The organism is Blautia stercoris (assembly GCF_054657695.1).
The window spans coordinates 519,043-576,713 of sequence record NZ_BAAHYF010000001.1 but is presented as its reverse complement, the minus strand read 5'-3'; the positions used below and the strand labels follow the sequence as shown (position 1 = coordinate 576,713).

General features: G+C 36.4%; 59 protein-coding genes and 1 CRISPR repeat array (2 of these 60 only partly in view). Of the genes, 54 read left to right on the top strand and 5 right to left on the bottom strand.

Annotated features, from left to right (window positions below):
• The 5 genes in view from ACYQ2D_RS02865 to rpsA are tightly spaced (at most 45 nt apart) and all read left to right on the top strand, a layout consistent with a single transcriptional unit that may run on beyond the window.
• A protein-coding gene (locus ACYQ2D_RS02865) for a MurR/RpiR family transcriptional regulator (RefSeq protein WP_187558008.1) crosses the window boundary here: on the top strand, positions 1 to 331 show its final stretch. 593 nt of this gene lie to the left of the window's left edge; the window shows 331 of its 924 coding nt (coding positions 594-924); its start codon lies beyond the left edge, outside the window; it ends in the stop codon at positions 329 to 331.
• A 12-nt stretch (positions 332 to 343) separates the two neighbouring features.
• Positions 344 to 1,582, top strand: a complete 1,239-nt coding sequence (locus ACYQ2D_RS02860) for a BaiN/RdsA family NAD(P)/FAD-dependent oxidoreductase (RefSeq protein WP_022303503.1) — start codon at positions 344 to 346, stop codon at positions 1,580 to 1,582.
• A gap of 45 nt (positions 1,583 to 1,627) precedes the next feature.
• Complete coding sequence (cmk, locus tag ACYQ2D_RS02855; protein ID WP_459784573.1) at positions 1,628 to 2,293, top strand: (d)CMP kinase; 666 nt, start codon at positions 1,628 to 1,630, stop codon at positions 2,291 to 2,293.
• A 16-nt stretch (positions 2,294 to 2,309) separates the two neighbouring features.
• Positions 2,310 to 3,161 (top strand): 4-hydroxy-3-methylbut-2-enyl diphosphate reductase, encoded by an 852-nt coding sequence (gene ispH, locus ACYQ2D_RS02850; RefSeq protein ID WP_117456377.1) that lies wholly within the window; start codon positions 2,310 to 2,312, stop codon positions 3,159 to 3,161.
• The gene (gene rpsA, locus ACYQ2D_RS02845) at positions 3,142 to 4,227 is read left to right on the top strand and encodes a 30S ribosomal protein S1 (RefSeq protein WP_022303506.1); all 1,086 of its coding nucleotides are present in this window, start codon (positions 3,142 to 3,144) and stop codon (positions 4,225 to 4,227) included. Before ispH ends, rpsA begins: the two co-directional genes overlap by 20 nt.
• Positions 4,228 to 4,292: 65 nt before the next feature.
• On the opposite strand, the gene ACYQ2D_RS02840 is transcribed toward rpsA, so the two are convergent.
• On the bottom strand, positions 4,293 to 5,411 hold the full coding sequence (locus tag ACYQ2D_RS02840) for a ribonuclease H-like domain-containing protein (RefSeq protein WP_459784571.1): 1,119 nt from the start codon (positions 5,409 to 5,411) through the stop codon (positions 4,293 to 4,295).
• 115 nt (positions 5,412 to 5,526) lie between these two features.
• On the opposite strand from ACYQ2D_RS02840, the gene ACYQ2D_RS02835 reads away from it, so the two are divergent.
• From ACYQ2D_RS02835 to ACYQ2D_RS02740, 20 genes are all read left to right on the top strand, one after another.
• Entirely contained in the window at positions 5,527 to 6,450 is a 924-nt protein-coding gene (locus ACYQ2D_RS02835; RefSeq protein WP_117456380.1) for a putative ABC transporter permease, read from the top strand.
• A 14-nt stretch (positions 6,451 to 6,464) separates the two neighbouring features.
• Entirely contained in the window at positions 6,465 to 7,787 is a 1,323-nt protein-coding gene (gene rsxC / locus ACYQ2D_RS02830; protein ID WP_459784570.1) for an electron transport complex subunit RsxC, read from the top strand.
• A 12-nt stretch (positions 7,788 to 7,799) separates the two neighbouring features.
• A complete protein-coding gene (locus ACYQ2D_RS02825) occupies positions 7,800 to 8,759 on the top strand; it encodes an RnfABCDGE type electron transport complex subunit D (protein ID WP_117456382.1) in 960 nt (319 codons plus the stop codon).
• Positions 8,756 to 9,364 carry an RnfABCDGE type electron transport complex subunit G gene (locus tag ACYQ2D_RS02820; RefSeq protein WP_022303511.1) on the top strand — a complete coding sequence of 203 codons (609 nt, stop codon included), beginning with the start codon at positions 8,756 to 8,758 and terminating at the stop codon, positions 9,362 to 9,364. Before ACYQ2D_RS02825 ends, ACYQ2D_RS02820 begins: the two co-directional genes overlap by 4 nt.
• Position 9,365: 1 nt before the next feature.
• Entirely contained in the window at positions 9,366 to 10,043 is a 678-nt protein-coding gene (gene rsxE / locus ACYQ2D_RS02815) for an electron transport complex subunit RsxE (RefSeq protein ID WP_117456383.1), read from the top strand.
• Between the two features lie 15 nt (positions 10,044 to 10,058).
• A complete protein-coding gene (locus ACYQ2D_RS02810) occupies positions 10,059 to 10,640 on the top strand; it encodes an electron transport complex protein RnfA (protein WP_117456384.1) in 582 nt (193 codons plus the stop codon).
• Positions 10,641 to 10,653: 13 nt separating this feature from the next.
• Positions 10,654 to 11,439 (top strand): RnfABCDGE type electron transport complex subunit B, encoded by a 786-nt coding sequence (locus ACYQ2D_RS02805; RefSeq protein ID WP_022302551.1) that lies wholly within the window; start codon positions 10,654 to 10,656, stop codon positions 11,437 to 11,439.
• A 69-nt stretch (positions 11,440 to 11,508) separates the two neighbouring features.
• Positions 11,509 to 11,886, top strand: coding sequence for a NusG domain II-containing protein (locus ACYQ2D_RS02800; RefSeq protein ID WP_459784567.1), 378 nt, complete (start codon positions 11,509 to 11,511; stop codon positions 11,884 to 11,886).
• Positions 11,887 to 11,915: 29 nt separating this feature from the next.
• Entirely contained in the window at positions 11,916 to 12,434 is a 519-nt protein-coding gene (locus tag ACYQ2D_RS02795) for a Gx transporter family protein (RefSeq protein ID WP_022302553.1), read from the top strand.
• Positions 12,431 to 13,051 (top strand): Holliday junction branch migration protein RuvA, encoded by a 621-nt coding sequence (gene ruvA / locus ACYQ2D_RS02790; protein ID WP_117456386.1) that lies wholly within the window; start codon positions 12,431 to 12,433, stop codon positions 13,049 to 13,051. The genes ACYQ2D_RS02795 and ruvA overlap by 4 nt, the downstream gene beginning before the upstream one ends.
• Positions 13,052 to 13,063: 12 nt before the next feature.
• Positions 13,064 to 14,062, top strand: coding sequence for a Holliday junction branch migration DNA helicase RuvB (gene ruvB, locus ACYQ2D_RS02785; protein ID WP_022302555.1), 999 nt, complete (start codon positions 13,064 to 13,066; stop codon positions 14,060 to 14,062).
• 92 nt (positions 14,063 to 14,154) lie between these two features.
• Complete coding sequence (locus ACYQ2D_RS02780; protein WP_117456387.1) at positions 14,155 to 14,565, top strand: cell division protein ZapA; 411 nt, start codon at positions 14,155 to 14,157, stop codon at positions 14,563 to 14,565.
• A gap of 208 nt (positions 14,566 to 14,773) precedes the next feature.
• Positions 14,774 to 16,990, top strand: a complete 2,217-nt coding sequence (locus tag ACYQ2D_RS02775; RefSeq protein ID WP_459784565.1) for a peptidase U32 family protein — start codon at positions 14,774 to 14,776, stop codon at positions 16,988 to 16,990.
• 8 nt (positions 16,991 to 16,998) lie between these two features.
• Positions 16,999 to 18,405, top strand: a complete 1,407-nt coding sequence (locus ACYQ2D_RS02770) for an FtsW/RodA/SpoVE family cell cycle protein (protein WP_117456389.1) — start codon at positions 16,999 to 17,001, stop codon at positions 18,403 to 18,405.
• On the top strand, positions 18,302 to 19,816 hold the full coding sequence (locus tag ACYQ2D_RS02765) for a peptidoglycan D,D-transpeptidase FtsI family protein (RefSeq protein ID WP_459784564.1): 1,515 nt from the start codon (positions 18,302 to 18,304) through the stop codon (positions 19,814 to 19,816). Before ACYQ2D_RS02770 ends, ACYQ2D_RS02765 begins: the two co-directional genes overlap by 104 nt.
• 103 nt (positions 19,817 to 19,919) lie before the next feature.
• A complete protein-coding gene (locus ACYQ2D_RS02760; RefSeq protein ID WP_022304350.1) occupies positions 19,920 to 20,372 on the top strand; it encodes an NUDIX hydrolase in 453 nt (150 codons plus the stop codon).
• A 94-nt stretch (positions 20,373 to 20,466) separates the two neighbouring features.
• On the top strand, positions 20,467 to 21,960 hold the full coding sequence (gene pap, locus ACYQ2D_RS02755; RefSeq protein ID WP_459784562.1) for a polyphosphate:AMP phosphotransferase: 1,494 nt from the start codon (positions 20,467 to 20,469) through the stop codon (positions 21,958 to 21,960).
• Positions 21,961 to 21,969: 9 nt separating this feature from the next.
• Positions 21,970 to 22,323, top strand: a complete 354-nt coding sequence (locus tag ACYQ2D_RS02750) for a hypothetical protein (protein WP_459784561.1) — start codon at positions 21,970 to 21,972, stop codon at positions 22,321 to 22,323.
• Positions 22,320 to 23,309 carry a DUF2953 domain-containing protein gene (locus ACYQ2D_RS02745; protein ID WP_459784560.1) on the top strand — a complete coding sequence of 330 codons (990 nt, stop codon included), beginning with the start codon at positions 22,320 to 22,322 and terminating at the stop codon, positions 23,307 to 23,309. Before ACYQ2D_RS02750 ends, ACYQ2D_RS02745 begins: the two co-directional genes overlap by 4 nt.
• A 22-nt stretch (positions 23,310 to 23,331) precedes the next feature.
• Positions 23,332 to 23,775, top strand: a complete 444-nt coding sequence (locus ACYQ2D_RS02740; protein ID WP_022304346.1) for a GerW family sporulation protein — start codon at positions 23,332 to 23,334, stop codon at positions 23,773 to 23,775.
• 331 nt (positions 23,776 to 24,106) lie between these two features.
• On the opposite strand, the gene rpmB is transcribed toward ACYQ2D_RS02740, so the two are convergent.
• The gene (rpmB, locus tag ACYQ2D_RS02735; RefSeq protein WP_117456394.1) at positions 24,107 to 24,295 is read right to left on the bottom strand and encodes a 50S ribosomal protein L28; all 189 of its coding nucleotides are present in this window, start codon (positions 24,293 to 24,295) and stop codon (positions 24,107 to 24,109) included.
• A 175-nt stretch (positions 24,296 to 24,470) separates the two neighbouring features.
• On the opposite strand from rpmB, the gene ACYQ2D_RS02730 reads away from it, so the two are divergent.
• From ACYQ2D_RS02730 to ACYQ2D_RS02715, 4 genes are all read left to right on the top strand, one after another.
• Complete coding sequence (locus ACYQ2D_RS02730; protein WP_022304345.1) at positions 24,471 to 24,827, top strand: Asp23/Gls24 family envelope stress response protein; 357 nt, start codon at positions 24,471 to 24,473, stop codon at positions 24,825 to 24,827.
• 45 nt (positions 24,828 to 24,872) lie between these two features.
• Positions 24,873 to 26,498 (top strand): DAK2 domain-containing protein, encoded by a 1,626-nt coding sequence (locus ACYQ2D_RS02725; protein WP_459785298.1) that lies wholly within the window; start codon positions 24,873 to 24,875, stop codon positions 26,496 to 26,498.
• Between the two features lie 76 nt (positions 26,499 to 26,574).
• Positions 26,575 to 28,632, top strand: coding sequence for an ATP-dependent DNA helicase RecG (gene recG / locus ACYQ2D_RS02720; RefSeq protein WP_459784558.1), 2,058 nt, complete (start codon positions 26,575 to 26,577; stop codon positions 28,630 to 28,632).
• An 88-nt stretch (positions 28,633 to 28,720) separates the two neighbouring features.
• A complete protein-coding gene (locus ACYQ2D_RS02715; protein ID WP_459784557.1) occupies positions 28,721 to 29,173 on the top strand; it encodes a DUF6465 family protein in 453 nt (150 codons plus the stop codon).
• Between the two features lie 72 nt (positions 29,174 to 29,245).
• Here ACYQ2D_RS02715 and ACYQ2D_RS02710 read toward each other — a convergent pair whose 3' ends face one another.
• On the bottom strand, positions 29,246 to 29,467 hold the full coding sequence (locus ACYQ2D_RS02710; protein WP_022304341.1) for an alpha/beta-type small acid-soluble spore protein: 222 nt from the start codon (positions 29,465 to 29,467) through the stop codon (positions 29,246 to 29,248).
• A gap of 265 nt (positions 29,468 to 29,732) precedes the next feature.
• Here ACYQ2D_RS02710 and ACYQ2D_RS02705 point away from each other — a divergent pair, with 265 nt between their 5' ends.
• From ACYQ2D_RS02705 to ACYQ2D_RS02690, 4 genes are read left to right on the top strand one after another with little or no spacing between them, the layout of a single operon-like run.
• The gene (locus ACYQ2D_RS02705) at positions 29,733 to 30,125 is read left to right on the top strand and encodes a methylglyoxal synthase (protein WP_022304340.1); all 393 of its coding nucleotides are present in this window, start codon (positions 29,733 to 29,735) and stop codon (positions 30,123 to 30,125) included.
• A gap of 21 nt (positions 30,126 to 30,146) precedes the next feature.
• Positions 30,147 to 30,698, top strand: a complete 552-nt coding sequence (gene rsmD, locus ACYQ2D_RS02700; protein WP_117456398.1) for a 16S rRNA (guanine(966)-N(2))-methyltransferase RsmD — start codon at positions 30,147 to 30,149, stop codon at positions 30,696 to 30,698.
• Positions 30,699 to 30,707: 9 nt separating this feature from the next.
• A complete protein-coding gene (gene coaD / locus ACYQ2D_RS02695) occupies positions 30,708 to 31,205 on the top strand; it encodes a pantetheine-phosphate adenylyltransferase (protein WP_022304338.1) in 498 nt (165 codons plus the stop codon).
• Positions 31,206 to 31,216: 11 nt separating this feature from the next.
• Entirely contained in the window at positions 31,217 to 31,870 is a 654-nt protein-coding gene (locus ACYQ2D_RS02690) for an ATP synthase subunit B family protein (protein WP_022304337.1), read from the top strand.
• Here the strand turns inward: ACYQ2D_RS02690 and ACYQ2D_RS02685 are convergent.
• A complete protein-coding gene (locus tag ACYQ2D_RS02685; protein ID WP_117456399.1) occupies positions 31,850 to 32,431 on the bottom strand; it encodes a hypothetical protein in 582 nt (193 codons plus the stop codon). The genes ACYQ2D_RS02690 and ACYQ2D_RS02685 overlap by 21 nt on opposite strands.
• A 19-nt stretch (positions 32,432 to 32,450) precedes the next feature.
• Between ACYQ2D_RS02685 and ACYQ2D_RS02680 the strand changes: the two genes are divergently transcribed.
• The 12 genes from ACYQ2D_RS02680 to ACYQ2D_RS02625 all read left to right on the top strand — a co-directional run bounded on the left by ACYQ2D_RS02680 (position 32,451) and on the right by ACYQ2D_RS02625 (position 43,647).
• Positions 32,451 to 32,801 (top strand): hypothetical protein, encoded by a 351-nt coding sequence (locus tag ACYQ2D_RS02680; RefSeq protein ID WP_187557996.1) that lies wholly within the window; start codon positions 32,451 to 32,453, stop codon positions 32,799 to 32,801.
• Between the two features lie 133 nt (positions 32,802 to 32,934).
• Complete coding sequence (locus ACYQ2D_RS02675; RefSeq protein WP_459784555.1) at positions 32,935 to 34,386, top strand: aminoacyl-histidine dipeptidase; 1,452 nt, start codon at positions 32,935 to 32,937, stop codon at positions 34,384 to 34,386.
• 210 nt (positions 34,387 to 34,596) lie between these two features.
• Positions 34,597 to 35,415: a GTP pyrophosphokinase gene (locus ACYQ2D_RS02670; protein ID WP_022304334.1), complete on the top strand. Its 819-nt coding sequence runs from the start codon at positions 34,597 to 34,599 to the stop codon at positions 35,413 to 35,415.
• Between the two features lie 16 nt (positions 35,416 to 35,431).
• Complete coding sequence (locus ACYQ2D_RS02665) at positions 35,432 to 36,784, top strand: RsmF rRNA methyltransferase first C-terminal domain-containing protein (RefSeq protein ID WP_459784554.1); 1,353 nt, start codon at positions 35,432 to 35,434, stop codon at positions 36,782 to 36,784.
• The gene (locus ACYQ2D_RS02660) at positions 36,785 to 37,501 is read left to right on the top strand and encodes a pseudouridine synthase (RefSeq protein ID WP_117456404.1); all 717 of its coding nucleotides are present in this window, start codon (positions 36,785 to 36,787) and stop codon (positions 37,499 to 37,501) included.
• The gene (locus ACYQ2D_RS02655; RefSeq protein WP_117456405.1) at positions 37,494 to 38,174 is read left to right on the top strand and encodes an HAD family hydrolase; all 681 of its coding nucleotides are present in this window, start codon (positions 37,494 to 37,496) and stop codon (positions 38,172 to 38,174) included. Before ACYQ2D_RS02660 ends, ACYQ2D_RS02655 begins: the two co-directional genes overlap by 8 nt.
• The gene (locus ACYQ2D_RS02650) at positions 38,171 to 40,051 is read left to right on the top strand and encodes a YgiQ family radical SAM protein (RefSeq protein WP_459784553.1); all 1,881 of its coding nucleotides are present in this window, start codon (positions 38,171 to 38,173) and stop codon (positions 40,049 to 40,051) included. The genes ACYQ2D_RS02655 and ACYQ2D_RS02650 overlap by 4 nt, the downstream gene beginning before the upstream one ends.
• 1 nt (position 40,052) lies before the next feature.
• A complete protein-coding gene (locus tag ACYQ2D_RS02645; protein ID WP_459784552.1) occupies positions 40,053 to 40,802 on the top strand; it encodes an SDR family NAD(P)-dependent oxidoreductase in 750 nt (249 codons plus the stop codon).
• 39 nt (positions 40,803 to 40,841) lie between these two features.
• Positions 40,842 to 41,456: a hypothetical protein gene (locus ACYQ2D_RS02640; RefSeq protein WP_022302832.1), complete on the top strand. Its 615-nt coding sequence runs from the start codon at positions 40,842 to 40,844 to the stop codon at positions 41,454 to 41,456.
• 9 nt (positions 41,457 to 41,465) lie between these two features.
• Positions 41,466 to 42,455 carry an RluA family pseudouridine synthase gene (locus ACYQ2D_RS02635; protein ID WP_459784550.1) on the top strand — a complete coding sequence of 330 codons (990 nt, stop codon included), beginning with the start codon at positions 41,466 to 41,468 and terminating at the stop codon, positions 42,453 to 42,455.
• Complete coding sequence (gene lepB, locus ACYQ2D_RS02630; RefSeq protein WP_022302830.1) at positions 42,452 to 42,991, top strand: signal peptidase I; 540 nt, start codon at positions 42,452 to 42,454, stop codon at positions 42,989 to 42,991. The genes ACYQ2D_RS02635 and lepB overlap by 4 nt, the downstream gene beginning before the upstream one ends.
• A 116-nt stretch (positions 42,992 to 43,107) precedes the next feature.
• The gene (locus ACYQ2D_RS02625) at positions 43,108 to 43,647 is read left to right on the top strand and encodes a Holliday junction resolvase RecU (RefSeq protein WP_117456408.1); all 540 of its coding nucleotides are present in this window, start codon (positions 43,108 to 43,110) and stop codon (positions 43,645 to 43,647) included.
• Here the strand turns inward: ACYQ2D_RS02625 and ACYQ2D_RS02620 are convergent.
• Positions 43,644 to 44,675: a LacI family DNA-binding transcriptional regulator gene (locus tag ACYQ2D_RS02620; RefSeq protein WP_117456409.1), complete on the bottom strand. Its 1,032-nt coding sequence runs from the start codon at positions 44,673 to 44,675 to the stop codon at positions 43,644 to 43,646. The genes ACYQ2D_RS02625 and ACYQ2D_RS02620 overlap by 4 nt on opposite strands.
• A 233-nt stretch (positions 44,676 to 44,908) precedes the next feature.
• Between ACYQ2D_RS02620 and ACYQ2D_RS02615 the strand changes: the two genes are divergently transcribed.
• The 9 genes from ACYQ2D_RS02615 to cas2 all read left to right on the top strand — a co-directional run bounded on the left by ACYQ2D_RS02615 (position 44,909) and on the right by cas2 (position 55,320).
• A complete protein-coding gene (locus ACYQ2D_RS02615; protein ID WP_187557994.1) occupies positions 44,909 to 46,747 on the top strand; it encodes an amylosucrase in 1,839 nt (612 codons plus the stop codon).
• A 312-nt stretch (positions 46,748 to 47,059) separates the two neighbouring features.
• A complete protein-coding gene (locus ACYQ2D_RS02610; RefSeq protein WP_459784548.1) occupies positions 47,060 to 47,794 on the top strand; it encodes a CRISPR-associated endoribonuclease Cas6 in 735 nt (244 codons plus the stop codon).
• Positions 47,795 to 47,814: 20 nt separating this feature from the next.
• Positions 47,815 to 49,188, top strand: a complete 1,374-nt coding sequence (cas8a1, locus tag ACYQ2D_RS02605) for a type I CRISPR-associated protein Cas8a1/Csx8 (protein WP_459784547.1) — start codon at positions 47,815 to 47,817, stop codon at positions 49,186 to 49,188.
• On the top strand, positions 49,185 to 50,069 hold the full coding sequence (gene cas7i / locus ACYQ2D_RS02600; protein ID WP_117456413.1) for a type I-B CRISPR-associated protein Cas7/Cst2/DevR: 885 nt from the start codon (positions 49,185 to 49,187) through the stop codon (positions 50,067 to 50,069). The genes cas8a1 and cas7i overlap by 4 nt, the downstream gene beginning before the upstream one ends.
• Before the next feature lie 18 nt (positions 50,070 to 50,087).
• Positions 50,088 to 51,179 (top strand): CRISPR-associated protein Cas5, encoded by a 1,092-nt coding sequence (gene cas5 / locus ACYQ2D_RS02595; RefSeq protein ID WP_459784545.1) that lies wholly within the window; start codon positions 50,088 to 50,090, stop codon positions 51,177 to 51,179.
• 82 nt (positions 51,180 to 51,261) lie between these two features.
• Positions 51,262 to 53,514, top strand: coding sequence for a CRISPR-associated helicase Cas3' (cas3, locus tag ACYQ2D_RS02590; protein ID WP_459784544.1), 2,253 nt, complete (start codon positions 51,262 to 51,264; stop codon positions 53,512 to 53,514).
• Positions 53,515 to 53,524: 10 nt separating this feature from the next.
• Positions 53,525 to 54,019, top strand: a complete 495-nt coding sequence (cas4, locus tag ACYQ2D_RS02585) for a CRISPR-associated protein Cas4 (RefSeq protein WP_022304357.1) — start codon at positions 53,525 to 53,527, stop codon at positions 54,017 to 54,019.
• Positions 54,020 to 54,041: 22 nt separating this feature from the next.
• A complete protein-coding gene (gene cas1b / locus ACYQ2D_RS02580; protein ID WP_459784543.1) occupies positions 54,042 to 55,034 on the top strand; it encodes a type I-B CRISPR-associated endonuclease Cas1b in 993 nt (330 codons plus the stop codon).
• A 7-nt stretch (positions 55,035 to 55,041) separates the two neighbouring features.
• The gene (gene cas2 / locus ACYQ2D_RS02575; RefSeq protein ID WP_459784541.1) at positions 55,042 to 55,320 is read left to right on the top strand and encodes a CRISPR-associated endonuclease Cas2; all 279 of its coding nucleotides are present in this window, start codon (positions 55,042 to 55,044) and stop codon (positions 55,318 to 55,320) included.
• Between the two features lie 180 nt (positions 55,321 to 55,500).
• Positions 55,501 to 57,671: direct repeats of the CRISPR family, unit length 30 nt; unit sequence ATATTAATAGAATCACAGTGGAATTTAAAT (it continues 499 nt past the right edge of the window).

Below are 57,671 nucleotides of genomic sequence, written 5' to 3'. Positions count from 1 at the left end.
TACATTAAAAGCGCTTGAGTTTGCAAATAATAGAAATGCAAAAGTAATTACATTGACAGACAGCATTCATTCACCAATGAACTTATATTCTTCTTGTAACTTGATTGCGAGAAGTGATATGGCGTCAATTGTAGATTCACTTGTTGCACCTTTGAGTGTGATTAATGCGTTAGTAGTCGCACTTTGTATGCGCAAACAAAAAGAGGTGACTGCTACGTTAGAAGATTTGGAAAAAATTTGGGATGAATATCAGGTGTATAATAATGATGAAATTAATCTTGCGGATGGGAAAGAAATTGAAATTCGTAATCCGGATGAGTTAGAAGATTAAAAGGAGTGTTTCATGACAAAAATAGCAATCATCGGTGGCGGTGCTGCCGGAATGTATGCTTCTGTTTTTCTTGCCGAAAAGGGACACGAAGTACATGTATTTGAAAAGAATGAAAAACTTGGAAAAAAATTATTTATTACGGGAAAGGGTCGGTGCAATGTAACCAATGACTGTGATGAAGAAACATTTTTTTCCAGTGTGATTACCAATTCAAAATTTTTGTATAGTTCTTATTATGGATGTACAAGTCAAAATGTAATGGATTTCTTTACCTCAATTGGGGTAAAACTAAAGACAGAACGTGGAAACCGGGTATTTCCGGCTTCAGACCATTCTTCAGATATTATTCGGGCATTAGAACATAAAATGAGAGAGACAAAGGTTCAGGTTCATCTAAGAACAGAGGTAACCGATATTTTATCTGAAGAGAACTGTATCAAATATGTGGTGACTGCAAAGGGAAAAGAAGCCTTTGATAAAGTAATCGTTGCAACGGGCGGATATTCTTATCAGGCGACTGGCTCGACAGGAGATGGATATCGCTTTGCAGAAAATACCGGACATAGTGTGACAAAAATCCGACCGGCATTAGTTCCACTAGAGGTAAAGGAAGATTATATCACAAAACTTCAGGGACTGGCTTTAAAAAATGTACAGCTGACCATCAAAGACCAGAAAAAGAAATTGTATGAAGAGTTTGGAGAGTTGTTGTTTACTCATTTTGGAGTGTCGGGTCCGCTTGTTTTGACAGCAAGTTCAAAGATTGGAAAACAGCTTGAAAAAAAAGGCAGTCTTTTAGCTGAAATTGATTTAAAGCCGGCAGTTTCAAAAGAACAGCTCGATGCAAGAATTTTAAGAGAGTTTGAAACAGTTAAGAATAAGCAGTTTAAAAACGCAATTGGAGGTCTGTTTCCGGCAAAATTAGAACCGGTTATGATAGAAATTTCTAAGATTTCGCCGGAAAAAAAGGTCAATGAAATTACAAAAGAAGAAAGAAGAAGATTTATTGATCTAATCAAAGCATTTCCATTTACGATTACAGGAATGCGGGACTTTAATGAGGCAATTATCACACAGGGCGGAGTAAAGACAAAAGAAATAAATCCGTCTACAATGGAGTCAAAAAAAGTAAAAAATTTATATTTTATTGGAGAAGTGCTTGATTTGGATGCAGTAACAGGTGGATTTAATCTTCAGATTGCCTGGTCAACCGCTTATGCAGCAGTAAGCGCAATCTGTATGGAAGAATGAAAACAAGATTTGGTTAAGATGAAGTTAAGCTAAAGGAGAGAGAAAATGGCATTTAGTATTGCAATAGATGGACCGGCAGGGGCTGGAAAAAGTACAATCGCAAAGGAACTGGCAAAACGCCTTTCATTTGTTTATGTAGATACTGGTGCAATGTACCGTGCAATCGGATTGTATCTGCTTAGAAATCAGATTTCACCAAAAGATGAGAACTCTGTGGAAAAAGCATGTAAAGAAATTCAGATATCCATTTCTTATGAAGATGGGGTTCAGCAGGTCTTTTTAAACGGAGAAAATGTAAGCGAAGAAATTCGAAAAGAAGAAGTAGGAAATATGGCTTCGGCAGGTGCAAAGAACCGGAAAGTCCGCGAAAAACTGGTAGAGCTTCAAAGAGAACTGGCTGCTAAGGCTGATGTTGTAATGGACGGAAGAGATATTGGAACATGCGTTTTGCCAAATGCGAATGTAAAGATTTATCTGACTGCCAGTGTGCATACAAGAGCAGTGCGTCGTTATCAGGAATATCTTGCAAAAGGTGAGAAGATAACATTAGAAGAAGTGGAAAAGGACATTGAAAACAGAGATTATCAGGATATGAATCGTGCTATTTCTCCGCTTAGACAGGCAGAGGACGCAGTATTATTAGATTCTTCCGATATGGGAATTGAGGAAGTATTAGAGACAATGATTTCCGTTTATGAAAAAAGTAAATAAAAAAGAGGTTTAAAAAGTGGAAGTAAAAGTAGCAAAGACGGCGGGGTTTTGTTTTGGTGTCAAGCGGGCAGTAGAAAAAGCTTATGAGGTCGCTGAGAAAGAACAAAAAGATGTTTATACTTACGGACCGATTATTCATAATGAAGAGGTAGTAAATGATTTAGCCCAAAAAGGAGTCCATGTCATTGAAACAGAAGAGGATTTAAAAAAACTGCAAAATGGTATTGTAATTATCCGTTCCCATGGAGTTCCAAAAAGAATATATTCCCTGCTTGAAGAAAAAGAGATCGAGTATGTGGATGTTACCTGCCCGTTTGTCTTAAAAATACATCGAATTGTGGAAAGAGAAAGTAAAGCCGGACGGCATATTGTAATTATTGGAAATGAGGCACATCCTGAAGTAGAGGGAATTCGTGGTTGGTGTGAAGGAGAATCTACTGTGATAAAAACAAAAGAGCAGGCAGAAAAATTTCTGGAATCACCACCCGAAAAGGTGTGTATCGTCTCTCAGACGACATTTAATTACAAGAATTTTCAAGAATTAGTTGAAATTTTAGCCAAAAAGAGGTATGATAAACTTGTTTTAAATACAATTTGCAATGCAACTAGTGAGCGACAGGCCGAAGCTGCAGAAATTGCAAAGACAGTAGACGCCATGGTTGTCATTGGAGGCAGGCATAGCTCAAACACACAAAAGCTGTATGAGATATGCAGTGGCGAATGTAAAAACACCTACTATATACAGACACTTGCTGACTTGGATTCTGATAGTTTTCAATCCATTCAATGTGTTGGTATTACAGCCGGGGCGTCAACCCCAAATAAAATAATTGAGGAGGTTTCAAAACATGTCAGAATTAAGTTTTGAACAGATGTTAGACGAATCATTTAAAACAATCAGAAACGGAGAGGTAGTGGAAGGTACTGTCATCGGCGTAAAAGAAGATGAAATCATCTTAAATATCGGATACAAAGCAGATGGTATTATTTCAAGAAATGAATATTCAAACGATTCCAATCTTGACCTTACTACAGTTGTATCTGTAGGTGACACAATGGAAGCAAAAGTCCTCAAAGTAAATGATGGAGAAGGTCAGGTTCTTCTTACTTACAAGAGACTGGCTGCTGAAAAAGGAAATAAGAGACTGGAAGAAGCTTTTGAAAATAAAGAAGTATTAACAGCAAAAGTAACTCAGGTATTAGATGGCGGTTTAAGCGTACTGGTAGAAGATACAAGAGTATTTATTCCGGCAAGCCTCGTATCTGATTCTTATGAAAAAGATTTAACAAAATATCAGGACCAGGAAATTGAATTTGTAATCACAGAATTTAATCCAAGACGTCGTCGTATTATTGGTGACCGTAAACAGCTTTTAGTTGCTAAAAAAGCAGAAATGCAGAAAGAACTGTTTGCAAGAATCAAACCGGGCGATGTTGTAGAAGGAACAATCAAAAATGTAACAGACTTTGGTGCATTCATCGATTTAGGTGGAGCAGATGGTCTTCTTCATATTTCTGAAATGTCCTGGGGCAGAGTAGAAAATCCGAAGAAAGTATTCAAAGCCGGAGATCCAATCAAAGTATTAATCAAAGATATCAACGGAGATAAAATTGCTCTCAGCCTTAAATTTGAAGACCAGAATCCTTGGTTACATGCAGCTGAAAAATATGCAGCTGGTAATGTAGTAGAAGGAAAAATTGCACGTATGACAGATTTTGGTGCATTTATCGAGTTAGAACCGGGTGTAGATGCATTGCTTCATGTATCTCAGATTTCCAGAGCACATGTTGAAAAACCATCTGATGTACTTTCTGTAGGACAGGTTGTAACTGCAAAAGTTGTAGACTTCAACGGAGAAGAAAAGAAAATCAGCCTGAGCATGAAAGTATTAGAACCGGCAGTAGAAGAGACAGCAGAAACAACAGAAGAATAATAAAATAATAAAAATGTAACAACGAGAAAAAAACGGCTGCTTAGAGGCAGTCGTTTTTTATTTTTCTATTTCTTTGGAAGATTTTTTAAAAATTCTCTTAAAAATTCCTGCTGCATTTCGGGTGAAGCAGAAAATTCTGAAGTCCACTGAATATAAATTTCTTTACTCTCATAATCGGTCTTAAATTGAGAAAGATTTGGATTACCATAAGCACGCAGAAAAAATCCGGAAATCTTTTTATAGCAGTTGGAAGCTTTTGCCTTTTGACGGCAGGACGAATCGACATAAGAAGCAATGGATTTATGAACCGCTTCATCCTCAAGAGGAAGATAATAATAATTTTTATAATTTTTGTAGAAGTATCTTAATGTTCCAGATAAAAGAGGCAGTTTTAATTTTCCCGTATGCCCGGAGAAAGTGAGAGAGAACATTTCTAAGTGATAAGAAAAATCAGTCGGAAGAACAGATGGCAGTGAAAATTGAAATAAAATATCTGTGCGGATATCGCCATTTAAAGTTGTGCTTTTTAAAATATGACTTTGAATGAATTCAAATTTACCATTTAGGACAGCTTTTAAAATATCAAGAGAGAGCAGATGGAACATTCCTTCTATATCATCATGGTTATGAAGGAGAAGCAGGTTTTGATCCTCTTTTTTATGCAGAGAAGCAAAGGAATGAAAGACCTGAATTAATTGTTTTCCGTCCATGGTATCAAGTCTTTGATAATGGCAGAGAGGTTCCAGTGTTCTCTGTTTAAAATCAGAAACCGGAAGTAAAAATGAAATTGGACGCAGAGTCCGATATAAATCGATAGATTTCATTGAAAGAAGAGGGGATGAAACCTGATATTGTGTGGACTTATGAAGTAAATATGGGATATCAAAAGTAGTTCCATTAAAATGAATCAGACAGTCACGGTCTGAGCAAAGCTTATAAAAGGACTGTAAAAGTGCTGTCTCTTCTTCGGAAGTTTCATGTTCAGCCAGAAATTGATAAAGTTTGAACGAAGTTTTTTCAAAGACTGCAGCTCCAATTAGGTAAAGATGACTGGTTTTATGGCTTAATCCAGTCGTTTCAATATCGAAAAATAGAGTTCGTTCTTTTGAAATGGAATTTTTTTGGAAAAAATGATCTATGCAATTATAATAAAAATTTGAATAAAAACTAGCTATTGTTAACATATTAACAAACATCCTTTCGATATGTACTAAAAATAATACGAAAAATTTACTAAATTTTATAGAGAAATTACAAAAAAAATGTTATATTATTATAAGAGAGCAAAAAGGAGGTAATATGGAAGTTAAAATTGCGGGAGTCTCTTTGTATTATATCATAAACTGGTTTTTTATCTACAGCTTTCTGGGATGGGTGTGGGAATCCTGTTACGTGTCCGCAAAAGCAAAAAAGATAATAAACAGAGGTTTTATAAATGGTCCATTGTGTACCATTTATGGGTTCGGAGCAATCAGTGTATATTTAATCTTGAAAGATTTTGACGAAAATATACTGATTTTGTATTTCGGTGGAGTGATTGTTGCAACGGTGTTAGAGTACATAACAGGCTGGCTGATGGAAGCGATTTTTCATACCCGATGGTGGGATTACAGTAAAAAGCCATTTAATCTTCAGGGATATATCTGTCTGGGGTCATCCATTGCCTGGGGTGCATTTACGGTGTTACTGTTTTATGTATTTCAGCCGTTTGTGGAATGGATTACAGGACTTTATCCTGTGTCTGTGGGAAAAGTTGGAATTTCCATTGTAAGTGTGTTATATGCAGTTGACTTTGGAAGTTCTGCAGTAACAGCGTTCAATTTAAGCAAAGCCTTTGGAAAAGTGGAAGATATGCTGGAGGATTTAAGTGGTTATCTTCATACAACCAAATTATATGAGACAAAAGAGGAAGTTCGTGAGAAACTGGATGAATTACGTGTGATAAATGCATCAGAACTGGCAGAGCGCATTGCAGAGAAGAAAGCAGAATTTTCATCACAGCTTGAGAAAAAACAGCTGCAATTGCCGGAAACTTATGAAGGAATGCGTGCAGAACTGGAAAAACGCATGGATGAATTTAAAGAAAAATATATCACGATTCGTAAAGAGACCAATCCTGTTAGAAAACGTATGATACAGGCGTATCCCGGATTGAAGACTGAATTCAGACATCATTTAGAAAGAAAGTCTGGAAAAAGACATGAAAAACGAATTTCAAAGTAAAGGAGGAACTATATATGGCGTTTTTAACCTTTAGGGGTGGAGTACATCCTTATGACGGAAAAGAACTGTCAAAAGAAAAACCCATAACGGACTATGCTCCGGGAAAAGAGCTGGTTTATCCATTATCCCAGCACATTGGTGCTCCGGCAAAACCGGTCGTTAAGAAAGGAGACCATGTTTTGGCGGGACAGATGATTGCGGAGGCGGGCGGATTTGTATCTGCACCGATTCATGCATCTGTTTCAGGAACAGTGACTGGAATTAAAAAAATTCTCAATAATATGGGAAGCAAAGTAGATGCGATTATTATTGAAAATGATGAGCAATATGAAAGTGTACCGGATCAGGTGACGGAGTCTCTTGATTCACTTTCAAAAGAAGAAGTTTTAAATAAAATCCGCGAGGGCGGAGTAGTTGGTATGGGTGGAGCAGGTTTTCCGACTCATGTAAAGCTTTCTCCAAAAGAGCCGGATAAAATTGAATATGTACTGGTAAATGGAGCCGAATGTGAACCATATCTGACTTCTGATTACCGCCGTATGATGGATTATCCAGATGAAGTAATCGGTGGCTTGAAATGCATGTTGAAATTATTTGATAATGCAAAAGGCTGTATCTGTATCGAGGATAATAAGCCGGATTGTATTGCAAAGATGACAGAGTTAGTAAAAGATGAACCGAGAATTGAAGTAAAAACATTAAAAACAAAATACCCGCAGGGTGCAGAGCGTTGTCTGATTTATGCAGTGACAGACAGAGAGATTAACTCTTCTATGCTTCCGGCAGACGCAGGATGTGTGGTAGATAATGTCGATACGGTATGTGCTGTTTATCGTGCAGTTATGTTTGGACGTCCGGTTACTGAAAAAATCGTAACAGTAACCGGTGATGGAATCGCAAATCCGCAGAATTTCCGTGTAAAAATCGGAACCAGTTTTGCGGATCTGATTGAAGCGGCAGGCGGATTAAACGAGCCGGTAGAAAAGGTTATCTCTGGTGGTCCGATGATGGGATTTGCCATGTATGACTACCATGTTCCGATTGTAAAAACTTCTTCTGCTATTTTATGTTTAAAGAAAGATGAAGTAACAGCAGTAGAAGCAACAGCGTGCATTAACTGTGGTCGTTGTGTCAGTGCGTGTCCGGCAAGACTGGTACCGTCAAGACTGGCGACTTATTCAGAACATGGACAGGAAGAACAGTTTGTAAAACATAATGGACTGGAATGTGTAGAATGTGGATGTTGTAGTTTTGTCTGTCCGGCAAAACGTCATCTGACTCAGTCTGTACGTTCTATGAGAAAGATGGTTCTTGCAAACCGTAAAAAGGCAAAATAGGAGGAGAAAAAGATGAGTGATTTTCTGCATGTATCATCTTCGCCTCATGTAAGGTCGAAGGTGAGCACGGACGGCATAATGAAAACAGTATTACTTGCATTGCTGCCTACCACATTATTTGGAATTTATAATTTTGGTTTGCATGCACTGCTTTTAATTCTGGTTTGTATGGCGACCTGCGTGGCAACAGAAGCCGTTTATGAAAAAATTGTAAATAAAAAAAGTACAATAAAGGATTGCAGTGCACTGGTAACCGGTTTGTTGCTGGCTCTGAATCTTCCACCAAAAGCTCCGTGGTGGATTGCCGTTGTAGGTGGTATTTTTGCTATCTTAATTGTAAAACAGCTCTTTGGAGGTCTGGGACAGAACTTTATGAACCCGGCGCTTGCAGCAAGATGTTTTCTGTTAATTTCCTTTACCGGAAGAATGACAGATTTTACGGTACCGGATGGCGCATTTGGAAAAGTGGTAGATACGGTATCTGGTGCAACTCCACTGGCAGCGGTAAAAGCCGGTGAAAGTGTAAATCTGATGAGCCTGTTTATCGGTAATACAAAAGGTACAATCGGTGAGACATCCGCACTCGCAATTTTAATTGGTGCAGCAATCCTGCTTGCAACAAAAGTAATTGATTTGCGTGTTCCGCTTACTTACATTGGAACATTTGCAGTTTTTGCACTGTTATTTGGCGGACATGGATTTAGCATCAGCTATCTTGCAGCAGAGCTGTTTGGTGGTGGCTTGATGTTAGGTGCATGGTTTATGGCAACAGATTATGTTACCACCCCAATTACGAAAAACGGACAGCTGGTTTATGGTGTGTGTCTGGGTATCTTTACCGGAATTTTCCGTATTTTTGGCGGTTCAGCAGAAGGAGTTTCTTATGCGATTATCTTCTGTAACCTGTTAGTACCGTTGATTGAAAGAGTAACTATGCCGGTTGCTTTTGGAAAAGGAGGTAAGAAATCATGAAAAAAGATTCGATTGTAAGAGATACGTTGATTCTTACCGTAATCACATTGATTGCAGGTCTGCTTCTTGGACTGGTTTACCAGATTACAAAAGAGCCGATTGCACAGCAGGAAGAAAGTGCAAAAACAGAAGCATATAAAGCCGTTTTTGCAGAAGCAGATTCCTTTGAGCCAATTGTGGAAGCAGAAGATGCTGACCTTTCCGCTTATCTGGAACAGAATGGTTTTTCCCAGAGTATTAATGAGATCATGGAAGCAAAAGATGCGAGTGGAGAAGTGTTAGGTTATGCAATTAATATTACGACTCCGGAAGGATATGGCGGAGATATCACTTTTTCACTGGGTGTTAAAAATGATGGAACGTTAAATGGAATTGAAATTTTAAGCATCAGTGAAACTGCCGGTCTTGGTATGAATGCAACAAAAGATGACTTTAAAAACCAGTTTAAAGACAAAAAAGCGGAAGAATTTAAAGTGACAAAGACCGGTGCACAGTCCGAAGATGAAATTGATGCATTAAGTGGTGCGACCATTACTTCAAGAGCAATGGTTGGAGGCGTAAACGCAGGTCTTTGCGCATTTCGATATGTAGAGGAGGGAGAATAGGATGAAACAGAATACACCTGTTGAGCGTTTGTATAACGGTATCATAAAGGAAAATCCTACCTTTGTCCTGGTACTTGGTATGTGTCCGACACTTGCGGTTACAACAGCAGCTATCAATGGTATCGGCATGGGACTTACAACTACGGTAGTACTTATGATGTCGAACTTATTTATATCACTTCTTAGAAATGTAATTCCGGATAAGGTACGTATGCCGGCTTATATTGTTATTGTTGCATCTTTTGTTACAATGGTTCAGCTTTTACTTCAGGGTTTTATTCCATCTTTGTATGATGCACTTGGAATTTACATTCCTCTGATTGTAGTAAACTGTATTATCTTAGGAAGGGCAGAAGCTTATGCTTCTAAAAATCCTCCGATTCCATCTTTATTTGATGGTATGGGAATGGGACTTGGATTTACCTTATCCATTACAATTCTTGCAGCGTTCCGTGAATTAATCGGAGCTGGAACCGTATTTGGAGTTCAGGTAATGCCGAAGGCTTACGAACCGGCAACCATTTTTATTTTAGCACCGGGAGCATTCTTTGTGCTTGCATTTTTGGCAGCGATTCGTGCAAAATTACAGGATAAGAAACCCGAAGGAGAAAGACACGAAATCCATTGCATGGAAGGTGCTTGTGCTTCCTGTGGTAATAAATCCTGTCATAAACAGTAAAGGAGGAAAGGCGCAATGAAAGAATTACTTATTATCGGAATCAGCGCAGCGATTGTAAATAATGTCGTGCTGAGCCAGTTCCTTGGACTGTGCCCTTTCTTCGGCGTATCCAAGAAAATAGAAACAGCAGCAGGTATGGGCGGAGCAGTTATCTTCGTTATTACCTTATCATCTTTTGTGACAAGTTTGATTTATAAATACATACTGGCAAATCCGCATGTTAATATGCAGTTTTTACAGACTATCGTATTTATTCTTGTAATTGCAGCTTTAGTACAGTTTGTAGAAATGTTTCTTAAGAAATCTATGCCGGCACTCTATCAGAGTCTGGGTGTATATCTTCCATTAATTACAACAAACTGTGCGGTACTTGGTGTTGCAGTTATCAACGTACAGAAAGAGTATAATGTACTTCAGGGAACGGTAAATGGTTTTGCAACTGCTCTTGGTTTTACAATTTCAATTGTACTGATGGCAGGACTTCGAGAAAAAATGGAATACAACGATGTACCAAAATATTTCCAGGGATTCCCGATTGTATTATTGACAGCCGGTTTAATGGCCATTGCATTCTTTGGCTTTTCTGGCGTAATCTAAGGAGGCACGGAGTATGATTACAGGTATTGTAATTGCAGCAGTTTTAGTAGGTGGCGTGGGCCTCTTTATCGGAGTGTTCCTTGGACTGGCCGGAAAGAAATTTGCTGTAGAAGTAGATGAAAAAGAAGTTGCGGTAAGAGAACAGCTTCCTGGAAATAACTGTGGCGGATGTGGTTACCCAGGATGTGATGGTCTTGCAGCGGCAATTGCAAAAGGAGAAGCTCCGGTCAATGCATGTCCGGTCGGCGGAGCACCGGTTGCAGCGAAAATAGCGGCTGTAATGGGAGAAGAAGTAGGAGAAACCGTTCGTACAAGTGCGTTTGTAAAATGTCTTGGAGATTGTGAAAAAACGACTTCTCTTTATGAATATGCAGGTGAAGAAGATTGTAAAATGGCAGCTTTGATGCAGAGCGGTGGTAAAAAATCCTGTGGATTTGGCTGTCTTGGTTATGGAAACTGTGTGAAAGTGTGTCCGTTTGATGCAATTCATATCATAAATGGGATTGCAAAAGTGGATCAGGAAAAATGTAAATCCTGCGGAAAATGTGTTGCAGAGTGTCCGAAACATCTGATTGAAATCATCCCTTATGGACAGCATCAGGTTGGATGCAGTTCCAAGGAAAAAGGAAAAGAGGTCATGGGAGCATGTAAAGTGGGCTGTATCGGATGTAAGAAATGTGAAAAAGAATGTCCGGCAGGAGCAATCACAGTTACAGATAATGTAGCTCATATTGATAAAGAAAAATGTACGAATTGCGGTAAATGCAAAGAAGTATGTCCTAGAAAAGTAATTGCATAAAATGAGTCCAAAGAGCCAAAATGCGAACATATATTTGCATTTTGGCTCTCTTTATGTTAGAATGGAAAAATGAAAATAAATAAAAAAGATATGATATTAATTGGAGGAGTATTACTGCTCGCTTTGATTTTCTGGTTGATTCCTTTTATAAATCAGAAGAAAGATTCTCTTCAAAAAGAAGAACAGCAGGGGATGCTCAAAATTACGGTGGATGGAAAACAGTATGGTACATATTCACTTTCAAAAAACCGGACAATAGAAATCAATGATACAAATATCTGCGAAATAAAGGATGGAAAGGTGACAATGACAGAAGCAGACTGTCCGGACAAGTTATGTATTCATCAAAAAGCGATTTCTACAAAGGGAGGAACAATAGTGTGTCTGCCAAACAAAGTGGTATTGGAAATCGAGAGCAGTGAAAAACCAGATAGTATTACTTATTAAGAAAAATAAGATATTGGAATTTAGAGAGAATGAATGAGATAATAATAAAAAAGACAGCATATTTAGGCATATTTTCTGCAATTGCAATTATATTTGGCTATGTAGAATCTTTATTTCCTCTTGGAATCCCTGGAGTGAAACTGGGGCTTGCAAATCTTGTAATTGTTTTTTTGCTTTATTTATATGGGGTAAAAGAAGCTGTTGCGGTTTCCTTTGTGCGTATTCTGGTCATTGGTTTTTTGTTTGGAAATCTGTTTTCTATATTATTTAGCCTTGCAGGCGCAGTGGTGAGTCTTGGACTTATGGTGATTTTAAAAAAGACAAAATGGTTCTCTGTAGTTGGAGTCAGTGTTGCCGGAGGTGTCTCACATAATATTGCTCAGATTATTGTAGCGTCTTTTGTTGTAGGAAATTTAAATCTGTTTTGGTATCTTCCGGTACTATTGGTATCTGGTGTTATAGCAGGATTTTTGATGGGAACGTTAGCAACGGAAGTATTAAATAGAATACAGCTTAAAAAGGACAGAACGGGAAAGGACAGAATATGATTGCTTATATAAAAGGTGAAGTTGCCTGGATAGAAGAAGAACGAATCGTTTTAGAGTCTGGGAATATTGGATATAATATTATGATGCCGGCATCTTCTTTTGATACACAAGATTTAGTGGGAAAAGAAGTTAAGATTTATACGCATTTGAATGTAAGGGAAGATGCAATGCAGTTGTATGGATTTTTGAATTTAGATGAATTAAAAACTTTTCGTCTGCTGTTAGGAGTCAATGGAATCGGTCCGAAAGCAGCACTTGGGATTTTATCGGGCCTTACGACAGATGAACTTCGTTTTGCTGTGCTTTCAGATGATGTAAAAACAATTTCAAAAGCACCTGGAATTGGAAAGAAGACGGCACAGAAATTAATTTTAGAATTAAAAGATAAAATTGATTTGGAAGAGGTATTTGAGACAAAACAGGAGCATGCCAGAGAAACAGAAGGAAAGATGGAAAGTAAAGAAGAGAATGCTGCAAAAAAAGATGCAGTCGATGCATTGACAGCGCTTGGATATTCGAGTACAGAAGCACTGCGTGCAGTCCGTCAGACCGGGGTGACACCGGATATGGATGTGGAAACAATTTTGAAATTAGCGTTAAAAAATATGAATTTGTAGTGGGAAAAGAAGATGGAAAGAAGAATCATAACAACAGATGTGATAGAAGAGGACTTAAAGACAGAGGGAAATCTTCGACCACAGCTCTTAGTCGATTATATTGGTCAGGAAAAAGCAAAAGAAAATCTGAAAGTTTATATCGAGGCTGCAAAACAGAGAAATGATGCATTGGACCATGTTCTTTTTTATGGTCCTCCAGGACTTGGAAAGACAACGCTTGCCGGGATTATTGCAAATGAAATGGGAGTTCATTTAAAAGTAACAAGTGGTCCGGCGATTGAAAAACCAGGAGAAATGGCAGCAATTTTGAATAATCTTCAGGAACATGATGTATTGTTTGTCGATGAAATTCACCGGTTAAACCGGCAGGTAGAAGAAGTCTTATATCCTGCTATGGAAGATTATGCCATTGATATTATGATTGGAAAGGGAACTTCTGCAAGGTCGATTCGTCTGGAACTTCCAAAATTTACGCTGGTGGGAGCAACAACCCGTGCCGGAATGTTGACTGCACCGCTTCGTGACCGTTTTGGAGTGGTACATCATCTTGAATACTATACAGAAAATGAATTAAAAACAATTATTATCCGTTCTGCAAAAGTGCTTGGAGTAGAGATTGATGAAGAAGGTGCTATGGAGATGGCAAGACGATCAAGAGGAACTCCACGTTTGGCAAATCGGCTGCTAAAGAGAGTGAGAGATTTTGCACAGGTGCGTTATGATGGAAAAATCACAAAAGAAGTTGCGGATTTTGCATTGAATTTATTAGAAGTAGACCGATATGGATTAGACCAGATTGACCGTAGAATTTTAAGTACGATTATGGTACAGTTTTCAGGAGGACCGGTCGGACTTGATACACTTGCAGCGGCAATCGGAGAAGATTCCGGAACAATTGAGGATGTATATGAACCATATCTGATTAAAAATGGTTTTCTTGTGCGAACACCGAGAGGTCGTGTAGCAGGCGATTTTGCTTATGAACATTTGGGGATTGACAGAAAATCTTAAATAAGAGCCAAAAGAAAAGGTTGTTTTTCTCTGTATTTCGATTATAATAGACAGTGAAAGAATAAGCAAAAGAAAAATCGGGAGGACCCTATATGGCAGTGAAAAATACAACGCAGGTTTTGATCGGAGGTAAGATAATGACCTTAAGTGGTTATGAAAGCGAAGAATACCTGCAGAAGGTTGCATATTACATAAATAATAAAATGACCGAGCTGGGTCAGCTTCCAGGTTACAGCCGTCAGTCTCTTGAAACCAAACATACGCTGTTGGATTTAAATGTTGCAGATGATTATTTTAAGGCAAAACGTCAGGCAGAATTGTTTGAAGAAGAACTGGAAACAAAAGACAGAGAAAGCTATGAATTAAAACATGATTTGATTACGTCTCAGGTTCGGCTGGAAAATGCAGAAAAAGAAATTGCATTAAAAATGGAACAAATGGAAAAATTACAAAAGAAGATAGAAGAGTTGGAAAAGGAACTTGGCGGGCGTCTTAAAAAATAAGCAGCTGCAAAAGATTCCGAAATTGAGAGGGCGCGCTTCGAAAGAGGGACACGCCCTTTTTCTGTCATAAAATCTATAGTGGAAAGTTGATTTGAGTCAGTTAAGCGGATGTTTGGCTTGTAATTCATTTTTGGGCTTGATTTGGTTAAATGATTAAAAGTTGAATGACAGGAAAGAATCGGAAAATAAGAAAGGAATGAAAATTTTTATGAAATCAGAGTTACTGGCACCTGCCGGTTCGATAGAAGGAATGAGAGCTGCAATAGCAGCCGGAGCGGATGCCGTTTATATGGGAGGAGAGTTATTTGGGGCAAGAGCTTACGCAAATAATCCCGAGGAGGAAGGATTAAAAGAAGCCATTGATTATGTGCATCTCCACAAAAAGAAACTGTATCTGACCGTAAATACGTTGTTAAAAAATAAAGAATTAAAAACACAGCTTTATGATTATATTGCACCTTTTTATGAACAGGGATTGGATGCAGTGATTGTTCAGGATTTTGGGGTACTTACTTTTTTAAAAAAAGAATTTCCCAAACTGCCTTTACATGCAAGTACACAGATGGCAGTTACCGGAGCAGAAGGAGCAAGACTGTTAAAAGAATTTGGAGTTTCAAGAGTCGTAACAGCAAGGGAACTTTCACTTTCGGAGATAAAAGAAATCTATGAGCAGACAGGAGTAGAAATTGAAAGTTTTATTCATGGAGCTTTGTGTTACAGCTATTCAGGAATGTGTCTGTTTTCAAGTATGTTAGGGGGAAGAAGCGGAAATCGTGGGCGCTGTGCCCAGCCCTGCCGACTGCCTTATAAGGTGGAATGTTATGGAAAAAAAACAGGCAGCCAAAAAGAGGAATATCCGTTAAGCCTGAAAGATATGTGTACGATCGAACTGCTTCCTGAAATTTTAAATGCGGGAGTGTACTCTCTTAAGATAGAGGGGCGTATGAAAAAACCGGAGTATGCAGCAGGAGTGACCCGAATTTATCGAAAATATCTGGATTTATATGAGAGAAATCCGGCATCCTATCATGTAGAAAAAAGTGATTTTGAAGAATTACTGGAACTGTATCAAAGAGATGGATTTAGTCAGGGATATTATAGACAGCACAATGGAAGAAATATGGTGGCACTTGAAAATTTAAAACAGCAGAAGAAGGAAAAAGGAATATGTCAAAGAGATGAAGCACTTTTTCATATATTAAAGAAAGAATACACAGAAAAAAAACTTCAGGAAAGAATAAATGGAACCTTAATGCTGTATACGGGAGCACCGGCAATTTTAGATTTGGAATATGATAAGATTCGGGTGTCGGTCGAGGGTGATAGACTCGAGATAGCGCAAAATCAGGCACTGACACAAGAACGCATCAGAAAACAAATGATGAAAACCGGAAATACACCGTTTTATTTTGAAAATCTGGAAATTCAGACAGATGAACAGGGATTTCTTCCGATGCAAAGTTTGAATGAGCTGAGAAGAAAAGGGCTTTCTTTGCTAGAAGAGCAATATCTTAACAGCTTTAGACGTACGCTTCCTGAAAAAACAGGAGAGCAGAACAACAATTATGCAGAATCAAAATTATCAGAGTTAGAAACTTCAGAAGAAATTTATTATTATGCATCAGTTGAAACCAGGGAACAGTTGTCTGCGGTACTCGAGCGTCCAGAAATAGCGGGAGTTTATTTTGACAGTACATTGGTATGGGAAAACTCAGCAGAGCAGAAATTAGACCAGATAGTCGAATGGATTCATAAAAAGAAAAAAGAAGCCTATCTGATGCTTCCTTATATCTTAAGAAAAGAGAAAACAGCCCAGATAAGAAAATTAATTGAGTATAGTGCAAAACAGCTGGAAGGATTTTTGATTCGTAATGTAGAAGAACTGGGGCTGCTTGAAGAACTGGGACTTTTAAATCAGGCAGTCTGTGATTTTAGTCTTTATACGATGAATGATGAGTCGAAATGCTTTTTTGACAAAAAGGGAGTCAAAAGAACCACGATTCCTCTTGAATTAAATGAGAGCGAAATCAAAAAGCGAGAGAACAGTGACAGCGAAATGATTATTTATGGATATTATCCGATGATGATTTCGGCACAGTGTTTAAAAAAGACCTGTGAACGTTGTGAAAAGAAGACAGATATTGTAACGTTGACAGACCGATACAAGAGCAGATTCCGGACAAAAACCGTCTGTGATTTTTGTTATAATGTGATTTATAACAGTATTCCTACCGGTTTTCTTCAGGAAGAAGAAAAGATAAAAAAACTTGGAATAAAAAATCTGAGAATCAGTCTGACAACAGAGAGAAAACAGGAGTCAAAAGAACTGCTTGAGTTGTTTCTTGGAGTTTACAAAAATAAAAAAAACGTGCCGAAAAATGTTTTAGAATTTACAAAGGGACATTTTAAGCGTGGAGTAGAGTAGGTGAAAATTTGATTAATTTGATTGTTACACTTTCTAAATATTTACTTTTGATTTTAATTGCACTTTATACTTTAGAGAGTTTTATTGTTTTTGGATATCGTTATGAGGAAGATAAGAGATATATCTTGAAGAAACAGCTGATGCTTATCTTTTTCATGGATTTTATGGCATTTCTTGTAATTTTTTTGAAAAAGCAGGAATTGGAAATTATTTATTTTTTTATAGTACAGTTATTGTATTTTATTGCGGTTCAGATTTTATATCGGATTTTTTATAAAAATTCATCTCTGCTTTTACTGAATCATACCTGTATGTTACTGTCAATTGGTTTTATTATGTTGGCGAGACTGGATATGGAATCAGCAGTGCGTCAGTTTGAGATTGTAGTTATTGCCACAATCATTGCGATGGTGATACCGGTTATGATTCATAAATTCCGGTTCTTAAATAAATGGACCTGGTTTTATGCGGTGGTAGGACTTTTGCTCTTGCTTACTGTGCTGGTGCTTGGAAAAAATGTAAATGGAGCAAAAATCAATATTTCCTTTGGGGGATTTGCGTTTCAGCCATCTGAATTTGTGAAGATTATCTTTGTGTTTTTTGTAGCATGCAGATTGTATAAGAAAAATATGGAGTTTCGGGATCATGTGATTACAACAGCAATCGCAGCGGTTTATGTGTTGATTTTAGTGTTATCAAGAGACTTGGGAAGTGCGGTTGTATTTTTTATTACTTATGTGGTAATGCTTTATGTAGCGACAAAAAAACCGCTTTATCTGTTTGCGGGACTGGGATCTGGTTCTCTTGCAGCAGTAGTAGCATACTTTTTATTCAGCCATGTAAGGCAAAGGGTGATTGCCTGGAAAGACCCGTTTTCTGTTTATCAAAGTTCCGGTTATCAGATTGTTCAGGGGTTATTTGCAATCGGAACAGGAGGATGGTTTGGAATGGGGCTTTGCCAGGGCTCACCGAATATGATTCCGTTTGTAAAACAGGACTATATGTTTGCGGCAATTTGTGAAGAATTGGGTGGATTGTTTGCAATGTGTCTGATTTTAATCTGTATGAGCCTGTTTGTTTTAGTAGTGAATATCTCACTACAGATTAAACGACCGTTTTATAAATTGATTGCCCTTGGACTTGGAACAGAATATGCATTTCAGGTGTTTTTGACAATTGGAGGTGTAACAAAGTTTATTCCAATGACAGGAATTACACTTCCGTTAGTCAGCTATGGTGGAAGCTCTGTTCTTAGTACGATTATTATGTTGGCAATTATTCAGGGATTGTATATTTTAAGAGAAGATGAGGATGATGAACTTGAGAGACAGAAGAGACGAGCAGCGCAGATGGCAAGACGAGAAGCGCAGAGAACAGCAGGCGAAGCTCACAGAAAGAAGAGCACGAGAGGCTAAGAAAATACGAAATCGAGAATATACGATAGTAAGTTACTTTTTTGTTTGTATTTTTATTTCATTGGTTGTCTATATGGTATATTTTGAATTGGAAAAAAAAGACAGTATTATCAACAGTCCGTATAATACAAGACAGGATCAGTTTGAAGACCGTGTTGTGCGGGGAAGTATTTTATCGGCAGATGGACAGACGCTTGCGTATACACAGGTCAATGAAGATGAGACAGAGACAAGAATTTATCCGTTTAATAATCTGTTTGCACACATTGTCGGATATGATTCAAATGGAAAAAACGGACTGGAATCTCTGGCAAACTTTGAGCTGATGACATCTCATGACGGCTATGTCAAGCAGGTCAAAAATGAAATGCAGGAGACAAAGAATCAGGGAGATAATGTGGTAACAACCTTAAACACTTCTCTTCAGCAGACAGCTTATGATGCGCTGGGAGACAATCAGGGAGCAGTTGTTGTGATGGATCCGAAAAGTGGAGCAGTGCTGGCTATGGTAAGTAAGCCGGATTTCAATCCGAACACCGTTTCACAGGATTGGGATTATCTGACCAGTGATTCTTCAAACAGCAGTTTGTTAAATCGTGCAACACAGGGAGCTTATCCGCCAGGGTCAGTTTTTAAAATTGTGACAACACTTGCTTATCTTAGAAGTGAAAATGGAAATCTGGATAATTTTACTTATACCTGTGATGGAAGTATTACTGTAGATGATCATACTATCAGTTGCTATGATGGAGAAGAACACGGAACGGAAGACTTTGAAACAGCGTTTGCAGAGTCCTGTAACAGTGCATTTGCAAATCTTGGTATGGAGCTTGGTGCTAAAAAACTAACGAGTGCGGCAGAAAGTCTGCTGTTTAATAAAAAGCTTCCGATTTCTATCAGTTATAACAGCAGTAAATTTGATTTAGGAGATCACCCGGGAAATCCGCTTTTAATGCAGACCTCAATCGGTCAGGGAAATACTCTGGTTTCTCCGATGCATATGGCATTAATTGTAAGTGCAATTGCAAATGATGGTGTGCTGATGAAACCATATTATATTCAGCAGGTACAAAATGTAAATGGAGATGTTGTAAGCAAGACAAAGACGTCGGAGTATAAAACACTTATGACAAAAGAGGAAGCTTCTAGATTAAAACAGTTGATGCAGGAAGTTGTAAATCGCGGAACAGCTTCGGCTTTAAGCGGAGAAAGTTATTCTGCAGCCGGAAAAACGGGCTCTGCGGAATATTATGGAAGCGATGGAAGTATTCATACACATTCCTGGTTTGTGGGAATGGCAGAAAATGACGAATCACAGCTTGTCGTTGCAGTAATTGCAGAAGGAGCAGGAACAGGAAGTTCTGTAGCAGTGCCGATTGCCCATCAGATTTTTAATCAATATTATTATTAATTCTTAATCGTAAATCCTTGCACAGGTTCTCAAAAAGAGGTATACTAAACACAATGAAACACAACGCTGACCGGGAAACGGTTTTTACAGGAGGACTTGCAAAATGGTTGAAGCAACGAGCTGTGGCGGGGTGGTAATATATCGCGGAAAGATACTGACCTTATACAAATCCTACAAACATAAATATGAAGGATGGGTATTGCCAAAAGGGACTGTAGAAGAAGGCGAAGACTATAAGGATACGGCGCTTAGAGAGGTAAAAGAAGAGTCGGGAGTGACAGCAAATATTATTAAATATGTGGGAAAAAGTCAGTATAGTTTTTGTATACCGGAGGATACGGTAGAGAAAGAGGTACATTGGTATCTGATGTCTGCGGGAAGTTATTACAGTAAACCTCAGAGAGAAGAATACTTTGTGGATTCCGGATTTTATAAATTCCATGAAGCATACCATCTGTTGCGGTTTTCAAATGAAAGACAGATTTTGGAAAAGGCTTATAATGAATACTTGGATTTAAAAAAAGCAAATCTTTGGGGAAACAGAAAGTATTTTTAGGGGAGAAGGGACTGGATTATCAGTCCCTTCTATGCTATCAGGAATATACTTTGGGAATCCGAGAGTACATAGGAATAGTAAGGAGGCAAAGACTATGTTAGAACAGATTGACTTGACAAAAACTATGGAAAAAGAGGCTTATCGTGAAGAAATAGCACAGATGGAACTGACTCTTGCAAGAATGCAAAGAGCATGTAAAGAACAGAAAATACCTGTTATTATCATATTTGAGGGGTTTGATGCAGCAGGAAAGGGACTCCAGATTAACAAATTGATTCATCCGTTAGACCCAAGAGGATTCCACGTATATGCAATGAAAAAAGAGACAAAGACGGAGCAGATGTACCCGTTTTTGTGGCGCTTTTGGACGAAAACCCCAGAAAAAGGAAGAATTGCAATTTTTGATACAAGCTGGTATCGTCATGTATCCGTTGATTTTTTTGAAAAGAAACTGTCAAAAGAAGAACAAAATCTGGCATATCAGGAAATCAATACATTTGAGCGGACTTTAACAGATGATGGTGCGGTTTTGATAAAATTATTTCTTCATATCAGCAAAAAAGAGCAGAAAAAACGTTTTGAAAAACTGCTTGAGTCGAAAGAGACTGCGTGGCGTGTCAGCAGGGATGATTTAGAACGAAATAAAAATTATGATGGATATAAATCAATTTTAGAAAATATGCTGGAACAGACAGAGACGGAATATGCACCATGGACGATTGTGGAAGCAACGGATAAAAAATATGCAACTGCTAAAATTTATGCAACTGTAATTCACCAGTTAGAAGAAGCACTGAAGAAGAGAACAGTGCAAAAAGAGGAAAAACAGACAGAAAAGCAGGAGAAGAAGCAAAAGCTGTTTGAGGCTTCTGTTTTAAGCAATGCAGATTTAAGTTGTTCTTACACAAAAGAAGAATATAAAGAAAGACTACAAAAACTACAGAAGAAAATTGCGGTTTTGCACAGTGAACTGTACAGAAGGAGAATTCCCGTGGTCTTAGGATTTGAAGGCTGGGATGCTGGTGGAAAAGGAGGAGTAATCAAACGTCTGACCGAGTTTATGGATCCAAGAGGCTATGTCGTAAATCCAACAGCTGCACCAACTGAAGTTGAAAAAAACCATCATTATTTATGGAGATTCTGGCAGAACATGCCAAAAGCAGGACATATTGCGATTTTTGACCGTACCTGGTATGGCAGAGTAATGGTAGAACGGATTGAAGGCTTCTGTACAAAAGAAGAATGGCAGAGAGCTTATCGGGAAATCAATGATATGGAAGCACATCTTGCGAATTCCGGAGCAATTGTAATGAAGTTCTGGATGCAGATTGATAAAGATGAGCAGGAAAGACGTTTTAAAGAGCGTATGGAAAATCCGGAAAAACAGTGGAAGATAACAGACGAAGACTGGAGAAACCGAGAAAAATGGGAACAGTATGAAGAAGCGGTTAATGAAATGATTATTAAAACATCGACCTCTTATGCTCCGTGGACAATTGTAGAGGGAAACTGCAAGTATTATGCAAGAATTAAAGTATTGGAGACTGTAGTAAATGAAATTGAAAAGAGATTAAAAAAGACAGATTAGGAAAAGTATATGTTAAACTGGTATAAAAATCTGTATATTGGCGATAATGCAAAAAAGAAATCAAAGAAACTAATACACAAAATTAATCAGGGAGCAGGTGTAATTGACGTGTATGTCATTACACTTGCGGTTAATCCTGAAAATTCATTGGAAATCTTTTCAGCAAATTTATTGATGCAGAGTGCGCTTAGACGAAATTGCCCGACGATTATCGGGCTTGCAAAAGGGTATGAAGAGGCACTTGAGATTATAGAGCAGATTGTAAATGAAGTTTATCAGGAGACTGGGACAGCGGAAATTCGGACATGGCTTGAGGCACGAATAGAAAAAAATGGAAGGAAGAAGAAAAGGAGTAGGACATGATGTGGATACATATTATTTTGGTACTTCTTAAGATAATCGGAATCTTGCTTCTGGTTGTTGTATCTTTACTTCTTTTAGCAATTTTTTCAATTTTGTTTGTGCCGGTTCGGTATCAGGCTTATGGGTATCGTGATAATCAAATTAGTAAAGGAATAATAAGAGTCTTCTGGCTGGCGCGTTTGATTTCTTGTAAAGTCAGTTATGACAGTTGTGGAAAGAAAATAAAGTGGTCTGTAAGAATTTTTGGGATTTCCATACAGAAAGTAACGGCTTGGAAAAAGAAGAGAAAAAGCAGAAGACAAAATACGAAGAGAAAGAAAACGCAGACAAAAAAGACGGAAAGAAAAGAAACAGAAACCGTATTAAAAGCAAAAAAACTACAAGAGAACATAGAGCAGGAACAGAATCAGAATGCAACAGAGGCAGAACAAAAAAGAAAAAAAGTTAAAGATATTGAACAGAAACCAGAGAAAGTGGAGAGAATAGAATCAGAGGAAAATCAGAAAAGAAAAGAGGGCAAACACTCGCCGATATCAATATTTTTCAAAAAATTAAAAAAAATATTAGAAATTCCCCGAATAACTCTTCGAAAAGTTAAAAAAACTTGGTTAACAGTTCATGGGATTTGTGATAAAATAAGCGAAATCCGAACATTTTTAGAGTCCGAGGTATTTTTAAATGCAAAAACATTATTACTTGGAGAGTTAAAAAAACTTGGGCTTCATATTCTTCCAAGAAAAGTACAAGGAGAGATTGAGTTTGGATTTGATGACCCTTCTTTAACGGGGCGTGTACTGGCAGTTGCTGGTATCTGTTATCCGCTTTATGGAAATAATATTAAAGTCACCCCTTATTTTGACAGGAAAATTTTGGAGGGTGAACTCAAAGTGAAAGGAAGAATCCGTGGAATTGTACTTTTAAAGAGTGCGTTAAAAGTTGGCTTTAATCAAGAAGTACGAGAAATCTGGAAAAATTTTAAAGGATAAAAACAGTGAAGGAGGAAGCAGGATGGCTTCAGAAAATAACTTTAAGGCAACCGTAGATTCTTTGTTTAAAGGAATGGATAGCTTTATTACAGCTAAAACAGTGGTAGGAGAGGCAATCACGGTGGGCGATACCATTATTCTGCCACTGATTGATGTTACTTTTGGAGTGGGAGCAGGAGCGTTTTCACAGGATAAAAAAAATAATGGCGGTGGCGGAATGGGAGGAAAAATTTCTCCAAGTGCAGTGTTGGTTATCTCAAATGGAACAACGAAATTAGTGAATATTAAAAATCAGGATACCGTTACGAAACTGCTTGATATGGTTCCGGATTTAATTGAACGTTTTACAGGAGAGAAAAAAGAATCAAAGGAAAATGAAAAAGAAGATTCCGTAGAAAGTTTGGTAAAAGATATTGTTTCTTCAGCAGATAAAAAAGAAGAAAACGAGAGTACAAAGGAAGAGTAGAATAGATAAAAAACTGTTGTGAAGTACATTCATGACGGTTTTTTGCATATAGTAAAGTAAACCATAAAGGAGCGGAGAGTTGTGTGCTGCTTACTTGGATTTTTGCTATTTTGGCTGGGAGCGGGGATGTTTCTGGCTCTGGTTTTTCCGAAATGTTTTTTTATGGTGCTGGCAGCAGGGCTGTGTATGCTGATAGGATATAATCTTTTTTGTGGAAAAAAATAGAGAAGATTTAATGAGAGAAAGAGTAATAATAGATATAAAATGGAACATGAAAAATGTCGGAAAGAAAAAGAGTCCGGAAATCAATTCCGGACTCGATGATGCGAAATTACGCTCTTTCTACTTTGTTGCTTCTTAAGCAAGAAGTACAAACGTACATCTTCTTAGCAGCTCCGTTTTCTGTTTTAACTTTAACGGATTTAATGTTGGATTTCCACATTTTGTTTGATCTTCTATGAGAATGGCTCACATTATTTCCAAAATGAGCAGCTTTTTCACAAATTGCACACTTAGCCATGATAGCACCTCCTTAAACTAAAATAAGTCCGTGTATACAAACTCACAACACTAGTTATTTTAACAGATGATTTGGTTTTTTGCAAGTAAAAATATAAATTTTTTAAATTATTATTTCGTTTTTGGGAAAGATATGTTAGAATAGTTCTATCAAAAAGGTATGGAGGTGTCCGTGCATGGAAGGACTTGTAGATACAGGATTAGGAAAAATAGCAATTGATACAGATGTAATTGCCACTTATGCAGGAAGCGTAGCAGTGGAATGTTTTGGAATTGTAGGCATGGCAGCGGTAAGTATGAAGGACGGGCTTGTAAAGCTTCTTAAAAGAGACAGCCTGAAACATGGAATTAATGTTGGAATTACCGATAATAAAATCACCCTTGAATTTCACGTGATTGTGGCATATGGTGTAAGTATCTCCGCTGTATCAGACAATCTGATTAGCAATGTGAAATACAAGGTAGAGGAATTTACCGGTCTGACAATAGAAAAAATTAATATCCTTGTAGAGGGTGTTAGAGTAATTGATTAATTAAGGAGGAAACTTGTTTTGAATACCAATACCGTTGATGCAAAGATGCTTGGCAGAATGTTTTTAGCCGGCGCTAAGAATCTGGAGGCCAAAAAAGAATGGATTAATGAACTGAATGTATTTCCAGTACCGGATGGAGATACCGGAACGAACATGACACTTACAATTTTGTCAGCTGCTTCAGAGGTCAATGCACTTTCTGAACCATCTATGAAAACACTGGCAAAAGCGATTGCGTCAGGGTCTCTTCGTGGGGCAAGAGGAAATTCAGGTGTTATTCTTTCTCAGCTTCTTAGAGGATTTGCGAAGGTAATTGAGCAGTATGAAGAGGTGGATGCACCAATTTTTGCAAAAGCGTTTGAAAAAGGTGTCGAAACTGCATATAAAGCAGTTATGAAACCAAAGGAAGGTACAATTCTTACCGTGGCAAAAGGAGCAGCAGCAAAGGCAGATGAACTTGCAGAAGAAGCAGAAGATTTGAACACGTTCTTTGAAGGAGTAATTGCTTATGCACAGGAAGTGCTTTCTCAGACTCCGGAGATGCTTCCTGTTTTAAAAGAAGCTGGTGTAGTAGACTCTGGCGGACAGGGTCTGCTTGAAGTATTAAAGGGTGCTTATGATGGATATCTTGGAAAAGAAATCAATATGGATTTTGAGGCACCAAAAGGAGCGGTAACTGTTTCTAAACCGGCTCCGGCAGAAGAAAGTAATATTAAATTTGGTTATTGTACAGAATTTATTATTATGCTGGAAAAACCGTTCCCGATTGAAGAGGAGCATGCATTTAAAGAATATTTGATGTCAATTGGAGATTCACTGGTAGTTGTAGCAGATGACGAGATTGTCAAGGTACATGTACATACCAATGAACCTGGAAATGCCATTCAGAAAGCGCTGACTTATGGACAACTCTCCAATATGAAAATTGATAACATGCGCCTGGAACATCATGAAAAAGTAATAAAAGAAGCAGAAAAAATGGCTGCAATGCAAAAAGAACAAATGCCGGAAAAAGAAGTTGGATTTATTTCTGTATCTGTAGGAGATGGAATGAGCGCCATCTTTAAAGATTTAGGAGCAGATTATCTGATTGAAGGTGGACAGACAATGAATCCGAGTACAGAAGATGTACTGGAAGCGATTGCAAAAGTCAATGCGAAAAATATTTTTGTATTTCCAAATAATAAAAATATTATTCTGGCCGCAAATCAGGCAAGAGATTTGACAGAAGATAAAAATATTATTGTCATTCCGACTAAGACAATTCCTCAGGGAATTACCGCATTAATTAATTATGTGCCGGAAAAAACAATTGAAGAGAATACAGAAGAAATGCTGGAAAGCATCACAACTGTTAAAACAGGACAGATTACCTATGCAGTGCGTAATACAAAGATTGATGAAAAAGAAATCCATGAGGGAGATATCATGGGAATCGGAGACCATGGGATTTTGGCAGTGGGACAGGACGTAGAAAAAACAACCCTGGAAACAGTAGAAGCAATGGTGGACGAAGACTCAGAAATCATCAGTATTTATTTTGGTGCAGAAGTAAGTGAAGAAGAAGCTGAAGTACTCAAAGAAGCATTGGAAGAAAAATATCCGGACTTTGATATTGATGTAAATCAGGGTGGACAGCCGATTTATTATTATGTAATCTCTGTTGAATAAAGAATGATTAAGAAAGAAAAGGAAAAAAGATGTTTGTACAAAAATTGTGCGGACATCTTTTTTGTACGGGTGAAAGATGGAAAAACAGGAATCCATTCGTAATTTAAAAGGAATTGGCGAGAAAACAGAAAAGCTGTTTCATATACTTGGAATTGATACAATACAGGATTTATTGGATTATTATCCGAGGGAATATGAACAATACCGGATTCCGGTATCTGTTTCTATGGTGCGGGCAGGAGAAAAGATTGCAGTTTTGGGAAAAATCACGCAAAGTATCAGCTTAAGAAATACCGGAAGGCTGACACTTGTGACGGCAACGTTAAAAGAAGCAGGACGGGAATTACAGCTTACATGGTATAATATGGCATTTTTAAAAAAGACGTTAGTTTTTGGTGGTACTTATATTTTTCGAGGTGTGGTATCTGAAAAGAAAAACAGACTGGTAATGGAACAGCCCGAGATTTTCACCAAAGAGCAATATCAGACAATGCAGAACCGTTTACTGCCAATTTATAGCCTGACAAAAGGAATGACGAACAAAATGATAGCAAAAATGGTACGTCAGGTTTTAGAAGAAAAAGAAATCGAACAGGAGTATTTGTCAGAGAAGATAAGAACTTCCTGTCAGTTAGCAGAGTATAATTACGCAGTGCAAGAGATTCATTTTCCAAAAAACAGGGAAAATATGATTCTGGCAAGAAAACGACTGGTATTCGATGAGTTTTTGATTTTTCTCTTATCAGTCCGGCAAATGAAAGAAACGGTTAAAAACGAGAAAAATTTATTTGGGATAAAACCGGTGTCAGAAACGGAGGCTTTGATTCAGAGCCTTCCGTATTCGCTTACGAATGCGCAGAAGAAAGTATGGCAGGAAATTCAGAAAGATATGACAGGAGAAAAACTGATGGCAAGGCTGGTGCAGGGAGATGTGGGAAGTGGAAAGACAATTCTTGCGTTTCTGGCAATGCTATTGTCCGCACAAAATGGATATCAGGCAGCACTTATGGTTCCAACGGAAGTATTGGCAGTTCAGCATTTTGAAAGTTTAAAACAGCTTTTAGAGGAACATCAGCTTGATTTTGAAGCGGTATTGCTTACCGGTTCAATAAAGGCAAAAGAACGGCGGGAAATTTATCAGAAAATTGAAAATGGGAAAGCAAAGCTGATTATCGGAACACATGCACTGATTCAGGAGAATGTAAATTATAAGAATCTGGCACTTGTCATTACAGATGAACAGCATCGGTTTGGGGTGCATCAAAGAGAGGATTTATCGAAAAAAGGCAAACGTCCACATGTTTTAGTCATGAGTGCAACACCGATTCCGAGAACGCTTGCTATTATGCTGTATGGAGATTTAGACTTATCTGTTATTGATGAACTGCCTGCAAATCGTCTCCCAATCAAAAACTGTGTGGTGGATACCAGCTATCGAAAAAGTGCGTATCGTTTTATGCAAAAAGAAATTGCAGAGGGACGTCAGGTTTATGTGATTTGTCCGATGGTAGAAGAAAGCGAAGGGCTAGAAGCAGAAAACGTACTGGATTACACAAAAAAGTTAAGACAGGAAATGCCGCCAGAGATTTCCGTTGGATTTTTGCATGGGAGAATGAAGCCGGCGGAAAAAAATAAAATTATGGAAGAATTTTCCGAAAATAAAATTCAGATACTAGTCTCCACTACCGTAATTGAAGTGGGAGTGAATGTGCCAAATGCAACGGTTATGATGGTAGAAAATGCAGAACGGTTTGGACTTGCGCAGTTACATCAGTTAAGGGGAAGAGTCGGAAGAGGTGAACATCAGTCTTACTGTATTTTCATGCAGGGAGGAGCAAAAAAAGAAATCAAAGAACGACTTCAGATTTTAGTAGAATCTAACGATGGATTTTTTATTGCGGGAGAAGATTTACGCTTAAGAGGTCCGGGGGATTTATTTGGAATCAGACAGAGTGGGATTCTTGAATTTAAACTGGCAGATATTTATCAGGATGCAGCTATTTTAAAGGAAGCTTCTATTGTTGCAGATGAAATTTTAGAAAAAGACCCGCATCTGGAATCGGAAGAATATAAAGGGTTAAAAAACAGACTGGAATTTTATGCAAAAGAACAGATGAAACGGCCTGGAATCTGATGGGAATCAGAAAAAACTTGAAAAAAAAGGTAAAATGGTTTATGATAAACGAGAATCATGTAAGGGCTACATAAAGGAGGAGATTAGTATGCCTAGAACAAAAACAACAAAGGCTGTAGTTACAAAAACAACAAAAGCAGCTGCAACAGAAAAGACTACTCCAGTTAAGACAGAAGAAACAGTAAAAACAGAAGAAGTAAAAGATGTAGAAACAAAGTCAGAAGAAACTAAAGCAGAAGAAACAAAAAAAGCTGCATCAGCTAAAAAAGAGCCGGTAAAAAGAGCAACCAGAAAAAGAACAGCAACAACGAAGAAAACAGCTGTAAAAACCGTTACAAAGAGAGTGAATATTCAGTTTGGCGGAAAAGACCTTAAAATCGAAGAGATTGAAGCAGCTGTAAAGAAAGCCTGGATGGATGAAACCGGTAAAAAAGAGACAGAAATCGAAAAACTTGAAATTTATATTAAACCAGAAGAATCTGCTGCTTATTATGTTGTAAACGGCGAATATGTAGAAGAAGGAAAGAAAATCGATTTATAAGACTATAAAACGCAAAGTAAGAGGGAAGCTTCTTAAGTAAAGAAGCATCCCCCTTTTTGATTTTCTTTCTTTTTAGAGATTAGAAGAACCGCTGGACATCTGACGTTCCTGGTTTTCAATCATTTTTTTCACCATATAGCCTCCGACAGAACCGTTCTGTTTTGAGGTAAGGTTTCCGTTGTATCCATCTGTCAGAGGGACACCTAATTCGCTTGCAACCTCATACTTGAATCGGTTTAATGCACTTTTGGCTTCTGGTACGGCTGTACTGTTAGAAGAATTACTGTTAGACATGGTTTTCTTCCTCCTTTTGTCGTCTGTTTTTTTGTTACAATGGTAGTATGTGAAATTCTATTTTTTTTATTCTGGAAATGTTTACAGGTTTTGACAAATTATGAGAATTGTATTAAAATATCTATTCAGCAAAAGAAACGCTAAGAAAACTATGTGTTTTCAACCTGATATTGTAAAAAATGCATAAAATGCAAAAAAATAATTGCGGATAGTTGTTGTATTTGCTATAATAAATCTGATAAAAAAAAGAAGAGGATGGTTGAATATGAACGTTGGTATAATTGCACACAACAGTAAGAAGCCTCTTATTGAAGATTTCTGTATTGCATATAAGAATATTTTGGCAAAGCATGAAGTTTATGCAACTGGTACAACAGGAAGAAGAATTGAAGAGGTAACAAATCTTCGCGTGCATAAGTTTTTGCCAGGAAGTATGGGCGGTGATAAACAGATTACGGAGATGATAGAACGTGGAGACATAGATATGGTAATCTTTTTTTACAATCCTTCTATGATTAATCCAAAAGAACCGGATGTCTATCAGATTTCCCGTTGCTGTGACCAGTATAATGTTCCGATTGCAACCAATATTGCAACAGCGGAATCTTTAATTCTCGGGTTAGACCATGGGGATTTAGACTGGCGCCTGAACAAGTAGAGAAGAGGATTTAAGCTGAATATGAGAGTAATTGCAGGAAGTGCAAAGGGAATGCCCCTCAAGACAGTTTCAGGAATGGAGACAAGACCGACCACAGACAGGATTAAAGAAACATTATTTAATATGCTTCAGTCCTATATCTGTGACTGTCGGTTTCTCGATTTATTTTCGGGAAGTGGAGCCATTGGAATTGAAGCTTTAAGCAGAGGGGCAGTTTCTTGTGTCTTAATAGAAAAAAATAAGAAAGCAGCAAACTGTATTCTGGAAAATCTGAAATTTACCCGTCTAAAAGATAAGGCGGAAGTTATGAACCAGGATGTGTTTACTGCTCTTTCCATGTTAGAAGGAACAGAACCGTTTGACTGTATTTTTATGGACCCGCCATACAATAAAGAACTGGAAAAAGAGGTGCTTGCAGTGCTAAGAAATGCTTCTTATGTAACAAAAGATACGTTAATTGTAGTGGAAGCATCGTTAGAGACAACATTTGATTATGTGGAAGAATACGGGTTTGAAATTGTAAAAAATAAAAAATATAAAACAAACAGGCATGTATTCTTAAGGAAGGAATAAAAATAAAAAATGGTAAGAGCAATTTATCCGGGCAGTTTTGACCCGGTAACTTTTGGACATTTAGATGTCATTCGACGTGCATCGGAACTTTTTGACGAAGTTATCGTCGGAGTTTTACATAATTCTCAAAAAAGTCCGTTGTTTTCTGTGGAAGAACGTGTTAATATATTAAAAGAAGTGACGGCAGATATCCCGAATGTAAAAATTGAGACCTTTAGTGGTCTTTCGGTGAATTTTGCCCGAAACTGTGATGCAAAAGTAATTATCCGTGGACTGCGGGCAATTACAGATTTTGAATATGAGCTTCAGATGGCACAGACAAACCGTGTGTTGGCGAAAGATGTGGATACCATGTTTTTGACAACAAGTCTGGAGTATGCGTATTTAAGTTCTACTACGGTAAAAGAAGCAGCATATTTTGGTGCTGATATATCAAAATTTGCTCCGGAATATGTAGTAGAAAAAGTGAGAGAAAAATTTGCACAAAAGGGTAATAAAATACAATAAGGAGTGTAATTATGAGTAGCAGAATTGAGCAGATTATTGAAGAAATCGAAGAATACGTAGAAAGTTGTAAATACCAGCCGCTTTCAACAACAAAAATTGTTGTAAATAAAGAAGAATTAGAAGAACTGCTTCGTGAACTTCGTATGAAGACACCAGATGAAATCAAGAGATATCAGAAAATCATCAGCAATAAAGATGCGATTTTAGCAGATGCACAGGCAAAAGCAGATGCAGTTATTGCAGAAACAAAAACACAAGTTCAGGATATGGTAAAAGAGTCTGAAGTAATGCAGCAGGCTTATGCACAGGCAAATGAAATTGTAAACAGTGCAAATCAGCAGGCACAGGCAATTATTGACTCTGCAACAGCAGATGCAAATAATTTACGTTTAAGTGCAATTTCTTATACCGATGAGATGATGGCAAACTTAGAACAGCTGATTCATGGAACGATGGAAAATGCAAATGCAAGATATAATGAGCTTGCACAGACTTATAATGCATTTGCACAGTCTCTTCAGAGTGCGGCAGATGTGGTGAGCGAAAACAGAAGTGAACTTGCACCTCAGTTAAATAATCCGATTCCGAAACAGACAGAAGAAGAGCCGGAAGAAAATCTCGATATGGATGATTTAGACGACGAGTTAGAAGAGGATGACGAATAAAAAAGTAAGTCCTGAGGCAATGAGGGTACAAACGATTCTTCCGATTAGATAAGGAAAGAGAGGGAGGTCTGTGCCTGAAAGTACGCAGGAAGTCTGAGCAAGTACGCAAAGACCTCCAAAGCTGGAAAAGCCCATTGTCAAAGGAAACTTTAAAGAAAATGGCAGAGCAGTGTCTTTTAAAGCATTAAGTCCGGTGGAAAATTCTGTTAGACCACAAAGCATGACTGAAAAGAAAGACGAAGAAGACAGCAGGAATTGAAGGATTCCTTGAAAAACAGAAAACAGAATAATATATCCACCAAGCTTGGTAATAGAAAAAAGGCTATTCATAATAGAGATATCCAGAAGTTCCGCAAAAGGAGAAGAGGATGTCTCTTTTTGCGTTCGGGTAAATACAGATTGCTGAGAAACAGAGTAAATCCGGCGAAAAAAAAGACTGGTAAGAAACGCAGACAGAAAAAAGATGAAAAAAAGCAGATGATTGGGAACCTGATTTTCTAAAATAGAAAATGATAAATATCCGGTCAGAAAAGAAGGGCTTGGAAAAGCAGAAAATGTCAAAAGATAGCAGGCTTCCTGTTTGGAAATTTTATTAGATTGGTATAAATCTGCTGTAGTTTTTGCACCCATTGGAAAACCGCATAAAATTCCAAATAAAAATGCAGAAGCACCAAAGGGGGTAAGAGAAAAAACAGAATGCCAGAACTTTTTGAAAGATACGAGAAGCGGTTCAAGCAGACTGGAGGAAACTAAAATGGAGGATAATACCATTGCAGGAAATAAAGAGGGCAAAAGTGTAGAAAACCAAAGCCGGATGCCCAAAAGAGCCGAAGAAATACAAATCTGTGGAAATAACAAAGAAAAAAGAAAACAAAAAAGACAAAAAAAAGAAAAAAACAGACGTTTCATAAATAGATTCTCCGATCTCTGATTCAAATTCACATCATAATATATGGAACGGGTGAAAAGAATATGTCCTTGCCATTTGGAAAAAGATGTGACACAATAAGAAAGAATAAAAAGTGTGTCTGCACTGCAGATTACCTTGGATATGGAGGCAGAAAATGGCAGTATTAGAAAATTTAAAACCAGAAAGAGTGTTTTACTATTTTGAAGAAATCTGTAATATTCCGCATGGTTCAGGAAATACAAAACAAATCAGTGATTACCTTGTTGAGTTTGCAAAGAAAAAAGAACTTCGTTTTATTCAGGATGAAATGGGAAATGTTGTAATTTTTAAAGAGGCATCCAAAGGATATGAAGAGTCACCAACGGTAATTTTACAGGGACATGTAGACATGGTGTGTGAAAAAACAGCCACGAGTCAGCATGATTTTGAAAAAGACGGTTTAAAGCTGTGCGTTGAGGGTGATGAAATCTATGCAAAAGATACAACGCTTGGAGGAGATGATGGAATTGCAGTTGCTTATGAACTGGCGGTTTTAGAAGATGAGACACTTGCACATCCTGCGATTGAGGCAGTGTTTACGGTAGATGAAGAGATTGGTTTGTTAGGTGCAGAAGGACTTGATACCTCTGTGTTAAAGGGAAAATATCTGATTAATCTGGATTCTGAGGCAGAAGGATATTTATGGAGTGGATGCGCTGGCGGACTTAGGAGTTACAGTGAACTTCCGGTAAAACGTGTGGAAGTTACAGGGCTTTCTTGTAAAATTACTGTGGATGGATTGCTTGGCGGTCATTCCGGTTCAGAAATTAATAAAAACCGCTCCAATGCGATACTTCTTCTGGCAAGATTTCTTCATGAGTGTGGAAGTGAATTAGACTTGCTTTTATATGATATGAAAGGCGGGCAGAAAAATAATGCAATTCCACGACAGGCAGATGCAGAAGTATTAGTTTCAGCAGAAGATGCCGGTCGATTAGAACAGATGGCAAAAGTATTTACTTCTACCCTTCAAAAAGAATACACAGGCAGTGATGAAAATATCCAAGTTCATGTTGAAGTACAGGAGGAGAGTACAAAACAGGTACTTCATCCGGCGAGTCAGGAGAAAGTATTATTTTTCCTGATTCATTATCCAAATGGAATCCGCAAGATGTGTGGATTTATAGAAGGACTGGTAGAGACCTCCTGTAATGTAGGAATTGTGCGCTTGATGCCATCAACCTTTATCTGTGAGACAAGTGTGAGAAGTTCTGTTGGTTCAGAAAAGAGAGCACTTGCAGATCAGATTCGTTATCTGACAGAATTTCTCGGTGGAGAATATGATGAAGACGGAAACTATCCGGCATGGGAGTATAAAAAAGATTCTGTACTTCGTCCTCTGATGACCAAAGTTTATAAAGAAATGTATCAAAAAGAACCAGTGGTTGAAGTGATTCATGCAGGATTGGAATGTGGTCTGTTTTATGAAAAAATAAAGGGACTGGACTGTGTTTCTATCGGACCGGATATGAAAGATATTCATACTTCGGAAGAACGCCTTTCTATTTCATCCACTAAAAGAGTATATGAATATTTAGTAGAAGTATTAAAGAGAATTAAAAAGTAACTGGAATAAAATCCCTTTTCCGTTCATAGAATGATAAGTGTGAACAATACGAAGTCAACTTGAATGGATAAGGGATTTTATGATTTCTTTCTGGTATGGATGTAAGAAATATGATATACTTAAAACACATATGCGTAAAAAACAGATTAGAAAAAAAGCGCAGAAAGTCTGTTGATGATTCCAAGGCGCAATGACAAGGAGTAATGATTTATGGAAATACGTTTATGGCATGAGCTTTTGCTTCCTTATGAGCTTGCCGTGAAAGAAATGGTAATCAAGTTCAAACATCTTAAAAAGGAACACAGGGAAAAGGAACTTTATTCACCGATTGAACAGGTCAGCGGACGAGTAAAATCAATCAATAGTATTCTTGAGAAAATGCAGAGAAAAAATATTTCATGGGAAGAACTTGAAGAAAAAGTAGAAGATATCGCTGGAATCCGCATTATCTGCCAGTTTTCTGAAGATATTGAAAAAGTGGCGGATATTATTCAGGAACGTCAGGATATGAGGGTACTGGAGATAAAAGACTATATTACGCATATGAAAGAAAGCGGTTATCGAAGTTATCACATGATTATTGCTTATCATGTAGAGACTTTAGAAGGACCAAGAGAAATAAAAGCGGAAATTCAAATTCGTACGCTTGCAATGAATTTTTGGGCAACGATTGAACATTCGCTGCAGTATAAATATAAAGGAAATATGCCGCCTCATGTAAGAACACGGTTAAACAATGCGGCACAGTCAGTTTTAACTCTTGACGAGGAGATGTCATCCGTTCGTAATGAAGTGATGGATGCACAGAACTCTATGGTTCACCAGTCCAATATTGTAAAAGAAATTTTAAATAATATTGAGAATCTGTATCATTATTCAAATAACAGAGAAGTGGCAAAAATTCAGGATGAATTTTACCGCATTTATGAATCAAAAGATTTAGCACGCTTAGAGCGTTTTCATCAAGAGTTAGATGTAATTGCAGAGGGATACCGTGCGCAGGCGGTTGCAACAGAGGAAATCTTGTAACAGCAAAGGAAAACTTATGAGACTACCAGAGAAATATGAAAATGAAATGAAAGACCTGTTGCAGGAAGAATATGAGGCTTATAAAGAAAGCCTCGGTCTTCCGATACAGCAGGGATATCGAATTAATACAGGAAAAATCAGCAAGGAGGAGTGGGAAAAAATCGCTCCTTTTTCTGCGAAAGAGGTTCCATGGATAGAAAATGGATACTTTCTTTTAGATGACTTCAGAGCTTCCAGACATCCTTATTATTTTGCAGGTCTTTATTATTTACAAGAGCCGAGTGCGATGACACCGGCAAACAGGCTAAATGTAGAACCGGGAGATTTTGTACTGGATTTGTGCGCTGCACCTGGAGGAAAAGCAACAGAGCTTGGAAGCCGTTTAAAAGGAAAAGGCATGTTAGTTGCAAATGATATCAGCAACAGCAGAGCGAAAGCACTTTTAAAAAATCTGGAACTGGCAGGAATAGCCAATCTTTATGTAACAAGTGAAGAACCGACAAAACTTTGTCAAAATTTCCCGGAATTTTTTGATAAAGTTTTAATTGATGCTCCTTGTTCCGGAGAGGGAATGTTCCATAGAGAACCCAAAATGATAGAATACTGGGAAAAACGAGGTCCGGAAGAATACGTTCCAATTCAGAAACAGCTTATTCTGTATGGAAGCCGTATGTTAAAGCCGGGAGGGAAACTCCTTTATTCGACCTGTACGTTTTCTAAAAAAGAAGATGAAGAGGTGATACAATGGCTGTTGGAACAAAATACAGACATGCATCTGATTTCTATTGCTCCTTATGAGGGATTTTCAAAAGGATTTGGATTATCAGAATGTGTGCGTATTTTTCCGCATAAAATGTCTGGAGAAGGGCATTTTTTGGCATTGCTTGAAAAAAAATCTACAGAACAAGACAACACACAGAAACAAAAACTGCAAATGGGAAAAGAATTGAAACTCCCAAATTGCGTAGAAGAATTTTTTTCATTATTAAAGTTTCCGATTGACAGAAGTTGTCTGAAGTTGGAAAAAGAACGATTGTATCTGCTGCCAAATGCAGTGAAGATGCCAAAATTGCGTTACCTGCGGACCGGATTGTTGTTAGGAGAAGTAAAAAAGAACCGCTTTGAGCCTTCGCAGGCATTGGCAATGGCTTTAAAACCGGAACATTTTGCATCTTGTATTTCAATTGACAGTACAGATGTGCGTTGTGTGAAATACTTAAAAGGAGAGACTTTAGACGTCTCAGACCTTCCCTGCAACAATAAAAAAGGCTGGCAGTTAGTCTGCGTGGAACGGTATCCACTCGGATTTGGAAAGTTAAGCAATGGCATTTTAAAAAATAAATACTATGCCGGATGGAGATGGCAGTAGATGGCACAAATAAGAATTGATAAATATCTGGCGGATATGGGAATTGGAACTCGAAGTGAGGTAAAAAAAATCTTAAAGTCCGGTCAGGTAACTTTAAATGGAGAAAAAATCAAAAAACCAGAACAAAAAATTAACAGTGAAACAGACGAAGTTTTAGTAAATCAGAAACCGGTGGTCTATCAGGAATTTGAGTATTATATGCTTAATAAAGCTGGAGGAGTGGTTTCTGCGACAAAAGATAAGAAGGAAAAAACGGTTTTGGATTGTATCGATTCCAAAAAACGAAAGGATTTATTTCCGGTAGGTCGTCTGGACAAAGACACAGAAGGATTACTGCTGATTACAAATGATGGAGAACTGGCTCATCGTTTGCTCTCTCCAAAGAAACATGTGGATAAGACTTATTTTGTGAAGTTAAGAGAACCGTTAAAGCAGGAGTATGAAGCGGCGCTTGAAAACGGAATTGATATTGGAGAGGAAGCATTGACTTTGCCGGCAAAACTTGAAATTTGTTCCGAAGATAGAAAAAACTGTCTGCTTACAATTCATGAAGGAAAGTTTCATCAGGTAAAACGGATGTTTCAGTCAGCAGAAAATGAAGTGGTATTTTTAAAACGAATGTCGATGGGAAGTTTAACATTAGATAAAGCATTAGAAACAGGACAGTATCGTCCGCTTACACAAGAAGAAATAGAGAGGTTGAAAACGAATGCTTAAAAACATAAAAGCAGTATTGTTTGATTTAGATGGAACGTTGGTTGACTCCATGTGGATTTGGAAATCCGTAGATGAAGAGTATTTTGAGAAAAAAGGGCTTGTTCTTTCCTCAGATGAGATTGATTCATTCCAGCAGGAATTAGAGGGAATGGGATTTACAGAAACCGCAGTGTTTTTTAAAAAGCGATTTGGAATTGAAGATTCCCTGGAAGAAATAAAGGCAGCCTGGATTTCCATGGCAACTGAAAAGTACTGTAATGAAGTTCCGTTAAAGGATGGAGTAAAAGAATTTTTAGAATATTTAAAAGAACAGCAGATCCCGTCTGCGATTTGTTCAAGCAACAGTATTGAATTGATTAAAATGGTGTTAAAGGCACATGAAATTGATAATTATTTTACCAAAATGATAACCTGCTGTGATGTGTCAGCGAGTAAACCGGCACCGGATGTTTATCTTGCAGCAGCAAAAGCCTTAAATGTAAGTCCTGAAAACTGTCTGGTATTTGAAGATGTTCCAATGGGAATCTTAGCTGGAAAGAATGCAGGCATGAAGGTATGTGCCGTTGAGGACAGTTACAGTAAAGAACAAATGGAACAAAAGAAAAAGCTTGCGGACTATTACATAAAAGATTACGATGAGGTTTTAAATCAGACATTTGAGGTGTTAAAATGATGCAGTTTTTACCGGTTACGATGAAAGAAATGCAAAATCGTGGAATTAGTCAGCCAGATTTCGTATATGTCTGTGGAGATGCCTATGTGGATCATCCGTCTTTTGGGATGGCAATTATTACAAGACTTTTAGAACATTATGGATACAGCGTGGGAATTATTGCACAGCCGGACTGGAAGAAAAAAGAAAGTGTCTGCGTATTTGGAGAACCAAGGCTAGGATTTTTAGTCTCTGCCGGAAATATGGATTCGATGGTAAATCATTATACCGTTTCCAAAAAGCACAGAAGGGAAGACTCGTATTCTCCAGGAGGGAAAATGGGTCTTCGACCGGACCGTGCAGTAATTGTGTATGGGAATTTAATCCGTCAGACTTATAAGCATACCCCGATTATTATCGGTGGAATCGAGGCTTCTCTTAGAAGACTGGCACATTATGATTACTGGTCAGATTCTTTAAAACGTTCTGTATTATTAGATTCAGGAGCAGATTTGATTTCTTATGGAATGGGAGAACGCAGTATCTTAGAAATTGCAGAGGCACTCAATCGTGGAGAAGATATTTCCACTCTGCATCATATTGCAGGAACGGTATATCATACAAAAGAAGCACCTGCGGGTGGAATCATCCTTCCTTCTTATGAAGAAATGTGTGCAGATAAGAGAAAATATGCAGAGAGTTTTCAGGTTCAGTATGAAAATATGGAAGCGTTTTCAGGAAAAGTATTGGCAGAGTCCTACGGAAATCGTGGGTATGTGGTACAGAATCCTCCCTCAAAGCCGTTATCCCAAAAAGAAATGGATGAGGTTTACGATTTATCGTATATGAGGACCTATCATCCGATGTATGAAAAACTCGGGAAGATTCCGGCGATTGAAGAGATTAAATTCAGTATTACAAGTAACAGAGGCTGTTTTGGGGGCTGTAATTTCTGCGCACTTGCATTTCATCAGGGAAGAATTGTTCAGACAAGAAGTCATGAATCTATTTTAAAAGAAGCAGTGGAATATACAAAGGAATCTGATTTTAAGGGATATATTCATGATGTAGGAGGTCCAACCGCAGATTTCAGACAACCAGCCTGTGAAAAGCAGCTGAAAAAAGGAGTCTGCACGAACCGTCAGTGCCTGTTTCCAAAACCTTGTAAAAATTTAAATGCAGACCATGAAGATTATCTGGAATTATTGGAAAAACTCAGAAAGATTCCAAATGTAAAAAAAGTATTCATTCGTTCCGGAATTCGGTTTGATTATGTGGAAGCAGACAAAGACAGGCGCTTTTTAGAAGAACTGGCGAAGTATCATGTAAGTGGACAGCTTCGTGTTGCTCCGGAGCATGTTTCAGACCGTGTGTTGTCTTATATGGGAAAACCGGAACATCAGGTTTATCAGAAATTTTTAGCAGACTTTGAAAAGGCAAATAAAAAAACCGGAAAGAAACAATATGTGGTTCCATATTTTATGTCCTCTCATCCGGGCTGCACCTTAAAGGATGCGGTAAAGCTGGCAGAGTATGTGCGTGATATGGGATTTATGCCGGAACAGGTGCAGGATTTTTATCCAACACCATCTACGATGTCTACCTGCATGTATTATACAGGGATTGACCCAAGAACGAAAAAAGAAGTTTATATTCCGACAAATCCACATGAGAAAGCAATGCAGAGAGCTTTGATTCAATATAAAAACCCACAGAATCGTGAACTGGTAAAAGAAGCTCTGATAAAAGCAGGAAGAACGGATTTGATTGGATGGGAGCATAAATGTCTGATAAAAGAAGGAAAAAAAACGGTACAGGCAGGAAAAGATTTCAAGAAATCAACCGTACAGCGAAAAAAGAAAACGATTCGAAATGTGCATAAAAGGAAAGGAAAATAAGATGAAAATAGCAATTGTAACAGGAGCGTCTTCTGGAATTGGTGCAAGTTATGTCTGTCAGCTTGCAGAAAAGTATTCATGGCTGGATGAAATCTGGGTCATTGCCAGAAATGAAACGGCACTCGGGACACTGAAGCGACAGTGTATAGTGCCGCTCCGTGTTTTTGCTATGGATATTACTCAGACAGAAAATTTGCTGAGACTGGAAGAAGAATTAGAAAAAGTAAAACCGTATGTGAAATACTTTGTAAATGCAGCCGGATGTGGGATTAATAAAAAGATAAAAGAGACAGATTTGATGGATTGTAACCGTATGCTTGAAGTAAACTGCAATGCATTGACCCTGCTTACGAAAATTGTACTTCCGTACTGTGGAAAACGAAGCAGAATCGTTATGTTAGCTTCTGCTTCTGCTTTTTTGCCACAGCCGGGATTTGCTGTTTATGCGGCGTCGAAGTCTTATGTGCTTAGTTTTTCAAGAGCACTGCGCAGAGAATTAAAAAAGACAGGAACGACCGTTACAATTGTATGCCCAGGTCCGGTAGATACTCCGTTTTTAGATACAATCGGCGGGAAAGATAGCATTCCGGTTATCAAACGACCATTTATTATGAAAACGGACAAGGTAGTTTCAGTCGCAATCAAAGATGCGGCAAAAGGAAAGGAACTGTCGATTCCGGGAATTTCAATGAAGTGTTTTTTTCGGATTTGTAAAATTGTTCCGCATAAAGTATTGTTAAAATTTACATAAAACAAGACAAGAACAAGATACATAAAAATGAGGAATTACATGAATAAAAAACAAAAAATAAAAAAAGGTGATTTCGGATATATTCAGTCACAGAAAAAGAAGCGTACGATTTATACGATTTTAGCTTTGATTCCACCACTGACAGTTTTCTTTGTTGGCTGGATTATCAATAAAGACAGGAATACAGTATTTACTGTTTTTGCAGCGGTGGGGTGTCTGCCGGCATGTAAATTTGCAGTCAGCGCAATTATGATGTATCTGCAAAAGCCAATGTCAGAGGACGATTATAAGCAGATTGAACAGCATAAAGAAGGTTTGGTATGTGCGTATGAACTGCCGGTTTCTGCTTATGAAAAACAGACCTTTTTAGATTCCGTTGCAGTCTGCGGAAATAATGTGGTTGCATACACCAGCCGTGAGAAATCCGATATTCCGTTTGTGGAAAAGCATATTCAAACCATTTTAAGACAAAATGGATATTATGTAACGATAAAGGTATTCAGACGTCTTCCGGAATATTTAAATCGTTTGGATTCTATGTGGGAGCATCATGAGTCACTGGAAGAAGGCATTCGATTTGTGCCGGATGAAAATAATCCGGATTTAAGCAGAAATGAGCTGATTATGCATACTATTTTTGCAATTACGCTTTAGGAGAAATAAATGAAAGAATTAGAAGTAAAAGCGCAGGAAAGCGGACAGCGGTTTGATAAATATCTTTCCAGATATTTAAAAGAAGCACCGAAAAGCTTTCTCTATAAGATGCTTCGTAAGAAGAATATTACGTTAAATGGAAAAAAGGCAAACGGAAATGAGAAACTCGAAGTGAATGATAAAGTTCAGTTGTTTTTTTCAGATGAAACATTAGAAAAATTTATGGGAGAAGAAAAAGAAGTGAAAAAAGGTTCTCTCGAAATTCTTTATGAAGATGAAAACGTGATTTTTATCAATAAACCGGCAGGGATGCTTTCACAGAAAGCAAAAAAAGAAGATGTTTCTTTAAATGAATATCTGGCGGGTTATCTGCTTGATTCCGGAGCGATGACAAAAGAAGATTTCAGAACCTTTCATCCGGCGGTGTGCAATCGTTTGGACCGTAATACGAGCGGAATTGTAGCAGCAGGAAAAACAATGGCAGGACTTCAGACAATGACGCAGTTGTTTCGGGACAGAAATCTTCATAAATATTATCTGGCACTGGTAAAAGGAATCGTAAAAGAAGAAGCTCATATTAAAGGGTACTTAAAAAAAGATGAAACTTCGAATAAAGTAACGATTACCAGACAGCCACAGAAAGATACAGTTTTGATTGAAACGAAATACACTCCGATTGGATGTTCAAAAGAAAACCGGCTGACTCTTTTAAAGGTGGAACTGCTTACCGGACGTTCTCATCAGATTCGTGCGCATCTGGCAAGTATCGGGCATCCGATTGTAGGTGATGCAAAGTATGGAGATATGCAGGTGAATAAAAAGTATCATACACAGTATAAAGTAAAAAGCCAGCTTCTTCATTCCTGGAAATTAGTACTGCCACAGTTAGAGGGTGAGCTGGCAAATCTTTCTGATATGGAAATTACAGCGCCGGTTCCAAAGGTATTAAAACAGATTATTACAAAAGAAGTGAAAACAGCAGAAGGAGAGATTGGATGAGCAAAAAATATGAAGGTCCTTCTATGATGGAAGAACTGTGGGAATATGTAAAAATGATTGTGTTCGTAGTGGTAATTGTTTTTATTATCAATAATGTTTTGTTAATTAACGCAAGAATTCCGTCAGAATCTATGGAAAAAACGATTATGACCGGAGACAGGGTTTTTGGAAATCGTCTGGCTTATATGACAAAAGACCCGGAACGTTTTGATATTGTGATCTTTAAATTTCCGGATGATGAAAGTCAGCTTTTTATCAAACGAGTTATTGGACTTCCGGGAGAAACAGTAACGATTAAGGATGGTAAAGTTTACATTAATGATTCAGAAGAACCATTAGACGACAGTTTTGTTGCGGAGACACCGGTAGGTGATTTTGGACCGTATAAGGTGCCGGAAGGAAGCTATTTTATGCTTGGAGATAATCGAAATCATTCCCGAGATTCCAGATACTGGATTAACTCCTTTGTAGAAAAAGATAAAATCCTTGGAAAAGCAGTTTTGCGTTATTTTCCGTCTCCAAAGCTGATAAAATAAATGTGTTCTTATAATTTTCTGTGTTGAGTTTGTGAGAAGATTTTGAGAGTACAAAAAATGTACGGTCGGAAACAAAAAACTTTGAGGGGATATAAGATAAGAGTGGAGGCAGGAAATTGGCAACTTGGAACTCAAGGGGACTGCGAGGTTCTGCATTAGAAGAATTTATTAATCAAACCTGTGAACAGTATCGTGAAAGAAATCTGGCTTTAATTCAAAAAGTGCCGACTCCGATTACTCCGGTTCGGATTGAAAAAGAAAGCCGTCATATTACACTTGCTTATTTTGACAAGAAAAGTACAGTCGATTATATTGGTGTAGTGCAGGGAATTCCGGTCTGCTTTGATGCAAAAGAATGTCATACCGATAATTTTCCCTTACAGAATATTCACGAACATCAGGTGCGATTTATGGGAGATTTTGAAAAACAGGATGGAATTGCATTTTTGATTCTGTATTTCAGTCATAGAGACGAAATTTATTATATGAGATATGAGGAAATGCTAAAATTTTGGAATCGTGGACAAAATGGAGGACGAAAACACTTTAAGTATGAAGAATTGAATCCGAAATGGTTTTTAACCAGAAACGGAAATTACCTGGTTCCGTTTCTGGAGGGAATTGCCTTGGATTTAAAAGAGAGAGAAGAGAATTAATTTTTCTCTGTGGTTTCTCTTGGAATTAAGACAGGAGAAATAATTTTATGGACTGGCTCGCAAAAAGCCGGTCTTTCTTTTTGCGCTTGAATTTGTGAGATTAATAACTCAACGGCTTCAAATGCAATCTTGTCAATCTGCTGACTGACGCTGCTGATTGGAATAATAGCTTCTCGTGAAATCGGAGAATCGTCAAATGCAATTAAAAAATAGTCGTTTGGCAGATAGCCATACTTTCGGATTAACAGATTTAAAAATACATTTGCATAAGTATCACCGGAGATAAAAATTCCCTTTCGGATACCGGAATAATTCAGTTCAATTTGTTCTAAAATATGAGTTAGGTGGCTTTTTACTTCTTCGTGGGAAGCTCCCATCTCTTCCATAAAAGTATGATGTAGTAATTGGTGTTTTTCACAATAATCATCAAATGCTTCCACTCGTTTATAAGCAGGAGTTGTTCGGGTTGTTGGAGCACTGATATGCAAAAATACTTCACAGTCATGGGAAGAGAGATTTTCACAGGCGAGAATCGTTCCTTGATAGTTATCGGAATTGACACTTGAGATATAAACATCTTCCCGCTCTACAGCAACTAATGGAAGATGAAGATTTGCCAGTTCAATCGAGGGAAGTGTGTGACTTAAGATAATTAATCCTTCAATCTTATAAGCTAAAAGTTCCTGTAAGTAAGTTCTTTCATCTTCTTTTGAGCCATTGCTGATAAAAACCAGAAATTTATAGCCAAAAGCTTCATAGGTTGATAAAATCTGATTTAAAATCTCAGAATAATAACGAACATATAAGTTTGGGATGATGATGCCGATAAATTCGGTACATCCGTTCGCCAGAATTTTTGCAACTTTATTTTCTTTATAATTTAATTTTTCAAGTGCCTCTGCAATAATGTTCCGATTTTGTTCCGTTAAGGTCTCCGGATGATTAAAATAACGGGAGATTGTAGTTTTTGAAAAGTTTGTATATTTTGCAATGTCACTGAATGTGATGTTGTTTTTTTTATTTGCCATAGTAAAATACCGCCTTTCTAAAAATCAGTATATCAAAAAAAAGAAAAAGAGACAATGGAATTTTATAAAGTAACCGGTTTTACAAAAATGACAAAAATCCGAATAAAAATTGATAAAAATGCTGAAAAATACTTTTATTATTGAGATATAGATAGGTTTGTGATAGAATACAGTATAGAAAAACCGGTTACTTTACAAAACGAAATTAAAAAATCAGATTCTGGGAGGAAAAAATGAATAAAAAAGATATGATTTTTCAGGAACGATTAAACCGTCATCACGACGAACTTCGCTGGCTGTATATGGAACTTTATGGAAATGACGCAATGTTTGCGGAATTATGTGACCAGATGTATGAGTATTACAAAGCAAGAAAGCAAAAACTGCATAATCGTGATGCAAAACGAATAAAAGAAGCAGAGTGGTTTAAGAAAAAAGACATGCTTGGAATGATGCTTTATATTGATAATTTTGCTGGAAATTTACAAGGTGTACAGACAAAACTGGATTATTTAAAAGAATGTAACGTAAATTGTATTCATCTGATGCCGTTTTTAGATTCACCGGAAGGACGTTCTGATGGCGGTTATGCAGTTGCAGATTTTCGGAAAGTAAAACCAGAGCTTGGAACAATGGAAGATTTAGCAAAATTAACGGATGCCTGTCATGCAAAAGACATGAATGTGTGTATGGATTTTGTTATGAATCATACATCAGAAGACCATGAATGGGCGAAAAGAGCCAGAAATGGAGAAGGCGAGTACATGAGCCGTTACTTCTTCTATGATAATGATGAAATTCCAAAACAATATGAAAAAACCGTACCACAGGTCTTTCCGACAACAGCACCAGGAAACTTCACGTATCTTCCAGATTTGAATCATTATGTATTGACTACCTTTTATCCATATCAGTGGGATTTAAATTATAAAAATCCAAGAGTATTTAATGAGATGATGTATAATTTTCTGTTTCTTGCGAATCAGGGAATTGATGTAATCCGAATTGACGCTGTTCCGTATATCTGGAAAGAATTAGGAACACCGTCTCGTAATCTTCCACAGGTACATACGATTGTACGAATGATGCGTATGATTGGTGAAATTGTATGCCCAAGTGTTATCTTACTTGGAGAAGTTGTCATGGAACCGGAAAAAGTAGTACCATATTTTGGAACAGTGGAAAAACCGGAATGTCATCTGTTATATAATGTAACAACAATGGCAACAACCTGGCATACCGTTGCCACACAGGATATCCGCCTGCTGAAAAAACAGATGGATATTGTAAATGAACTTCCAAAAGAATATCTGTTTTTAAATTATTTAAGATGCCATGATGATATTGGCTGGGGACTTGATTTTGAAACACTCAAAGATTATGGAATGGAAGAAATTGCACATAAACGCTTTTTAAATGATTTCTTTACCGGAAAAACACAAGGAAGTGTAAGCCGTGGAGAACTCTATAACGATGACCCTGTCACAATGGATGCACGCTTCTGCGGAACAACTGCATCGATGTGTGGAATTGAGACAGCATTAAGAGAAGATAATGCTGAAAAATTAGAAGAAGCAGTCCGCATGGATGTGATGCTTCACGCATATATGCTGGTACAGTCTGGAATTCCAATGTTATACAGCGGAGATGAAATTGCCCAGTTAAATGATAACCACTATAAAGAAAATCCACAAAAAGCAGAAGACTCACGCTATATTCATAGAGGAGCATTTTTGTGGGAAAATGCAAAAAAACGAAAAGAGAAATATTCGGTGGAAGAAATCGTATTTGATTCCCTGGCAAAATTAGAGAAGATAAGAAGAAACGAGACTGTGTTTGATGCAAAAGCAGACGTGTATACTTATGATGTAAAAGAGAATAAAATCCTTGGAATCTTAAGAGAAGATGAGAATACAAGATTTATTGCCCTGTTTAATTTCGGAAATGAACCACGGACTGCATGGATGCAGGAAGAAGGCGAATTTGAAGATTTGTTTACAGGAAAGAAGATTGAGTTAAAAGATGTGGAACTGGCTGCACATGGATTTGTGTGGGCGGTGAGAAGAAAATAAGAATAAGAGCAAAAAGAGAAACAGCCGGAAGAGTATATATAAAAACTCTGACCGGCTGTTTTTCTGCTCATAGACAGTTCCAGTTTGAACGATTAAAAGTTAAAAAATTTTGAAGTAAAAGATATTCTTCAAATTCCAGTATGATAATATTGAACTACAAAAAATATTGTAAATTATTTTTAGAAAAAAATCTAGTAGTTATATTATGTTTAATCAAAATATATTAGGCATTTTTTGAACTAAAATATATTAGGAATATATTGAAAAATAGAAAGTTTAAGAGTATAATAAAAGAAAAAAGGAGTGATGCAGGTGAGAACAGAACTTGTTTTTGTGTTAAAAAAGCCAATGATAAGTCTGGACTATCGAAGAATGATTCTATCATGGTTAAAGCGAAGTCTTACAGAGTGTAATCAGGGAAAATATTATGAACGATATTTTCGGTTAGATGCTCCCCGAAAAGATTATTGCTTTACTGTGCTAATGGATTCTCCGAAATTTACAAAAGAAAAGATATTGTTAAAAGAACCAAGAATTCGGGTAATATTTTCCGCAGATGATAAAAATCGGAGTGGATTAATATTTTTTGCGGCGTTTTTAGCTATGAAAAATAAGCAGTTTCCATTACCGGATGGAAATGCCATGACTTTACGAAATGTAATAAGAAGAAATGAAGCATTGATTGCAGAATCTTCCGTTATCTTTCGGACCAGCCTGGGAAATGGGTTGTGTATTCGAGAACATGACAGAGAAACGAATAGAGATAAGTTTTTTACCTGTGAAGACCCAGAATTTAAAAAGAAAACAGAAGAGATACTGAAGATACAGGCAAGACTTGCTGGTTATCCAGAATCTATGGTTCAGACGATAAAATTTACTCCGATTCAGTGTAAAAAAGTATTAGTTTTCTTCTATGGTCGATATGTCGATGTAACGACTGGGGTTGTGCAGTTAGAGGGAGAACCGGAATTATTACAGTATTTTTATTTGTCAGGAGCTGGCTCAAAGCACAGCGCGGGTTTTGGCCAGTTGAACATTTTAAAATAAATCAGGAAGGAGGAGAAGTTATGGGACTGGAGAGAATAGAACCTCTGGATTGGAGATATTCCGCAGCAATTGTAGGACTAAAAGAGTATCTAACTTGGATTGGTGAATCGAACTGGAAGTTACAAGATGAATATCTGGAATATAATCCGGAATCTATTACAGAGTCAGATTATTTGAAGTTTGTGGAACAGAAATATTCAGAAGATATGCATCATGTATTGGCTGAAGAATTACTATTAGAAGAAGAACCAAGTGAAGAACAGATAAAACTGATAAATGAAAAGCTGACTGCAAATACAGTTTTAAAAAAAATATTTGGAAAAATAAAATACGACGGAACAAATCGGGAACAGATACAAAAATTAATAGAAGAAAATCGTGAAGAAATTGTAAAAGAGACCTATCGAAATAAAGTAAATCTGTACCGAAACTATTGTAATACAAATCAATTATTTGAGCCAGGTAAGAATTGTTGCAGACTACTGGGGTATTATGTAGATTTACCAAAAAAAGGAAAATCCATTTCTTATAATTTTGATATGGCAAATTTTGTATACGAGGACACTCCGATATTTGATTTTATTCCATTTGCATTTTGTGGAGAACGAGATTTTTATTTTATAAATGATAATGTTGATTTAAGAGAGTTAGTTAAAACCAATAAGATACTGCAAGATAAAATAAAAAAAGCAAGAGAAAATGCAAGGCAAGAGGGAAAAACAATTGATTCCAGACAGATTTTTTTCCAGACTATTATTGAATCAAAGGATTTTATGTATCATGATATTGAGATTATACATAAAAACGTTGAAAAGACACATTTTGAAACATTATATTTAAGTAAAAAGAGCCTGGATATTTTACAGAAATTAAATGGAGAAAAAACAGACAAAAAACCATATAAAGCATTTTGTTTTAAAATAAAAATAAATGATAATTATTATCTGGATGTATTTAAAGAAACGATGAACTGCATTGTGAATCTTATTTTGACAGATGAGTGGATAAATTATCTTTTAAAAAATAATGCAAACGGAAATTACACTTATGTGTTATACCAATTAATAAAAGTAAATTTATGGATAAAGGAGGATGCAGATATGGAAGCTGGAAATAAAAGAGCCTATGGATGTGCAAAGGCAGTTGCTAAGAAGAAAGATAAAGTACCGGACAACAAACTGATTTCGTTTCGCCAAAAATTGACGAGTGCCTTGACCTTTGAAGATTATGACCGATTTTGTGATATTTTATTAAATTTATCAAATTATGCAGATGAACCATTTGATTTTGCATATGATTTATTTGAAGATTTTGAGAAAAATAAAGAATTAGCGTATACATTTGTAACAGCGCTGAGAAGAGATAATAAAAATGTAGAGGAGACAAAAGTATGAAAAAGAATTCTTTAACATTAACGGTAGTTGCAAATATGACATCTAATTATTCGGAGTCACTGGGAAATATTGCAAGTGTTCAGAAAGTATTTAAGAACAGAAAAATCTATTCTATGAGAAGCAGAGAAAGTTTAAAAAATGCAATTATGGTTCAGAGCGGGATGTATGATGATTTAGAAACAAGTCTGGATGGAGCAGCACAGAAAAAAGTAAGTGAAGAATTAAATGCCTCTAATTGTCGTGCGTTAGAAGGCGGTTACATGAATACACAGGGAACAACTTATGTAAGAAAAAGCTCTTTTTATTTGACAGATGCAGTTGCAGCAGAGCATTTTGTAAATGAAACTCGTTTTCATAATAATTTATACTTAGCAACGAATTATGCAAAAGAACAGGGGATTTCCGTACAGAGTAATGGTGGAAGTGCAGGACTTATGCCATATCAGTATGAATACGATAAGAGTCTGAAGATTTACAGCATGACAATTGATTTAGAAATGATAGGAAAAGATGAAAATTTCCATGAAGAGGCAGATGCAAAAGAAAAGGCAGAACGCGTAATCGCACTTTTGGATGCAGTGGAAAATTTATCTTTAGTCGTAAGAGGAAATCTGGATAATGCAGAGCCAGTGTTTGTGGTGGGAGGATTATCCGAAAGAAAAACGCATTATTTTGAAAATGTAGTGCATGTGGAAGAAGAAAAATTAGTTTTATCAGAGGATTTAAAAATAAAACTGGAAAGAGGATTTCAGGCAGGACTTCTGCGTGGAAATTTATTACAAAATGAGGAAGAAATAGAGAAAGAACTGACACCGGTATCAGTACCTGTATTTTTTGAAAATCTGAGAAAACAGGTTTTGGATTACTATCTGGAAAAATAAAAGAAAGATGGTGTAAAGATGAGCAATTTAAAAACTGCAGTACGGATAAAATTACATCAGACAAGTGCGAATTATCGTAGAGAAGAAACAATAGAAAATAAAATGACTTATCCTCTTCCACCTATTTCAACAGTTATTGGGGCTCTTCATTCAGCCTGTGGTTATACGGAATATAAAGAGATGGATGTCAGTATTCAGGGAAAATTTGCTTCTATGCACAAAGAACCATATACAGATTATTGTTTTTTAAATTCTACCATGGATGACAGGGGAATCTTAGTAAAAATGAGAAATGCATCTATGCTTTCAAACGCTTTTATCAAAGTAGCAAGTGCGAAGAAATCTCAAGGCAACAGTTTTTTAAAAGGGATTACGATTGATGTACATAGTTCGGAGTTATTAGAAGAATATAGAGCACTTAAGAAACTTGGAACAGAAATACAAGACTATAAAAAAACAGAATATAAAGAGAAGATAAAAGAGTTTAAAGAGAAAAAAAAGGAACTGGCAGATAAGAAAAAAGCAATTGGAAAAGGAAATGCTGGCTTTGAAACTGTGGCAGAAGAAGAAAAAGCGCTAAAAGCAGAAGAGAAAAAATATCAAGAGACAGTTGCAAGATATGAAGAAGAGAATTATAAAAAACCAGTTGCAAAATTCCGAACAGTAACAAAGTCAATCCGATACTATGAGATTTTAGACCAGATAGATTTGATTATCCATGTTACAGCAGATGAAGAAATCTTAGATGATATTTTGGAACATGCTTATGATTTAAAAGCGATTGGTCGTAGTGAAGATTTTGTGGAAGTATTAGATGTGCAGAAAGTACAGTTGGAACAAGGAAGGAGCAGAGTAAGAACTTTAAATAGTGCATATTTAAGTTATGATGATATTGTTGCTGGAAGAATTAGAACAGGAGCTATGAGTGGTCGGAAGATTGCAGGTACTGCCTATTATTTTGGAAAGAAATATGATACTACAACAGGTAAAAGGATATTTTTAGATAAAAAAAGGGTTGTTTATACATCTAATTTTAATATTGATGAAGCTTCTGGAAATGTTTGGATAGACAAAACAGAGAAACCATTTGATATTGTGAATTTTTTATAATAATTAATATAGTAAGAAGTACAGAAAAGGCATGACAGAAAGGAATTTTGTTCATGTCTTTTCTGTTTAGGGAGAAAGCGATATGAAAGCAATACAGGATTTTTTAGCAAAATCAGATAAGACAATTCGAGAACATTCAGATGACTTGAAGAAGCGTGTATATTATTTGAAAGAAATAGGATATATAAAAGGAGAACGTTTGTTTTATCTTTTATTGGAGTGTTGTAAACATCATGATGATGGAAAAGCGAATTTTTCCTTTCAAAGACGTGTATCCAGTAAAAGATGGATTCCGTTTGATCCAGAAAAAGAAATACCACATAATGTATTATCTGTGTATTATTTGGATAAAACACAGTATGAAGAAATGGATTATTTAAAAATTGCGAGTGCAATTTTATATCATCATGATTATTGTGATGAAGATAGAGTGATAAATGAGAAATGGATGTTGATAGATGAAAATCTTTTAGAAGGTTATAGCAGTGAATCTTTAAGCGGAGATGAAATTGAATATTTGATGAATGAAGGACTTTATGGCGAAAATCTTATCGTATTAAAAGGTCTTTTACGAAGATGTGATTATAGTGCCAGTGGAGAATATAAAATTGAGTATCCAAATGATTTTTTGCTTGAAAAATTAGAACGAATGATGCAGCGCTGGAAAGAAAAAAATGAAAATGTTGATTGGAATGAGTTACAAAAGTTTGCAATAGAAAACAGGGAAACGGATATAATTGCAGTTGCGTCCACTGGAATGGGAAAGACAGAAGCAGGTCTTTTATGGATAGGAGACCAAAAAGGATTTTTCATACTGCCGGTGCGAACTGCGATTAATGCGATTTATGACAGAGTAAGAGAAGAAATTCTTCAGGAAGAAAAGCTTGAAGAAAGAGTGGCGTTGCTACATTCAGAAGCATTGGAATATTATAATGATAATGTTGAAGAACTTGATATTACGGAATATTTTGACCGAGGAAAACATCTTTCTTTGCCTTTAAGTATTTCGACATTAGACCAATTATTTAATTTTGTTCTTCGTTATAAAGGCTATGAGACAAAATTAGCAACTTTATCATATTCCAAAATAGTAATCGATGAAATTCAGATGTATGAACCAGATTTACTAGCAGTATTAATCCGTGGATTAGGACAGATACATAGATTGGGTGGAAAAATTGCAATTGTTACGGCAACACTGGCTCCTTTTATAAAACAGCTTTTAAGAGAGGATGCTAAAATTGAATTTAAAGAAAAAGATTTCATTTTAGATAAAATACGTCATAATGTTTGTGTGAAAGATGGTGCAATACAGGTAGAAGATATTGTTACACAATATTTGGAAAATAAGAAATCTGGAAAATGCAATAAGATTCTGATTGTTTGTAACACAATAAAAAAAGCGCAGGCACTGTATGAAGAATTAAAAACTCAGTTGGGAGAAATAGAAGAATTAAATTTATTCCATAGTCGTTATATACGACAGGATAGAAAAAAGCTGGAAAAAGAAATTCGCAGATTTGGAAAAACATATTGTGATGAAAAACATAAAATATTAGATTGTCAGAATGGAATCTGGATTTCTACGTCACTTGTGGAAGTTAGTTTGGATATTGATTTTGACTATTTATTTACAGAGTTATCTGAACTAAACGGTTTGTTTCAAAGAATGGGAAGATGTAATCGGAAAGGTGTAAAAAATCTGGATAAATATAACTGTTTTGTTTATTGCGCAGGAGAAGAAGTAAAAAGAGGACAAAAAGGATTTTTAGACCCGATCTTTTATGAACAATCAAGAAAAGCGTTACAAGAAGTAGATGGACTTTTAAGTGAAGAGAAGAAAATGGATTTAATTAATCGGTATTTTACTATGGAACAGGTAAGAGACAGCTCATTTATGAAAAAGTATCGAGAAGTTTATAATCAACTTATGGAATTGCGGATTGGTGATTTTGAGGAAGGAGAACAATTAAGGAGTATTTTTAATCAGGATATTATTCCTAAATTGGTATTTGATGAGAATAAGGAGTTTATTTTAGAGCAGCAGGACCGATTAAGAAAAATAGAAAAACAGCTTAGAAAAAGTAAAGGAGAAGAAAGAGTACAGTATTTAAAGGAACGATTAAACTGTCAACAAAATTTAAAAGAATTTGTAGTTTCAATTCCAAAGTATGAATACCAAAACTATATGGAAAAAATCTGGGAAAGATTTGGATACGTTGTAATAAGTAAATATGAAAAGATTCCGATTATGGATTGTTATTATGATGAAAAAGGGTATTATCCATTAAATTATAAAGAAAGGACAATAGAAGATGAAATGATGATGTGTTAGGGGGGAATTTATGAAAGAAAAAGTAACAGGAACTATGGTTTATTATTATTTTGTCTGTAAAAGAAAGCTTTGGTATTTTAGTAATGAAATTAATATGGAAAGCGAAAATGAGAGTGTTATATTAGGAAAACTATTAGATGAGGGCAGTTTTAAGAGAGATGAAAAACATATTAATATTGATGATACAATTAATATTGACTTTATTCGTGAATATAAGGAACTGCACGAAGTAAAAAAGAGCAAAGCAATTGAAGAAGCAGGTGTCTGGCAGACAAAATACTATTTGTATTATTTGAAACAACGGGGTGTAACAGGATTAAAAGCACGGATTGATTATCCTCTGTTGAAACAGCACTTAGATGTGACATTGAATAAAGAGGATGAAGAAAAAATGAAGATAATATTGGAAGAGATGATAAAGATTTGTAAAAAAGAAATTCCACCAGAATTTTCATCTCAAAAAATTTGTAAGAAATGTGCATACCATGATTTGTGCTTTATTTAGGGGAGGAGGTATTTGATTTTTTATGAAGCAGAGTTTTTATGTATATAATAATGGAGATTTAAAAAGAAAAGATAATACACTGCGATTTACTTCGTATGAAGGACAAAAAAGAGATATTCCGATTGAAAAAATCTCCGACATTTATGTGATGTCTGAAATGTCATTTAATACGCCATTCATTAGCTATATTTCCCAGTATGGAATTACAATGCATTTCTTTAATTATTATAATTATTATGTAGGAAGTTATTATCCGAAGGAAAGCCTTTTGGCGGGTCAGTTGCTGATAAAGCAGGTAGAGCATTATCAAGATTATGAAAAAAGATTGACATTAGCTAAAAAATTTATTGAAGCAGCAGCAGATAATATTTATCGAAATCTGCGTTATTATAAGGCAAGAGAAAAAGATGTTTTAGGTGCTATGCAGGAAATTGATTATTTAAGGCGACAGCTATCAAAAGCAGAAACAATAGAAGAATTAATGGGAATAGAGGGAAATATCCGGAAAACCTATTATTCAGCCTGGAATGAAATTGTAAATCAAGAAATTAAATTTGAAAAAAGAGTGATGCATCCACCAGATAATATGATTAATTCTTTAATTTCATTTGTGAATTCTCTGATTTATGCAAAAACATTAAGTGAAGTGTATCATACTCAATTGAATCCTACGATTAGTTATCTGCATCAGCCAGGTGCAAGACGTTTTTCTTTATGCTTGGATTTATCAGAGATTTTTAAACCTCTTATAGCAGATCGGTTGATTTTTTCATTACTTAATCGCAGACAGATTACGGAGAATAGCTTTACAAAAGAATTTAATTTTCTTCACTTGAAGAAGGAGGCATCACAGTTAATTGTTACAGAATTAGAAGCACGTTTGAAACAAGCAATTATGCATAGAGATTTAGGAAGACAGGTTTCCTATCAATATTTGATACGCCTAGAAGCATATAAATTAATTAAACACTTAATTGGCGAAAAGGAATATGAAGGTTTTCGGATATGGTGGTGATAGATAGATGTATATCGTGTTAGTGTATGATATCAGTCAAGACGAAAAAGGACAAAGAAGATGGTCAAGAGTATTTAAAATATGTAAGAAATATCTGTCTCATATTCAGAATTCTGTATTTGAAGGAGAAATATCAAAAGCACAGTTGGCGAAAATGAAAAATGAGTTAGAACCTTACATAAATGATGAACTTGATTCAGTTATTATTTTTAAAAGCCGTCAGGAAAAATGGTTAGACAAAGAATTTCTTGGTAAGGTGGAGGATAAAACTGGATTTTTGCTGTAAAAAAATTGTCGACCTCCGATAATGTAAAAATATGGGGAGGTCGACAATTAAAAGAATGTAGGAAATGCAGGAAAAGATGAAAAAGAATTAAGAGAAAAATCAAAAATTTTTGAGAAAAAGTGAGAGGTCGACAAAAAAGGGTTGAAAAACTAAGAGAAAAGTAGTAGTGTATAGGCACGGATATTAATAGAATCACAGTGGAATTTAAATTATATTGATATCATTCTGATACAATGTTACTCCGGATATTAATAGAATCACAGTGGAATTTAAATGTGATTTTGGCTATCTCCCTAATACTTTTTCCCTCTCCATATTAATAGAATCACAGTGGAATTTAAATTATTGATCACCCTTTAAGATCGGTTGAACTGGCAGCAATATTAATAGAATCACAGTGGAATTTAAATCGTGGATTCGGGCAAATATTGCCTAGGTCCGTTTCGATATTAATAGAATCACAGTGGAATTTAAATGCGCTCTTGCTGGTTTTCTTGCCCTGATCTCGTTCATATTAATAGAATCACAGTGGAATTTAAATGCGAGTCCCTTCGGGCTAAACTTTTTAATATCTACTATATTAATAGAATCACAGTGGAATTTAAATTTAAAACAGCTTTTATATCTACATTTTTTGCTCTTGATATTAATAGAATCACAGTGGAATTTAAATAAACAGAAGTAACTTTAATGAAATGGGAAAAAGAGAATATTAATAGAATCACAGTGGAATTTAAATTGTATGCGTCAAGCTGATTCGCTGTATCTCTCAACTGTATATTAATAGAATCACAGTGGAATTTAAATGGAAAAAAACTACAGATTGATTATCATAAGTACAATATATTAATAGAATCACAGTGGAATTTAAATTATGGAGAATACGAATTAAAAGAATCTATTCTAAAAATATTAATAGAATCACAGTGGAATTTAAATAAGCAAAATCTGGAACGGAAGCTGAATGTGCAGATAGATATTAATAGAATCACAGTGGAATTTAAATGAAGTTGTGCTCATGGGGAGATGGCGTCCTGGAAGAATATTAATAGAATCACAGTGGAATTTAAATTATATCGTCTAATCGTTGCGGTAAATGCCGCATATACATATTAATAGAATCACAGTGGAATTTAAATAACCTCATCTAGTGAATCAAAATTGTCCAGCTTGCCATATTAATAGAATCACAGTGGAATTTAAATTCTGTAAAAGATTGGAACATTGGTTGTATATTCGCATATTAATAGAATCACAGTGGAATTTAAATGATGATTTTTTGTATAATACTATTTTGATTAGTAGCATATTAATAGAATCACAGTGGAATTTAAATTCTCATGGCAGTAATTACGAATTGCGTTGTGCGCAAGATATTAATAGAATCACAGTGGAATTTAAATTCTTATTTTAGAAGTCTAAATTGAGACAGGCATTTTATATTAATAGAATCACAGTGGAATTTAAATGACGATCTTGTGTCGGCACTTGCTTACACAATCAATATTAATAGAATCACAGTGGAATTTAAATTGGTATCTCTATAGCCGCGGTTGGACACACCGTCTGAATATTAATAGAATCACAGTGGAATTTAAATTTTTATGACTAGTCATAAAAAGGGAGTTGACAGGAATATTAATAGAATCACAGTGGAATTTAAATGTCAGTATGCTTGACAGGCTGTTCATGTTGCCCTGCATATTAATAGAATCACAGTGGAATTTAAATGTTGATATCTTAATTGGTTCTAATGATTGCACAATAATATTAATAGAATCACAGTGGAATTTAAATTGATTCGTTTAAAGAGGGGATTAATGTTCCGTGCGCTATATTAATAGAATCACAGTGGAATTTAAATTAAGACACACAACACAATCACTGCTCTGTATAAGCAATATTAATAGAATCACAGTGGAATTTAAATTACATCATCACCAATTTTGTATATAGATTGTGTGAGTATATTAATAGAATCACAGTGGAATTTAAATAGTTCCATGTTCAATGACGGCTCTTCTACACTTTGTATATTAATAGAATCACAGTGGAATTTAAATATACAATAAAATGCAAAGCTATAGTTTCAGAGGGATATATTAATAGAATCACAGTGGAATTTAAATCAGGACTTTTTCTATCAAGTTTTAAAAGAGAATAAAAGATATTAATAGAATCACAGTGGAATTTAAATATGATGAACTGGTACAGGCAATCAATGCCTATAACGATATTAATAGAATCACAGTGGAATTTAAATTTGCGCAGCAATCGGGCAAAGACCTATTTGTCCGGATATTAATAGAATCACAGTGGAATTTAAATATGTATACGACCGTTGGAGTGAC

Coding starts and splice junctions, on each gene's coding strand:
- ACYQ2D_RS02860 (WP_022303503.1), top strand. CDS start 344: ATGACAAAAATAGCAATCATCGGTGGCGGTGCTGCCGGAATGTATGCT.
- cmk (WP_459784573.1), top strand. CDS start 1,628: ATGGCATTTAGTATTGCAATAGATGGACCGGCAGGGGCTGGAAAAAGT.
- rpsA (WP_022303506.1), top strand. CDS start 3,142: ATGTCAGAATTAAGTTTTGAACAGATGTTAGACGAATCATTTAAAACA.
- ACYQ2D_RS02840 (WP_459784571.1), bottom strand. CDS start 5,411: ATGTTAACAATAGCTAGTTTTTATTCAAATTTTTATTATAATTGCATA.
- ACYQ2D_RS02835 (WP_117456380.1), top strand. CDS start 5,527: ATGGAAGTTAAAATTGCGGGAGTCTCTTTGTATTATATCATAAACTGG.
- rsxC (WP_459784570.1), top strand. CDS start 6,465: ATGGCGTTTTTAACCTTTAGGGGTGGAGTACATCCTTATGACGGAAAA.
- ACYQ2D_RS02825 (WP_117456382.1), top strand. CDS start 7,800: ATGAGTGATTTTCTGCATGTATCATCTTCGCCTCATGTAAGGTCGAAG.
- ACYQ2D_RS02820 (WP_022303511.1), top strand. CDS start 8,756: ATGAAAAAAGATTCGATTGTAAGAGATACGTTGATTCTTACCGTAATC.
- rsxE (WP_117456383.1), top strand. CDS start 9,366: ATGAAACAGAATACACCTGTTGAGCGTTTGTATAACGGTATCATAAAG.
- ACYQ2D_RS02810 (WP_117456384.1), top strand. CDS start 10,059: ATGAAAGAATTACTTATTATCGGAATCAGCGCAGCGATTGTAAATAAT.
- ACYQ2D_RS02805 (WP_022302551.1), top strand. CDS start 10,654: ATGATTACAGGTATTGTAATTGCAGCAGTTTTAGTAGGTGGCGTGGGC.
- ACYQ2D_RS02800 (WP_459784567.1), top strand. CDS start 11,509: ATGAAAATAAATAAAAAAGATATGATATTAATTGGAGGAGTATTACTG.
- ACYQ2D_RS02795 (WP_022302553.1), top strand. CDS start 11,916: ATGAATGAGATAATAATAAAAAAGACAGCATATTTAGGCATATTTTCT.
- ruvA (WP_117456386.1), top strand. CDS start 12,431: ATGATTGCTTATATAAAAGGTGAAGTTGCCTGGATAGAAGAAGAACGA.
- ruvB (WP_022302555.1), top strand. CDS start 13,064: ATGGAAAGAAGAATCATAACAACAGATGTGATAGAAGAGGACTTAAAG.
- ACYQ2D_RS02780 (WP_117456387.1), top strand. CDS start 14,155: ATGGCAGTGAAAAATACAACGCAGGTTTTGATCGGAGGTAAGATAATG.
- ACYQ2D_RS02775 (WP_459784565.1), top strand. CDS start 14,774: ATGAAATCAGAGTTACTGGCACCTGCCGGTTCGATAGAAGGAATGAGA.
- ACYQ2D_RS02765 (WP_459784564.1), top strand. CDS start 18,302: ATGATGAACTTGAGAGACAGAAGAGACGAGCAGCGCAGATGGCAAGAC.
- ACYQ2D_RS02760 (WP_022304350.1), top strand. CDS start 19,920: ATGGTTGAAGCAACGAGCTGTGGCGGGGTGGTAATATATCGCGGAAAG.
- pap (WP_459784562.1), top strand. CDS start 20,467: ATGTTAGAACAGATTGACTTGACAAAAACTATGGAAAAAGAGGCTTAT.
- ACYQ2D_RS02750 (WP_459784561.1), top strand. CDS start 21,970: ATGTTAAACTGGTATAAAAATCTGTATATTGGCGATAATGCAAAAAAG.
- ACYQ2D_RS02745 (WP_459784560.1), top strand. CDS start 22,320: ATGATGTGGATACATATTATTTTGGTACTTCTTAAGATAATCGGAATC.
- ACYQ2D_RS02740 (WP_022304346.1), top strand. CDS start 23,332: ATGGCTTCAGAAAATAACTTTAAGGCAACCGTAGATTCTTTGTTTAAA.
- rpmB (WP_117456394.1), bottom strand. CDS start 24,295: ATGGCTAAGTGTGCAATTTGTGAAAAAGCTGCTCATTTTGGAAATAAT.
- ACYQ2D_RS02730 (WP_022304345.1), top strand. CDS start 24,471: ATGGAAGGACTTGTAGATACAGGATTAGGAAAAATAGCAATTGATACA.
- ACYQ2D_RS02725 (WP_459785298.1), top strand. CDS start 24,873: ATGCTTGGCAGAATGTTTTTAGCCGGCGCTAAGAATCTGGAGGCCAAA.
- recG (WP_459784558.1), top strand. CDS start 26,575: ATGGAAAAACAGGAATCCATTCGTAATTTAAAAGGAATTGGCGAGAAA.
- ACYQ2D_RS02715 (WP_459784557.1), top strand. CDS start 28,721: ATGCCTAGAACAAAAACAACAAAGGCTGTAGTTACAAAAACAACAAAA.
- ACYQ2D_RS02710 (WP_022304341.1), bottom strand. CDS start 29,467: ATGTCTAACAGTAATTCTTCTAACAGTACAGCCGTACCAGAAGCCAAA.
- ACYQ2D_RS02705 (WP_022304340.1), top strand. CDS start 29,733: ATGAACGTTGGTATAATTGCACACAACAGTAAGAAGCCTCTTATTGAA.
- rsmD (WP_117456398.1), top strand. CDS start 30,147: ATGAGAGTAATTGCAGGAAGTGCAAAGGGAATGCCCCTCAAGACAGTT.
- coaD (WP_022304338.1), top strand. CDS start 30,708: ATGGTAAGAGCAATTTATCCGGGCAGTTTTGACCCGGTAACTTTTGGA.
- ACYQ2D_RS02690 (WP_022304337.1), top strand. CDS start 31,217: ATGAGTAGCAGAATTGAGCAGATTATTGAAGAAATCGAAGAATACGTA.
- ACYQ2D_RS02675 (WP_459784555.1), top strand. CDS start 32,935: ATGGCAGTATTAGAAAATTTAAAACCAGAAAGAGTGTTTTACTATTTT.
- ACYQ2D_RS02670 (WP_022304334.1), top strand. CDS start 34,597: ATGGAAATACGTTTATGGCATGAGCTTTTGCTTCCTTATGAGCTTGCC.
- ACYQ2D_RS02665 (WP_459784554.1), top strand. CDS start 35,432: ATGAGACTACCAGAGAAATATGAAAATGAAATGAAAGACCTGTTGCAG.
- ACYQ2D_RS02660 (WP_117456404.1), top strand. CDS start 36,785: ATGGCACAAATAAGAATTGATAAATATCTGGCGGATATGGGAATTGGA.
- ACYQ2D_RS02655 (WP_117456405.1), top strand. CDS start 37,494: ATGCTTAAAAACATAAAAGCAGTATTGTTTGATTTAGATGGAACGTTG.
- ACYQ2D_RS02650 (WP_459784553.1), top strand. CDS start 38,171: ATGATGCAGTTTTTACCGGTTACGATGAAAGAAATGCAAAATCGTGGA.
- ACYQ2D_RS02645 (WP_459784552.1), top strand. CDS start 40,053: ATGAAAATAGCAATTGTAACAGGAGCGTCTTCTGGAATTGGTGCAAGT.
- ACYQ2D_RS02640 (WP_022302832.1), top strand. CDS start 40,842: ATGAATAAAAAACAAAAAATAAAAAAAGGTGATTTCGGATATATTCAG.
- ACYQ2D_RS02635 (WP_459784550.1), top strand. CDS start 41,466: ATGAAAGAATTAGAAGTAAAAGCGCAGGAAAGCGGACAGCGGTTTGAT.
- lepB (WP_022302830.1), top strand. CDS start 42,452: ATGAGCAAAAAATATGAAGGTCCTTCTATGATGGAAGAACTGTGGGAA.
- ACYQ2D_RS02620 (WP_117456409.1), bottom strand. CDS start 44,675: ATGGCAAATAAAAAAAACAACATCACATTCAGTGACATTGCAAAATAT.
- ACYQ2D_RS02615 (WP_187557994.1), top strand. CDS start 44,909: ATGAATAAAAAAGATATGATTTTTCAGGAACGATTAAACCGTCATCAC.
- cas8a1 (WP_459784547.1), top strand. CDS start 47,815: ATGGGACTGGAGAGAATAGAACCTCTGGATTGGAGATATTCCGCAGCA.
- cas7i (WP_117456413.1), top strand. CDS start 49,185: ATGAAAAAGAATTCTTTAACATTAACGGTAGTTGCAAATATGACATCT.
- cas5 (WP_459784545.1), top strand. CDS start 50,088: ATGAGCAATTTAAAAACTGCAGTACGGATAAAATTACATCAGACAAGT.
- cas3 (WP_459784544.1), top strand. CDS start 51,262: ATGAAAGCAATACAGGATTTTTTAGCAAAATCAGATAAGACAATTCGA.
- cas4 (WP_022304357.1), top strand. CDS start 53,525: ATGAAAGAAAAAGTAACAGGAACTATGGTTTATTATTATTTTGTCTGT.
- cas1b (WP_459784543.1), top strand. CDS start 54,042: ATGAAGCAGAGTTTTTATGTATATAATAATGGAGATTTAAAAAGAAAA.
- cas2 (WP_459784541.1), top strand. CDS start 55,042: ATGTATATCGTGTTAGTGTATGATATCAGTCAAGACGAAAAAGGACAA.